57 protein-coding genes and 1 tRNA gene (2 of these 58 running past the window's edge) are annotated in these 55,255 nt (G+C 65.2%); 30 read left to right on the top strand and 28 right to left on the bottom strand.

The annotated features are described in order from the left end of the window. Nucleotides 1-263 carry the final stretch of a methyl-accepting chemotaxis protein gene (locus OWC48_RS20205; RefSeq protein WP_282521527.1) on the top strand. It extends 1,708 nt beyond the left edge of the window, so 263 of the gene's 1,971 nt are visible here — the last part of the coding sequence; its start codon lies beyond the left edge, outside the window; its stop codon occupies nt 261-263. A 284-nt stretch (nt 264-547) separates the two neighbouring features. Beyond that, nucleotides 548-2,236: a methyl-accepting chemotaxis protein gene (locus OWC48_RS20200; RefSeq protein WP_282521526.1), complete on the top strand. Its 1,689-nt coding sequence runs from the start codon at nt 548-550 to the stop codon at nt 2,234-2,236. A 3-nt stretch (nt 2,237-2,239) separates the two neighbouring features. On the opposite strand, the gene OWC48_RS20195 is transcribed toward OWC48_RS20200, so the two are convergent. From OWC48_RS20195 to OWC48_RS20170, 6 genes are all read right to left on the bottom strand, one after another. Continuing rightward, nucleotides 2,240-4,960 carry a DUF2339 domain-containing protein gene (locus OWC48_RS20195; protein ID WP_282521525.1) on the bottom strand — a complete coding sequence of 907 codons (2,721 nt, stop codon included), beginning with the start codon at nt 4,958-4,960 and terminating at the stop codon, nt 2,240-2,242. A 51-nt stretch (nt 4,961-5,011) separates the two neighbouring features. Then, a complete protein-coding gene (locus tag OWC48_RS20190; RefSeq protein WP_282521524.1) occupies nt 5,012-5,980 on the bottom strand; it encodes an NrtR DNA-binding winged helix domain-containing protein in 969 nt (322 codons plus the stop codon). Between the two features lie 19 nt (nt 5,981-5,999). Further along, complete coding sequence (locus OWC48_RS20185; RefSeq protein WP_282521523.1) at nt 6,000-6,506, bottom strand: tyrosine phosphatase family protein; 507 nt, start codon at nt 6,504-6,506, stop codon at nt 6,000-6,002. Between the two features lie 177 nt (nt 6,507-6,683). Beyond that, nucleotides 6,684-7,298, bottom strand: a complete 615-nt coding sequence (locus OWC48_RS20180; RefSeq protein WP_282521522.1) for an HD family hydrolase — start codon at nt 7,296-7,298, stop codon at nt 6,684-6,686. Continuing rightward, a complete protein-coding gene (locus OWC48_RS20175; RefSeq protein ID WP_282521521.1) occupies nt 7,295-7,921 on the bottom strand; it encodes a DNA-3-methyladenine glycosylase I in 627 nt (208 codons plus the stop codon). The genes OWC48_RS20180 and OWC48_RS20175 overlap by 4 nt, the downstream gene beginning before the upstream one ends. After that, a complete protein-coding gene (locus OWC48_RS20170; RefSeq protein ID WP_282521520.1) occupies nt 7,918-8,793 on the bottom strand; it encodes a folate-binding protein YgfZ in 876 nt (291 codons plus the stop codon). Before OWC48_RS20170 ends, OWC48_RS20175 begins: the two co-directional genes overlap by 4 nt. 101 nt (nt 8,794-8,894) lie before the next feature. Between OWC48_RS20170 and OWC48_RS20165 the strand changes: the two genes are divergently transcribed. From OWC48_RS20165 to OWC48_RS20145, 5 genes are all read left to right on the top strand, one after another. Then, on the top strand, nt 8,895-10,229 hold the full coding sequence (locus OWC48_RS20165) for a dihydroorotase (RefSeq protein ID WP_282521519.1): 1,335 nt from the start codon (nt 8,895-8,897) through the stop codon (nt 10,227-10,229). 168 nt (nt 10,230-10,397) lie between these two features. After that, nucleotides 10,398-11,267 (top strand): sulfurtransferase, encoded by an 870-nt coding sequence (locus OWC48_RS20160; RefSeq protein ID WP_282521518.1) that lies wholly within the window; start codon nt 10,398-10,400, stop codon nt 11,265-11,267. Nucleotides 11,268-11,533: 266 nt separating this feature from the next. Next, nucleotides 11,534-12,223 (top strand): RNA polymerase sigma factor, encoded by a 690-nt coding sequence (locus tag OWC48_RS20155; protein WP_282521517.1) that lies wholly within the window; start codon nt 11,534-11,536, stop codon nt 12,221-12,223. An 88-nt stretch (nt 12,224-12,311) separates the two neighbouring features. Beyond that, nucleotides 12,312-12,845 (top strand): DUF4142 domain-containing protein, encoded by a 534-nt coding sequence (locus OWC48_RS20150; protein ID WP_282521516.1) that lies wholly within the window; start codon nt 12,312-12,314, stop codon nt 12,843-12,845. A 10-nt stretch (nt 12,846-12,855) separates the two neighbouring features. Continuing rightward, on the top strand, nt 12,856-13,176 hold the full coding sequence (locus OWC48_RS20145; RefSeq protein WP_282521515.1) for a cupredoxin family copper-binding protein: 321 nt from the start codon (nt 12,856-12,858) through the stop codon (nt 13,174-13,176). 196 nt (nt 13,177-13,372) lie between these two features. On the opposite strand, the gene OWC48_RS20140 is transcribed toward OWC48_RS20145, so the two are convergent. From OWC48_RS20140 to OWC48_RS20125, 4 genes are all read right to left on the bottom strand, one after another. Next, nucleotides 13,373-13,639: a hypothetical protein gene (locus tag OWC48_RS20140; protein WP_282521514.1), complete on the bottom strand. Its 267-nt coding sequence runs from the start codon at nt 13,637-13,639 to the stop codon at nt 13,373-13,375. A 277-nt stretch (nt 13,640-13,916) separates the two neighbouring features. After that, nucleotides 13,917-14,294, bottom strand: a complete 378-nt coding sequence (locus OWC48_RS20135) for a TIGR02301 family protein (RefSeq protein ID WP_014497304.1) — start codon at nt 14,292-14,294, stop codon at nt 13,917-13,919. A 47-nt stretch (nt 14,295-14,341) separates the two neighbouring features. Beyond that, nucleotides 14,342-14,776, bottom strand: coding sequence for an NUDIX hydrolase (locus OWC48_RS20130; RefSeq protein ID WP_282521513.1), 435 nt, complete (start codon nt 14,774-14,776; stop codon nt 14,342-14,344). 30 nt (nt 14,777-14,806) lie between these two features. After that, the gene (locus OWC48_RS20125; RefSeq protein WP_282521512.1) at nt 14,807-15,307 is read right to left on the bottom strand and encodes a hypothetical protein; all 501 of its coding nucleotides are present in this window, start codon (nt 15,305-15,307) and stop codon (nt 14,807-14,809) included. Between the two features lie 63 nt (nt 15,308-15,370). Here OWC48_RS20125 and OWC48_RS20120 point away from each other — a divergent pair, with 63 nt between their 5' ends. Continuing rightward, nucleotides 15,371-16,135: an SOS response-associated peptidase gene (locus tag OWC48_RS20120; protein ID WP_282521511.1), complete on the top strand. Its 765-nt coding sequence runs from the start codon at nt 15,371-15,373 to the stop codon at nt 16,133-16,135. A gap of 127 nt (nt 16,136-16,262) precedes the next feature. On the opposite strand, the gene OWC48_RS20115 is transcribed toward OWC48_RS20120, so the two are convergent. From OWC48_RS20115 to OWC48_RS20090, 6 genes are all read right to left on the bottom strand, one after another. After that, nucleotides 16,263-17,456: a CoA transferase gene (locus OWC48_RS20115; RefSeq protein ID WP_282521510.1), complete on the bottom strand. Its 1,194-nt coding sequence runs from the start codon at nt 17,454-17,456 to the stop codon at nt 16,263-16,265. Between the two features lie 36 nt (nt 17,457-17,492). Then, nucleotides 17,493-18,422, bottom strand: coding sequence for a glycine/sarcosine/betaine reductase selenoprotein B family protein (locus OWC48_RS20110; RefSeq protein ID WP_282521509.1), 930 nt, complete (start codon nt 18,420-18,422; stop codon nt 17,493-17,495). Nucleotides 18,423-18,762: 340 nt separating this feature from the next. Beyond that, nucleotides 18,763-19,344, bottom strand: a complete 582-nt coding sequence (locus OWC48_RS20105; RefSeq protein WP_282521508.1) for an NUDIX domain-containing protein — start codon at nt 19,342-19,344, stop codon at nt 18,763-18,765. 20 nt (nt 19,345-19,364) lie between these two features. Further along, complete coding sequence (locus tag OWC48_RS20100; RefSeq protein WP_282521507.1) at nt 19,365-19,802, bottom strand: GNAT family acetyltransferase; 438 nt, start codon at nt 19,800-19,802, stop codon at nt 19,365-19,367. Further along, nucleotides 19,799-21,226: an FAD-binding oxidoreductase gene (locus OWC48_RS20095; protein WP_282521506.1), complete on the bottom strand. Its 1,428-nt coding sequence runs from the start codon at nt 21,224-21,226 to the stop codon at nt 19,799-19,801. The genes OWC48_RS20100 and OWC48_RS20095 overlap by 4 nt, the downstream gene beginning before the upstream one ends. A gap of 78 nt (nt 21,227-21,304) precedes the next feature. Further along, nucleotides 21,305-22,294 (bottom strand): L-threonylcarbamoyladenylate synthase, encoded by a 990-nt coding sequence (locus OWC48_RS20090; RefSeq protein WP_282521505.1) that lies wholly within the window; start codon nt 22,292-22,294, stop codon nt 21,305-21,307. A 68-nt stretch (nt 22,295-22,362) separates the two neighbouring features. Here OWC48_RS20090 and OWC48_RS20085 point away from each other — a divergent pair. Then, a tRNA-Pro gene (locus OWC48_RS20085) sits at nt 22,363-22,439 on the top strand. 185 nt (nt 22,440-22,624) lie between these two features. Here OWC48_RS20085 and OWC48_RS20080 read toward each other — a convergent pair. From OWC48_RS20080 to OWC48_RS20070, 3 genes are all read right to left on the bottom strand, one after another. After that, nucleotides 22,625-22,951: a hypothetical protein gene (locus tag OWC48_RS20080; protein WP_028154397.1), complete on the bottom strand. Its 327-nt coding sequence runs from the start codon at nt 22,949-22,951 to the stop codon at nt 22,625-22,627. A gap of 202 nt (nt 22,952-23,153) precedes the next feature. After that, on the bottom strand, nt 23,154-23,378 hold the full coding sequence (locus OWC48_RS20075) for a hypothetical protein (RefSeq protein ID WP_071916099.1): 225 nt from the start codon (nt 23,376-23,378) through the stop codon (nt 23,154-23,156). A gap of 211 nt (nt 23,379-23,589) precedes the next feature. After that, the gene (locus OWC48_RS20070; RefSeq protein WP_282521504.1) at nt 23,590-23,769 is read right to left on the bottom strand and encodes a hypothetical protein; all 180 of its coding nucleotides are present in this window, start codon (nt 23,767-23,769) and stop codon (nt 23,590-23,592) included. A 95-nt stretch (nt 23,770-23,864) separates the two neighbouring features. On the opposite strand from OWC48_RS20070, the gene OWC48_RS20065 reads away from it, so the two are divergent. From OWC48_RS20065 to OWC48_RS20040, 7 genes are all read left to right on the top strand, one after another. Then, complete coding sequence (locus tag OWC48_RS20065; protein ID WP_282521503.1) at nt 23,865-24,464, top strand: hypothetical protein; 600 nt, start codon at nt 23,865-23,867, stop codon at nt 24,462-24,464. A gap of 1,158 nt (nt 24,465-25,622) precedes the next feature. Continuing rightward, nucleotides 25,623-26,243, top strand: a complete 621-nt coding sequence (locus OWC48_RS20060; RefSeq protein ID WP_404979801.1) for a TetR/AcrR family transcriptional regulator — start codon at nt 25,623-25,625, stop codon at nt 26,241-26,243. A gap of 51 nt (nt 26,244-26,294) precedes the next feature. Continuing rightward, a complete protein-coding gene (locus tag OWC48_RS20055; protein WP_282521501.1) occupies nt 26,295-27,488 on the top strand; it encodes an MFS transporter in 1,194 nt (397 codons plus the stop codon). A 298-nt stretch (nt 27,489-27,786) separates the two neighbouring features. Next, nucleotides 27,787-28,260: a hypothetical protein gene (locus OWC48_RS47195; RefSeq protein WP_368860669.1), complete on the top strand. Its 474-nt coding sequence runs from the start codon at nt 27,787-27,789 to the stop codon at nt 28,258-28,260. Nucleotides 28,261-28,338: 78 nt separating this feature from the next. Next, nucleotides 28,339-29,286: a substrate-binding domain-containing protein gene (locus tag OWC48_RS47190; protein ID WP_368860668.1), complete on the top strand. Its 948-nt coding sequence runs from the start codon at nt 28,339-28,341 to the stop codon at nt 29,284-29,286. A gap of 220 nt (nt 29,287-29,506) precedes the next feature. Further along, on the top strand, nt 29,507-29,926 hold the full coding sequence (locus OWC48_RS20045) for a DUF4118 domain-containing protein (protein ID WP_071916093.1): 420 nt from the start codon (nt 29,507-29,509) through the stop codon (nt 29,924-29,926). A gap of 139 nt (nt 29,927-30,065) precedes the next feature. Continuing rightward, nucleotides 30,066-30,263 carry a hypothetical protein gene (locus OWC48_RS20040; protein ID WP_404979798.1) on the top strand — a complete coding sequence of 66 codons (198 nt, stop codon included), beginning with the start codon at nt 30,066-30,068 and terminating at the stop codon, nt 30,261-30,263. 109 nt (nt 30,264-30,372) lie between these two features. Here OWC48_RS20040 and OWC48_RS47185 read toward each other — a convergent pair whose 3' ends face one another. Next, complete coding sequence (locus tag OWC48_RS47185; RefSeq protein WP_368860667.1) at nt 30,373-32,268, bottom strand: TonB-dependent receptor; 1,896 nt, start codon at nt 32,266-32,268, stop codon at nt 30,373-30,375. 211 nt (nt 32,269-32,479) lie between these two features. Continuing rightward, nucleotides 32,480-33,457, bottom strand: coding sequence for a LysR family transcriptional regulator (locus OWC48_RS20025; RefSeq protein ID WP_282521498.1), 978 nt, complete (start codon nt 33,455-33,457; stop codon nt 32,480-32,482). Between the two features lie 119 nt (nt 33,458-33,576). On the opposite strand from OWC48_RS20025, the gene OWC48_RS20020 reads away from it, so the two are divergent. The 9 genes from OWC48_RS20020 to OWC48_RS19980 all read left to right on the top strand — a co-directional run bounded on the left by OWC48_RS20020 (nt 33,577) and on the right by OWC48_RS19980 (nt 42,924). After that, entirely contained in the window at nt 33,577-34,614 is a 1,038-nt protein-coding gene (locus OWC48_RS20020; protein ID WP_282521497.1) for a class 1 fructose-bisphosphatase, read from the top strand. 12 nt (nt 34,615-34,626) lie between these two features. Further along, nucleotides 34,627-35,502, top strand: coding sequence for a phosphoribulokinase (locus OWC48_RS20015; protein ID WP_282521496.1), 876 nt, complete (start codon nt 34,627-34,629; stop codon nt 35,500-35,502). A gap of 16 nt (nt 35,503-35,518) precedes the next feature. Further along, nucleotides 35,519-37,540: a transketolase gene (gene tkt / locus OWC48_RS20010; protein WP_282521495.1), complete on the top strand. Its 2,022-nt coding sequence runs from the start codon at nt 35,519-35,521 to the stop codon at nt 37,538-37,540. 14 nt (nt 37,541-37,554) lie between these two features. Next, on the top strand, nt 37,555-38,640 hold the full coding sequence (fba, locus tag OWC48_RS20005) for a class II fructose-bisphosphate aldolase (RefSeq protein ID WP_282521494.1): 1,086 nt from the start codon (nt 37,555-37,557) through the stop codon (nt 38,638-38,640). A gap of 31 nt (nt 38,641-38,671) precedes the next feature. Then, entirely contained in the window at nt 38,672-40,132 is a 1,461-nt protein-coding gene (locus tag OWC48_RS20000; protein WP_282521493.1) for a form I ribulose bisphosphate carboxylase large subunit, read from the top strand. An 11-nt stretch (nt 40,133-40,143) separates the two neighbouring features. Further along, on the top strand, nt 40,144-40,551 hold the full coding sequence (locus OWC48_RS19995) for a ribulose bisphosphate carboxylase small subunit (protein WP_282521492.1): 408 nt from the start codon (nt 40,144-40,146) through the stop codon (nt 40,549-40,551). Nucleotides 40,552-40,648: 97 nt separating this feature from the next. Beyond that, on the top strand, nt 40,649-41,584 hold the full coding sequence (cbbX, locus tag OWC48_RS19990) for a CbbX protein (protein ID WP_282521491.1): 936 nt from the start codon (nt 40,649-40,651) through the stop codon (nt 41,582-41,584). Continuing rightward, a complete protein-coding gene (rpe, locus tag OWC48_RS19985; RefSeq protein ID WP_282521490.1) occupies nt 41,581-42,318 on the top strand; it encodes a ribulose-phosphate 3-epimerase in 738 nt (245 codons plus the stop codon). Before cbbX ends, rpe begins: the two co-directional genes overlap by 4 nt. Nucleotides 42,319-42,711: 393 nt before the next feature. Further along, nucleotides 42,712-42,924, top strand: coding sequence for a hypothetical protein (locus OWC48_RS19980; protein ID WP_028148245.1), 213 nt, complete (start codon nt 42,712-42,714; stop codon nt 42,922-42,924). Nucleotides 42,925-42,955: 31 nt separating this feature from the next. On the opposite strand, the gene OWC48_RS19975 is transcribed toward OWC48_RS19980, so the two are convergent. Next, complete coding sequence (locus OWC48_RS19975) at nt 42,956-43,792, bottom strand: universal stress protein (RefSeq protein WP_282521489.1); 837 nt, start codon at nt 43,790-43,792, stop codon at nt 42,956-42,958. A 210-nt stretch (nt 43,793-44,002) separates the two neighbouring features. Between OWC48_RS19975 and OWC48_RS19970 the strand changes: the two genes are divergently transcribed. Next, on the top strand, nt 44,003-45,538 hold the full coding sequence (locus tag OWC48_RS19970) for a Do family serine endopeptidase (protein ID WP_282521488.1): 1,536 nt from the start codon (nt 44,003-44,005) through the stop codon (nt 45,536-45,538). A 271-nt stretch (nt 45,539-45,809) separates the two neighbouring features. Further along, on the top strand, nt 45,810-46,172 hold the full coding sequence (locus OWC48_RS19965) for a hypothetical protein (protein WP_028148242.1): 363 nt from the start codon (nt 45,810-45,812) through the stop codon (nt 46,170-46,172). A gap of 12 nt (nt 46,173-46,184) precedes the next feature. On the opposite strand, the gene OWC48_RS19960 is transcribed toward OWC48_RS19965, so the two are convergent. Together OWC48_RS19960 and OWC48_RS19955 are read right to left on the bottom strand one after the other, a co-directional pair. Then, nucleotides 46,185-46,496, bottom strand: a complete 312-nt coding sequence (locus OWC48_RS19960; protein ID WP_282521487.1) for a DUF6496 domain-containing protein — start codon at nt 46,494-46,496, stop codon at nt 46,185-46,187. Between the two features lie 68 nt (nt 46,497-46,564). Next, nucleotides 46,565-46,759: a DUF3072 domain-containing protein gene (locus OWC48_RS19955; protein ID WP_063984955.1), complete on the bottom strand. Its 195-nt coding sequence runs from the start codon at nt 46,757-46,759 to the stop codon at nt 46,565-46,567. Between the two features lie 115 nt (nt 46,760-46,874). Here OWC48_RS19955 and OWC48_RS19950 point away from each other — a divergent pair, with 115 nt between their 5' ends. Further along, a complete protein-coding gene (locus tag OWC48_RS19950) occupies nt 46,875-47,096 on the top strand; it encodes a hypothetical protein (RefSeq protein WP_282521587.1) in 222 nt (73 codons plus the stop codon). An 18-nt stretch (nt 47,097-47,114) separates the two neighbouring features. Beyond that, nucleotides 47,115-47,300: a hypothetical protein gene (locus tag OWC48_RS19945; protein WP_282521486.1), complete on the top strand. Its 186-nt coding sequence runs from the start codon at nt 47,115-47,117 to the stop codon at nt 47,298-47,300. A 98-nt stretch (nt 47,301-47,398) separates the two neighbouring features. Here the strand turns inward: OWC48_RS19945 and OWC48_RS19940 are convergent, their stop codons facing one another. Both OWC48_RS19940 and OWC48_RS19935 read right to left on the bottom strand, forming a co-directional pair. Further along, nucleotides 47,399-47,644: a hypothetical protein gene (locus OWC48_RS19940; protein ID WP_028148238.1), complete on the bottom strand. Its 246-nt coding sequence runs from the start codon at nt 47,642-47,644 to the stop codon at nt 47,399-47,401. A 96-nt stretch (nt 47,645-47,740) separates the two neighbouring features. After that, entirely contained in the window at nt 47,741-47,998 is a 258-nt protein-coding gene (locus tag OWC48_RS19935; protein ID WP_166350479.1) for a hypothetical protein, read from the bottom strand. A 140-nt stretch (nt 47,999-48,138) separates the two neighbouring features. Here OWC48_RS19935 and OWC48_RS19930 point away from each other — a divergent pair, with 140 nt between their 5' ends. Continuing rightward, on the top strand, nt 48,139-48,360 hold the full coding sequence (locus OWC48_RS19930) for a hypothetical protein (RefSeq protein WP_282521485.1): 222 nt from the start codon (nt 48,139-48,141) through the stop codon (nt 48,358-48,360). A gap of 90 nt (nt 48,361-48,450) precedes the next feature. Here OWC48_RS19930 and OWC48_RS19925 read toward each other — a convergent pair whose 3' ends face one another. Both OWC48_RS19925 and OWC48_RS19920 read right to left on the bottom strand, forming a co-directional pair. Further along, entirely contained in the window at nt 48,451-49,941 is a 1,491-nt protein-coding gene (locus OWC48_RS19925; RefSeq protein WP_282521484.1) for an HWE histidine kinase domain-containing protein, read from the bottom strand. Between the two features lie 14 nt (nt 49,942-49,955). Continuing rightward, on the bottom strand, nt 49,956-55,255 hold the 3' portion of the coding sequence (locus OWC48_RS19920; protein ID WP_282521483.1) for a HAMP domain-containing protein. The gene runs 994 nt beyond the window's last position; only the last 5,300 of its 6,294 coding nucleotides appear in the window; the start codon falls outside the window, past its right edge; its stop codon occupies nt 49,956-49,958.

The raw sequence follows: 55,255 nt of genomic DNA, 5'->3' as shown, positions 1-55,255 counted from the left end.
CGCGGATGTCGGAAATATCCTCGGCCATCGCCGCGGCGGTGGAGGAGCAGGGCGCCGCGACGCAGGAGATCTCCCGCAACATCCAGCATGCCGCGCACGGCACCTCGGAAGTCTCCGCCAATATCGGCAACGTCCAGCGCGGCGCAGGCGAGACCGGGGCTGCGTCGGCCCAGGTGCATTCAGCGGCGCAATCGCTCTCTCAGGAGAGCAACCGGCTGAAGAGCGAGGTCGCGCGCTTCCTGGAGTCGGTGCGGGCGGCGTGAGGTCGTCAGTTGCTCCGTTCGAGCCGCGCATCGCGGTGCGCCAGTGTGGCGTCGCGCGATGTCTGCTGCACTGCAACCAATAATTGCGGAACATATGACGGCGGCGACAGCGAATTCCGTAGTTCCACGTAGGTTCCTGTTAACGCCTGTTTGCAACTATGAGCGCAATCTTACGGGATAAAAATCAGCCAGCATTGTTGAACTGACTTCCGCCCTGTCGTCCGTCGTGACGATGGCGGCGCAGGTGATTTGCGCGTTGCTAGGTCTCATCGGGATTTGCTGTGATGTCGAAGTTGTCGATCGTGTTCAAGCTTCTGACCGTGTTGTCGGTCCTCGTGCTGTCGCTCGCCGGCGTCGGCGTGATGGCGATCGGCACCATGCAGAGTATCAATTCCCATACCGTCGAGATCGCGGAGAGCTGGCTGCCGAGCGTGCGTGCGCTCGGCTCGCTTCGCGCCGATATCAACGAGCTGCGCGTCGCGCTGCGCCTGCACCTGATGCAGGACACCGCCGAGGGCAAGGAAGCCGCCGAGAAGCGCCTCGCCTCGCTGCAGGCGCGCATCGACCAGACCCGCAAGGTCTACGAGCCGCTGATCACCTCGGCCGAGGAGCGTTCGCTCTATGAGCAGTGGAGCAAGGCGTGGGCCGAGTACCTGAACGGGGTGCAGGACGTTATGGCGCTGTCGCGCAAGGGCGTCGGTCGCTTCCCGACCGATGCCAACGAGCTGTTGCAGACCAAGGTCGCGAAGATGGCCCAGGCCGCCGACCCGCTGCTCCAGAAGGGCATCGAGATGAACAACCGGGGCGCCGAGCTGGAGACGAAGCAGGCGGCCGACAGCTACGCCACGATCTTCCGCGTGCTGGTCGGCATCATCGTGTTCTCGGTCGTGATCGCGATCGGTGCCGCCTATTATCTCGTGCGTGACGTTTCTCGCGGGATTGCCTCGATCATCCATCCGATGCAGTCGCTCGGCGAAGGCGACCTCTCCGCCGAGGTGCCACATCGCGGCGAGAAGACCGAGATCGGCTCGATGGCGGATGCGCTCCAGATCTTCAAGGAGGCGTTGATCGCCAAGAAGGCCGCCGACGAAGTCGCTGCGGCCGACGCCGAGACCAAGATCGAACGCGGCCGCCGCGTCGACGCCATCACCCGCAAGTTCGAGGCCATGATTGGCGAGGTCGTCGGCACCGTGTCGTCGGCCTCGACCGAGCTCGAGGCCTCCGCGACCACGCTGAGCAGCACCGCGCAGCGCGGGCAGGAACTCGCGACCGTGGTCGCCGCGGCGTCCGAGGAAGCCTCCACCAACGTCCAGGCGGTTGCGTCCGCATCGGAGGAGCTGTCGTCCTCCATCACCGAGATCAGCCGCCGCGTGCAGGATTCGGCGCGGATGGCCGCGGAGGCCGTCGAGCAGGCCACGCGGACCAACGACCGCGTCAACGCGCTGTCGCAGGCGGCATCCCGCATCGGCGACGTGGTCGAGCTGATCAACACCATCGCCGGTCAGACCAACCTGCTGGCGCTCAACGCCACCATCGAGGCGGCGCGTGCCGGTGAAGCCGGCCGCGGCTTCGCGGTCGTCGCCTCCGAGGTCAAGGCGCTGGCCGAGCAGACCGCGAGAGCGACCGGCGAGATCGGGGCGCAAGTCTCCGGGATCCAGGCCGCGACGCAGGAATCCGTCAGCGCCATCCAGGAAATCGGCGGCACCATCGAGCGGCTGTCCGAGGTGGCGGCGGCCATCGCAGCCGCCGTCGAGGAACAGGGCGCGGCCACGCAGGAGATCTCGCGCAACGTGCAGCAGGCTTCGGTCGGTACGCAGGAGGTCTCGATGAACATCACGGACGTGCAGCGTGGTGCGATCGAGACCGGCTCGGCGTCGACGGAGGTGCTGTCGGCGGCGAAATCGCTCGCGACCGACAGCACGCGGCTCAAAGTCGAGGTCGCGCAGTTCCTGGAGTCGGTCCGCGCGGCCTGATCCTCAAGTGCTCGCCTGCGGAGCCGGCGGCGGTGCGACCTGCCGCCGGAACAGGATGCGCTGGTAGAGCCAGCCGATCGCGACCAGCACGATGCCGAGGCACATGAACGACAGCGCGCGGTAGACGCCTGTCAGCGTCGACATGTCGATCACGAAGGCCTTCAGGATCGTCAGCGCGATCACCGCGGCCGACGCCAGCCGTGCCCGCTCGGAGTTGACGAGAATGCCGACGCCGAGCAGCACCACGCCGAAGGCGAGCCAGCCGATCGAATAGGTGTATTGCTCCGCGCCCGTGGTGGCGCCGTAGAGCAGGACCGGGCCGTGATAGAAGCGGCGGATCTCCAGCGTCACATAGGTCAGCGCGAACACCAGCGCACCGCCGGCAATCGTGTTCGCATAGGCGACTGGGCGATGTCCGGCCACAGCATAGGACAGCAGCAGCATCAGCACCGCCGGGAGAGCGTAGCCGAGCAGCAACAGGTTGAAGACGAGACCGCCGACATCGACGCTGGAGAGCAGCCACGGATTCTCCAGGATCAGCAGGCCGAAGACGCTGATGAGCCCGGCGATCGCGGTGAGCGCGATGGCGCCGACGTTGTGAACGATGCTGTGGCTCCTCAGCCGCAGCCGCTCCAGCCCGATCGCCATGGCGAGCGCGACGCAGACTTGCAGGGCAAATTCGAGCAGCGAGGGCGGCGACGTCATGCGCCCGCCGGTGGCAAGATGCCGGATCTCCATGAAGGCCAGCAGCGCGGTGAACAGGATCGCCGCGGTCTCCACGATGCGCAGCGGCGCATCGTCGCCGCGGCGGCGCAGGAAGATGCTCGCGCCCCAGAACGAGGCCGCCGGCAGGCCGTAGCCCCACAACAGCCAGTTGAAGATCGGCGTGGTGCCGACGGCATCGCCGACGATGCGCGGATCATAACCGATGCGCGCGGTAACGATCGCGGCAAAGATGGCGGCGAGCCGGCGCAGGACCGGGATCGGACGCTGCAGCGAGATCCAGGCCGTGCCGAGCGACATCAGCGCCAGCGCGATGGTGAGCCAGCCCTTTTCGAGGGCGAAGGTCAGCGCCAGCGCCAGCGCGCCGAGCGTGCCGGTCGCGAACAGCGCGACGGAGGTCGCAGCGCCCGGCCGATCTTCGCGGCGCGCCAGCGCTTCGGTCGCAGCGCCAAAGGCGGCGGCGAGCAGCACCGCGAGGATCGCAAACGGGATCGAGCGGTCGAGATGGGCAATGCGCGCGTAGAGCGCAACGAGGATCGCGATCGGCGTCGCAACGGCTGCCGCCGACCACACCACCGGAATGACCGCCGAGTTCGAGCGACCCTGCGCGAGAAAGCCTGCGATGCCGAAGCCGGCAGCGAAGATTGCGGCCATCACCAGATGCAGCGTCACCGAGCTGTCGGTGGCGACCGGTCCAACGCCGGGCATCGGGCCGCCCGGCAGCACCAGCATATCAGGATTGGCGCGCACCGCCCATTCGGCGAACACGATGAAGACGGTCGCTGCGGCCGCGCCCAGCGCGCCCGTTGCCGCCGGCGCGCGCCATGCGACGAATAGCGTCGCACCGACGAGAAGCGTGAAGGCGATCAGCGCAAGGTCCGCATGCGCGCTCGACAGCACGATCAGCATCGCGCCGAACAGATAGGCGCCAAGCGAGCTCGACGACACCGGCTCGATCTCACCATCCTCGAATGTCGGACCGAACATGAAGCCGCAGACGACGAGGAGGGCGGCGAGCACGAAGCCCGCGATGACATGGAAGGCGTGCGGCGCGACCTGCAGCTCGCTGGTGTCGAGCCCCGGGAAGATCCAGAGTACGGCGAAGGCGATGGTCGTGACCGCCAGCCAGCGCCACAGCCGGATGCGCGCGAGGCCGAAGCTCGCGGCGGTGACGATCGCAAGATAGATATAGAGCGCCCAATAATCCGGCTTGCCGCTGGAGACGAGGATCGGCGTCACGAACGCGCCGACCACGCCGAGGCCCGCGAGTGCGGGCCCATGCAACAGTGCCGCGGCGAGCGTGCCCATCGCAACGATGCCGAGCAGCACGAAAGCGGTGGCGGGCACGAGGAAGCCATAGAGCGCATAGGCTGCGTAGATGGTCGCGAACGCCACCGCCGTTCCGGCCGCGGTGAGGATCGCGGGGATGTTGGCGATCGGCAGCGCTGCGATGTTGGAGATGCTCTCCTTGCGCCGCGACCATTCGCCGGCGCCCAGCAGCGCGGTTGCGAACAGCCCGCCGAGGAACACGCGCACGCCGGGGCCGACGAGGCCCGCTTCGATCGAATAGCGCACCATGAAGAAGCCGCCGAGCGCGAGCGCAAGGCCGCCGATCCAGACCACCCAGCGCGTGCCAAGCCGCTCCTCGAAGCCAGGCTCTCTAATATCAGGTGCCGGCGCGGGCAGGGGCGGCGGCGTATCGGCCACGGTGTTCGCTGCGAGCGGCGGCGGTGAAGCTTCTTCGGTGACGAGCGGAGGCGGCGCTACCTCGGCTTCGGGCGCGAGCGGCGGCGGCTCGGCGGCCATCGTCGCGGGCGCTTCGGGCTGCACCTGCGCGGGCATCAGCGGCGGCGGCTGCACCTGCCGCTGCGCGTAAAACATCTCTTCGAGCGAGGCCAGCCGGCGGCGCAGCTCGGCCGCCTGGCTGGAGGCCTTGATCGCGATCAGGACAGCGATGATCGCAATGATCAGCGCAAAGACGTCAAACGGGCCGTCGAACATGAAGCCTCCAGGCAACCGGCGGGCAGGGGCCGGTCACGCAAATCCTAGGATCTAGCGCCGGGAGCGTACGCGCAAGCCCGGCGCGGGTCGTTCCTGGAGCACGTCGCGGCGGAAGCGGTAGAGCGCCGCCGGCCGTCCACCGGTCTGTGTCGACATCACCCCGGTCGGTTCGACCAGGGCTTCGGTTTCGACCAGGCGGCGGAAATTTTGCTTGTGCAGGTGCCGGCCGGAGATCGCCTCCACCGTGTACTGCAATTCAGTGAGTGTGAACTCGGCGGGCAAAAGTTCAAACACCACAGGACGATACTTCAGTTTTGCACGCAGCCGCGCGATCGCTGTCGCGAGAATCCGGCGGTGATCGAATCGCATGGAGGTGCCGAGCGCGGGAAGCTCCTTGCGCGCCAATGCCGCAGGACGGCCGTCGCGCCGCGCCTCCTCGATCAGCCCGGCCTCGTACAAGAGCTCGTAGCGGTCGAGCACGCGCTCCTCGTCCCAGGGCGCGCCGTCGAGACCGAAATAGAACCGCACGCGATCCCGGCGCGGCAGCGCGCGTGTGGTCTCCGGCGTCTCCTCCTCGGCCCATAGCGTCAGCGCCGGAATGATGTCACGAGCGATGATCGCGGGCGGCTCCTCGCGCCAGTCTTCCCAAGGGAGGAAGCGATACCACGGTTCGAAGCTCGCGCCGGTCGCTGCGAGCTCGCCGCCCACCGCGCGCGTCAGCGCGAGATAGCCGATCGACACCATATGCGCACCGGTGTCGCCGGCCTCCGCATGACGGCCGCGATCGCCGAAGGTGTAGAGCTGCTCGACATAGCCGAGCCGCAAGCCCGCCTGCGCCTCGACCCAGGCGCGCAGGCCGATCTCGAAGGTGCGATGGCTCAGCGCATCGAACGTCCCGAACGGCAGGCCGCCTAATCCGTCGCCGCCGCGTGCGGTGAGGATCAGCGGCTCATGGTCCTCGATCGCGACGATCGCCGCGGTCAGGCCGATCTCGATCGGCGTCAGCTGCGTGTCGCTCATGCGGCTGATGTCGCAGTTGTCATTCGAGCTCGATCACGAAGGGGCGGCCTTCGACCATCATGGCGCCCGGGCCCATCTCGTCGAGCGCGCGCAGCATGCGGCCGTTGCGCCCGAGCGCGCGATCGGCGAGGCCGACGATGCGGCGGTTCGGCGAGGCGATCGGGGAAGCCGCGCGAATCTTCCTGGCGATCTCGATCTCGTCGCGATCCGGATTGAGGGCGCAGACGGCCGCGAACGCGCTCGCAGTGGAGCGGCTAATGCCGGCATAGCAATGCACCACCAGCGGCGCGCTTCGGTCCCAGCCGCGCACGAAATTCAGCACCTGGTCGATGTGCGCCTCGGAAGGCGCGACAAACCCGTCCATCTCCTCGGTGATGTCGTCCATCGACACCTTGAGATGATTGGCCGGCAGCACCGACACCGGACGTGCCACCTGCTCGACATTGGCCATGACGGTCAGCACATGGCTGGCCCTGGTGAGGCGGACGGTTTCGGGAAGGGCGGCGAGGGAACAGACGTGGATCATGGCGGACCTTTTTGGCGGCAATTATAGCGAGCGCTCGTAGGGTGGGCAAAGGCGCATCGCGCCGTGCCCACCGTTTCGCACCGCGCACGTCTCGGCTAGTTTGGTGGGCACGCTTCCACCTTCGCTCTACGAGCTACGGCGGACAAGTCGCTTTGCCCACCCTACGAAGGGATGATGCTACGCGAACACCGCGTTGAACCGCTCCAGAAACTGCTTCTCGGCCCGCGCCGCGGTCCAGGGCGTGAGGTAGTCGCGGCGGACGCTGTCGGAGAGGCCGGGGTCCCTGCCGAACAGGCGCTTCGCCTCGGTTTCGCTGAAGCCGGCGAGCTCGGTTGCCTCCAGATATGCCGCACCGCGATCGGCGGCCTTGATGGCTTGCGTAATCTCCTCGGGCAGCGCCGGCGGCAGGCCGAAGCGGATGTGGATGGCACCGAGCAGGCGCTTCTCCACCGCCTTGTAGTGGCCGTCGAGCACGGCTTTGAAGGGTGAGATCATGTCGCCGATCACGTATTCCGGCGCATCGTGCAGCAGCGCGGCCAGCCGCATGCGCTCGTCGACGCGCGGCATCTCGTGCCGCATCACGGTCTCCACCAGAAGCGTGTGCTGCGCGACCGAGAAGATGTGCGCGCCGGTGGTCTGCCCGTTCCAGCGCGCCACGCGCGCCAGCCCATGGGCGATGTCGGCGATCTCGACATCGAGCGGAGAGGGATCGAGCAGATCGAGCCGCCGGCCCGACAGCATGCGCTGCCAGGCGCGGGATGCCACGTCGCGTGCCGTTTTCTTCGCGGTCATTTGGCCTTGAGGCGCGGCTTGCGCTGCGTCTTGCCGCAGCTCGCGTGACAATGGCAGTCGACGAGATGGTCGTTGACCATGCCGGTCGCCTCCATGAAGGCGTAGACGATGGTCGGGCCGACAAATTTGAAACCGCGCGAGGACAGTTCCTTGGAGATCTGCATCGACAGCGGCGTCGAGGCCGGCACGCTCGCGGTGGTCTTGAAATTGTTGACCTTGGGCTGTCCGCCCATGAAGTCCCACAACAGCTTCGAGAAGCCCGGGCCCTTCTCCATGATGTCAAGATACGATTTCGCACTCAGGATCGCGCCGTCGATCTTGGCGCGGTTGCGCACGATGCCGGCATCGTTCATCAGCGCGTGCACCTTCTTGTCGTTGTAGCGGGCAATCTTCTCCGGCTGAAAATCATCGAAGGCTTTGCGGAAATTGTCCCGCTTGCGCAGGATCGTGATCCAGGAAAGGCCGGCCTGGAAGCCATCGAGAATCAGCTTTTCATAGAGCGCACGGTCGTCATATTCCGGCACGCCCCATTCGGTGTCGTGATAGGCGACATAGAGCGGGTCTTCGCCGGGCCAGGGGCAGCGGGTCTTTCCGTCGGGATGCAGGCGGGGGGCTCGGCTCATGCGATGGGCTGCTTCAGGGGAATGCGGACGACGTCGGGTTCGGCGAGCCTCACGGCGAGGCCGCCGGCGGTGAGCCGCTGGCCGGCATCGAGCGCGTCCGCAACGCGGTCGATACGCACCAGCGCGATGCCTTTGCCTTGCGCGGACGAGCCCATCGTGCCGACCGGCTTGTCACCCGCCATAACACTGACGCCGGCCTCCGGCGAGAGGTCATCGAGCAGCACCTTGACGCTGCGGGTGCGCGCGGTGCCGCGATGCTGCATGCGCGAGACGACCTCCTGGCCGACATAGCAGCCCTTGTCGAAATCGACGCCGGCAAGGCGGTCCATGTTGGTCTCGTGCGGGAACGCATCGCTGTACATGAAATCGAGCCCGCCGCGCGGCACGCCGAGCGCGATGCGGTGCGCCTCATAGTCATCGGCGTCGACCAGCTCGGCGCCGATGAGATCGGACAGCTTCTGCTTGAGATCTTCGGGGATCAGGATGCGAGTGCCGAGCGCATCATTGCGCGGATCGGCGAAGGCAAGGTCCGGCTGCGCCGCAAGCTGGCCGTCCCAGGCCGCGAGCACACCGAGGTCAAGGTTTTCCACCGTGACCTTGGCGCGCAGCTTGTAGAATTTCAGCTTGGTGGCGAGGCCCTCGGCCAGCGCCTTCGGACAGTCGATCAGGAACCCGCCGCCATGGCCTGCCGGCACCTCGGTGATCAGGAAATCCACGATGATCTTGCCCTGCGGCGTCAGCAGCGCACCGAATCGCCCCAGGCCCGGCTTCAGCCTGTCGAGATCGGTCGTGATCAGGCCGTTGAGGAAGTTGCGCGCGTCCTCACCCGCGACCTTGACCACGCTCCGGTCGGGAAGAAACGCTGATTTCATGTGAAAATCTCTTGCGACATGTTGCTCCGGAACGTAAGCCCGCAAGGCATAAACGACAAGACCTCAAGCCCCGCGCTTGGGGATGAGAGAGGCCTTCAGCCATGACTCAGCGCTTCGATGTGATCCTCAAAGGCGGCACCGTCGTCAACCAGGACGGCGAGGGTGTTCGCGATATCGGCATCACCAACGGCCGCATCGCGGAGCTGGGCCCGCTGTCGCAGGCCTCCGCTGCTGAAATGATCGACTGCAAGGGCCTCCACATCCTGCCCGGCGTGATGGACACCCAGGTGCATTTCCGCGAGCCCGGGCTGGAGCAGAAGGAAGACCTCGAGACGGGGTCGCGCAGCGCTGTGATGGGCGGCGTCACCGCCGTGTTCGAGATGCCGAACACATCTCCATTGACCGTGACGGAGGCCACCTTCACCGACAAGGTGAAGCGTGCCCATCATCGCATGCATTGCGATTTCGCCTTCTTCATCGGCGGCACCCGCGAGAACGTGCAGGATCTGCCGGTGCTGGAGCGCGCGCCCGGCTGCGCGGGCGTCAAGGTGTTCATCGGCTCGTCGACCGGCGCGCTGCTGGTGGAGGACGACGAGAGCCTGCGCCGCATCTTCCAGGTGATCCGCCGCCGCGCCGCCTTCCACGCCGAAGACGAATACCGCCTCAACGATCGCAAGTCGCTGCGCATCGAGGGTGACCCGCGTTCGCATCCGGTCTGGCGCGACGAGACCGCCGCGCTGATGGCGACGCAGCGGCTGGTCAAGCTCGCGCACGAGACCGGCAAGCGCATCCACGTGCTGCACATCTCGACCAAGGAAGAGATCGAGTTCCTGCGCGACCACAAGGACGTCGCTTCCTGCGAGGCGACGCCGCATCATCTGACGCTGGTCGCGCCCGAATGCTACGAGCGGCTCGGCACCCTGGCGCAGATGAACCCGCCGGTGCGCGGGGCCGATCACCGCGCCGGCATCTGGCGTGGCATCGAGCAGGGCATCATCGACGTGCTCGGCTCCGACCATGCCCCGCATACGCTGGAAGAGAAGTCGAAGACCTATCCGGCATCGCCCTCCGGCATGACCGGCGTGCAAACGCTGGTGCCGCTCATGCTTGACCACGTCAATGCGGGCCGCTTGTCGCTGGCGCGCTTCGTCGATCTCACTAGCGCCGGCCCGGCGCGCCTCTACAACATGGCCTGCAAGGGCCGTATTGCCGCAGGCTACGACGCCGACTTCACGGTCGTCGACTTGAAGCGCAGCGAGACCATCACCAACAAATGGGTCGCGTCCAAAGCCGGCTGGACGCCCTATGATGGCGTCCGCGTCACCGGCTGGCCCGTCGGCACCTTCATCCGCGGCCGCCGCGTGATGTGGCAGGGCGAGATCGTGACGCCGTCGCAGGGCGAGCCGGTGCGGTTTCTGGAGACGCTGAAGCAGTAGAGGGCGCGGTCCCGCTTCTCGCTCCGCCGTCATGCCCCGCGGAGGCGGGGCATCCAGTACGCCGCGGCTTCTCGGTTCGATCACTGCCGCCTCCGGAATACTGGATTGCCCGCCTTCGCGGGCAATGACAGAGTGCCAGGAAGCGTAGGCTCAAATTGGGAGAGAGCAATGTCCCAGCCAACCGCCCTCATCACCACCACGCAGCTCGCCGCCATCCTCGGCAATCCCAACCTCCGCCTCTACGACTGCACGACCTACAACGAGCCGGTGCCGCCGGGCAGCGACGTGCCCTATCGCGCGGTGCCTGGCGACAAGACGTTCGCGGCCGGCCACATCCCCGGCGCGGATTTCCTCGACCTGCAAGGCGAGTTCTCCGACACCTCCGCGCAACAGCTCTTCATGATGGCTGGCGTGCCCCAGCTAGAGGCCGCATTCGGCCGCCACGGCGCTGACGCATCCAAGACCATCGTGCTCTACAGCATCGGCACGATGATGTGGTCGACACGGTTCTGGTGGATGCTGCGCTCGCTCGGCGTCGATGCGCAGGTCCTCGACGGCGGGTTTGACAAATGGAAGGACGAGGGGCGGCCGGTCGAGACGGGCGCGCCGAAGGGCTATCCCGCGACCACCTTCAAGGCCGCGCCGCGCGCGGGCTTCTTCGTCGACAAGACCACCGTGAAGGCGCGGATCGGCGATCCCGCGACCGTGATCGTCAACGCGCTCGGGCCGCAATTTCATCAAGGCCTCGAGCCGAGCCGCTACGGCCGGCCCGGCCGCGTGCCCGGCAGCGTCAACGTGCCCGCGGCAACGCTTGCCAATGCCGACAAGACGCTGACGAGTCTTGCCGATGCCGAAGCGAAATTCGCGGCCCAGGGCGTTACGCGCGACAAGAATGTGATCTGCTATTGCGGCGGCGGCATCTCGGCGACGATCGACCTCTTGATGCTGACGCAGCTCGGCTACGACAAGCTGACGCTCTACGACGCCTCGATGGGTGAATGGGCGAGGGATCCGGCGCTGCCGATCGAGACGGACTAGGAGGACTCGCTTACCCTCCCCTGGAGGGGGAGGGTCGATCGCGCGTAGCGCGAGCGGGGTGGGGTGACAGTCTCTCGCCGTTGGCGGTGCCCGTGTGGAGAGATCACCCCACCCCGCTTCGCATTGCGCGTTGCTCCATGCGAAGCGACCCACGAGCGAGCTACGCTCGTCTCGGACCCCTCCAGGGGAGGGTAAGAAAATTGGGAACCTTTTCGCCGCCCCCGCATCCAATGTCCGAGAGCAACGGAAACAAACAGGTGACCACCATGCAGCGGACCGCAGCCGGCCTGTCCGCCGGCGCCAGAGCATCGGAAGCCGAACTGGTCGACCGCGCTCGGGGCCGTGACGAGGCCGCGCTGCGCGAGATCATGCAGGCCAACAACCGCAGGCTCTACCGTCTTGCGCGCGGTATCCTGCGCAGCGACAGCGAAGCCGAGGACGTGGTGCAGGAAACCTATGTCCGGGCCTTTACCCATCTTGACGGCTTTCGCGGCGAGTCCGGGCTATCGACCTGGCTGTCGCGCATTGCCATCAACGAGGCGCTTGGCCGGGCGCGAAGTCGCAAGCCGCATGTCGAGCTCGGCGCGCTGCCGGAAGAGGCGCTCGACGCGCAGATCATAAAATTTCCCTTTTCTCCCCAAGGCGATCCGGAAAGGACCATGGCCCAACGTGAAATCCAGCGCGTCGTCGAACGCGCAATCGACGAACTGCCGGATGTGTTCCGCATGGTCTTCGTCGCGCGCGTCATGGAGGGGATGAACATCGAGGAGACCGCCGATCTGCTCGGCGTCAAGCCCGAGACCGTGAAGACGCGGCTGCACCGTGCGCGCACCATGCTGCGCGAGAACGTCGAGAAGGAGATCGGTCCGGTGGTGATGGATGCGTTCCCGTTCGCCGGGTGGCGCTGCGAGCGGCTGACCGTATCGGTGCTGAAGCGGCTCGGCAGCCGCGGTTGAAGTTTTTCGGGAACGTTTGCGCGAAAATCCCATCCAATGCCTGTGAAGCAACGCCGGCAAACCGTCCGGCAGCACAGGAGTTTCAAACATGTTCACCCGATGGAGCACGGCGATCGCCGCGGCAATTCTGTTGTCGAGCCCGGCGCTGCTGCAAGGCGCGAGCGCAGCCGACAAGCCCACCGATCCGCAGATCGCCCACATCGCCTACACCGCGGGCGTGATCGACATCAATGCGGCCAAGCAGGCGCAGAAAAAGGCCAAGAACAAGGACGTCAAGGCGTTTGCCGAGGACATGCTGCGCGACCACGAAGCGGTCAACAAGCAGGCGCTGGCGCTGGTCAAGAAGCTGAACGTTATGCCTGAAGACAACGATACCAGCAAGGCGCTGTCGAAGCAGGCGGGCGACAAGCTGGCGGAGCTCGACAAGCTGAGCGGCGCGGCCTTCGACAAGGCCTATGTCGCGAACGAGGTCGCCTACCACAAGGCGGTCAACGGCGCGCTGGAAACCCAGCTCATCCCGTCCGCCGGCAATGCCGAGCTCAAGAGCCTGTTGCAGACCGGCCTGAAGATTTTTCAGGGCCATCAGCAGCACGCCGAGCATGTCGCGGCCGAGCTGAAATAGGGGGTGTGGGATGAAGCCGGGACGCCTCGCTTCGATCGCGCTTGCGGTCGTCTTGCTGTCGATCGTCGTCCCGGCGCGCGCCGCGACCATTCAGATCACAATGGAAAATCTCGTGGTCTCGCCGGCCGAAACGTCCGCGAAGGTCGGTGACACCATCGAATGGATCAACAAGGACGTGTTCGCGCACACCGCCACGGCGAAGAGCGGCGATTTCGACGTGATGCTGCCACCGAAGAAGTCGGTGATGTCAGTTCTGAAGAAGGCGGGAACAGTCGATTATTACTGCCGCTATCATCCCAACATGAAAGCGACGCTCAAGGTCGAGCCGTGAACGAGGAGGGAGTGCATTCCCAATCGTGGCGGGAATATCTCCCGGTCATCGCGAGACTAATGCTTGTCCGGGGGAGGCGGCTTCCGTGCGATAAACGCGGCAGACTTCGCGAACCAGTTCGCCAAATCCCGTTCGCCAAGTCATTCATCCGTAGACTGGCCCCGCCCGTATGGCGGGGTCATTTTTCGCAAGAAGCTTACTGCCTTGCGAGAGTGACCGAGAATTCGCCGTTGCGGATGCGGCCCGGAAAGCCCTCGACGAATTTCGCCACCGCATCCTCGCCGTAGGTGCCGACGAGTTCGGCGAATGCCGCAAACAGGCTGGCCTGCGCCAGGCAGTCGCCGTCGACGCCATCATGGCGCGCTTCGGCCCAGGCCTCGTTGAGATAGCTCAGCGCGGCCTGTTTCTGCTCGTGATCGGGCAGCGGCGCGCGTGCGGGGGCGTAGGACACTGGATGGCTCATGAAACTCGATCAGGGCTGGGGCGCGATCCACGGCGATGCGCTGTGCGAAAGGTGTAGCACGCGTATTAACGCCCGCTAGGCCACATCTTTAGGAACGGTTAACGGCTGTGAACAAAGTCGATGACAGGGTTCCGGATGCGCGTTCGAAGGTTCGACCCTCATGGTGAGGAGGCGCGTTAGCGCCGTCTCGAACCATAGAGGCCGTGCTGCGGCAGCGGGGCCTTGCATCCTTCGAGACGCGCGCGAAGAGCGCGCTCCTCAGGATGAGGAGATGCGCTCAGTTCGCGTAACGCGCCGTGAGATCGCGCGAGATCTTCGAGCCTTCCTCGATATAGCGCCGGATCGCCACCGTCGCGGCCGGCGTGCAGCTCCGGTAGGTCTGCTGGAAGCCGTTATAGCCGCGGTTGAAGCCGGCGATCATGCGGGTGCGGCGCTCGCCCGAGGGGGTTTCGGCATCGATCAGCGCCTGCATCTCGTTGCGCCATTTGTTGCCCTCGTTGGACCCGCAGATGCCGCGCAGGTAATGCAGGCCACCCAAAATCTCCGCCAGCCGCTGCAAATCGGCGTCAAACGGCGCCGCCACGTCCTGGGCCCTCGTGGGCACGGAGGCGCAGGCGAGAATCAGGGCAAAAATGGCCAGAAATCGCGTGGACATCGGCGGGGTGTATGCCCCCTCGGGGCGGCTGACGCAAGACGGGGCGGTCAGGGCCCGATCAGCCGGGCGGCCGACTGGATGACCTCCTCCAGCCCCCCGGTCAGCTTGAGGTCGCCGAGGCTCGCCAGGGCGTCGGGGGCGATCCAGCGGTAATCGTCGAGCTCGTCGTTGAGAGCCGGCTCCTTGGCCACCCAGCGGGCGGCAAAGGACATGATCAGGTAATGGCCGGCGCCGGCTGCGGCCGGCAACACTTCGCGCCAGCCGGCGAGGCCAATGATCTCGATGGCGAGCCCGGTCTCCTCGTCGACCTCGCGCGCCAGCGCCTGGTGCAGCGATTCGCCGAACTCGACCCGGCCGCCCGGCAGCGAATAGAACCCCTTGGCGGGCGAGCGGGCGCGGCGGGTCAGAAGCACCTTGCTGTCGCGGAAGATGGCGGCGCTGACTGCGATCTGGGGGTGGGTGGGCTGGATGACCGCAGACATATCTTCAACAACCCTTCAACAACCCTTGGCTCAATTCGCCATGATGGTGTCGACGTCGGCTTCCGCGCCGCCATTGATGATGCCGCCGCAGGCCGCGATCAGCGGCTTGACCCAGAGCGTGGCCTGCTCGGCGAGGCGGACGCGGGTCGTGTCCTTCTCGACCTCGCGCATGGCCGAGCCGACCGCTGTCAGGATCGAGGTCATGGTATCAGTGATGTGGTCGAACTGGGCGCGCACGTTCGGATCGGCCTTCTCATAGGCTTCGATGGCCAGATCCCGTGCCTTGAAATTCGACGCGGTGAAATGTTCGGCATAGGACAGCGGCGACCAGGTCAAAAAATCTTCGGCGCATTCCGGCATGTCCGGGACCATTTCCAGGAGCATCACGGCTTCATTGAAATGGTTGAGATAGTCGGTGGCAAGCCCGGTTCGCGGGTTGATATTGGCCACGCGCAGCCGCTCGGCCCAGGCGGCGGCCTCGGGTCCCGTATGTACATGTGTCCGCGCGGGTTTGGAGGCCGTTGAGCTCATCTGCCGCAGTGTTAACGTTCGGGGTTAAAAGGACCTGAACGGACCCTATATAGGCACCCAAGGATGTGTGGACGCTTCGTCATAACTTCGGCCCCCGCGGCTTTACGGCAACTGTTCGGCTACATCGAGCAGCCGAATTTCCCGCCACGGTACAACGTCGCGCCGACACAACCGATTCCGGTCGTGCTGCTCGAGAACGGCGCGCGCCATTTCCGCTTGATGCGCTGGGGATTGTTGCCCAGTTGGGTCAAGGATCCCAAGGGATTTACGCTCCTGATCAACGCGCGCTCCGAGACGGTGTTGGAAAAGCCCGCCTTCAAGAACGCGATTCGGAGGCGCCGCGGCCTGATCCCGGCCGACGGCTATTATGAATGGAAGGCAGAGGGCGGCCGCAAGCAGCCCTTCTTCATCCACCGCGCCGATGGCCAGCCGCTCGGCTTTGCTGCGGTATTCGAGACCTGGGTCGGGCCGAATGGTGAGGAGCTCGACACCGTCGCGATCGTCACGGCGGCGGCGGGCGAGGATCTCGCCGCCCTGCATGACCGCGTGCCCGTCACCATCAGCCCGCGCGATTTCGAGCGCTGGCTCGACAGTCGCGGCGACGATGTCGACGCCGTGTTGCCGCTGATGTCCGCCCCGCGCATCGGCGAATTCGCCTGGCACCCGGTCTCCACCCGCGTCAACCGCGTCGCCAATGACGACGACCAGCTCGTGTTGCCGATCAGCGTGGAGGAGATGGAGGCCGAGGCAGAGGCTGCGAAGCCGAAGAAGGCGGCCCGGAAAGTTGCCGCTAGCTCGTCAGATGACGGGCAGGGGTCGTTGTTCTAGCCGCGGTGCCGTAGGGTGAGCAAAGGCGCAAAGCGCCGTGCCCACCTTCTCTCCGGTTACGCGATAAGCAATGGTGGGCACGCTTCGCTTTGCCCACCCTACGACAGCGGAGTTTGTAGCACCGCTCTCACACGATCTCTTTTGCCCTGAGCGCCGCGATCTCCGCTGCATCAAATCCCAGCTCACCCAGCACCGCATCCGTATCCGCACCCAATTCCGGCGCCATCCGGTCCAGCCGGCCGCCGCCATGGGCGAGCTTGAAGCCGCTGCCGGCAAAGCGCAGGCGGCCGTAGGGCGTATCCAGCTCCTGGATTGCGCCGCGGGCCTGGATTTGCGGATGATCGATGACCTCCTCGACCTTCCAGATGCTGGCGCAGGGCGCGCCGGCATCTTCCAGGATTGTCTCCCACTCGCGCGCAGGCCTCGCCGCCAGAGCCTCCTCGATGATGGCGCGCAATGCGCCCTCGTTCTCGTTGCGCGCGAACCAGTCGGCGAAGCGCGGGTCCGACAGCGAGTCCTCGCGGCCGAGCGCGGACATCAGCGCGCGATACTGCTTCTCGTTGTTGACGGCGAGCAGGATGTGGCCGTCGCCGCATCTGAACAGATTCGCCGTGGTCCTGCGGCTGACGGCCTGGTTGCCCGAAAGTGTCTGGCGATGGCCGGCGACCGACCAGTCCGCGATCTGTCCCGAGAGAAACGCCATCGTCGCCTCCAGCATCGAGACATCAATGAGCTGTCCCTTGCCGGTGCGGTCGCGCTGATACAGCGCGCTCGACACGCCGAATGCGGCCGTGGCGCCCGAAAGCACGTCGCACACCGCAAAGCCCGCGCGCGTCGGCCCCGTCTCGGGATGCCCCGTGATCGCCATGATGCCCGACAGCGCCTGCATCTTGCCGTCATAGCCGGGCCGCAGGCGGTCCGGGCCGGTCTGGCCGAAGCCGGACACGGCGCAATAGATCAGCTTTGGATTGATCGCGGAGAGCGCCTCATAGCCGATCCCGAGCTTGTCCATCACGCCCGGGCGAAAGTTCTCCATGACGACGTCGACTTGCGCCACGAGCTTCTTCACGATCGCGATGGCGTCGGGCTTTTGCAAATCGAGCGTCAGGCTGCGCTTGTTGCCGTTGATGGCCTGGAACGCCGGCGCGATCCCGCGCTCGGCCCATTCGCGGCTGAGCGGCGTGCGGCGCATGTCCTCGCCCTCGCGCCGCTCGACCTTGATCACGTCGGCCCCCAGCAGCGCAAGCTGGTAGCTCGCATAGGGGCCGGCCAGCACTTGCGTGAAGTCGAGAATCTTCACACCCTCGAACGGTCGCGTCACGTCGCTCTCCCCATTGTTTGTTGTTGTCGGAGGACGTCAGGCGGCGCGGTTGCCGCGCGCGATCTCCTTCTGCTTGTCGAATTCGGCGCGGCGGCGCGCCAGTTCCTCCGGCGAAAGCTGTGCGACGTTGTTGTAGTCGAGCTTCCAGGAGGCGTCCTCGCTCCAGCGCAGCGGCGACTGCATCGTGGTCTGCGGACCGCTCGCGCTTTCCAGCAGTTTCAGCGCCAGCCCGAGCGTTTGCGCCTGCGAGGCGACGTCATGCGGTCTGCCGGCGGAATTGCCGAGCGGGAAGTCCGAGAACAGGAAGCGCGGCACCGCGGCATGCTCGATGATGTCCTTGGCACAGCCCATCACCACGGTCGGAATGCCGTTGGCTTCGAGATGCCGCGCCACCAGCGCGGTGGTCTGGTGGCAGACCGGGCAGTTCGGCACCAGCACGGCGACATCGACCTTGTCGGCGAGGCAGCGCGCCAGGATTTCCGGCGCGTCGGTGTCGAGCGTGACGCGATGGCTCCGGTTGGTTGGCGCGCCGAAGAAACGCTGGCTCACCTCGCCGATGCGGCCTGCGGCAGATGCCTTCAAAAGCTGCGGCAGCGGAAACCAGGTGCCGTTGTCGGTCGCCGTGGTGTGCTTGCGGTCGTAGCCGATGTGCGAGATGCGCAGGTCGTGCTGCTTCGAGGTGTCGCCGTCATAGACCTGGTAGAATTTGGCCCCGCCATTATACGCCGCGCCCGGCCCCTGGTCGCCCTTGGTGGGATCGTAAGGCGCAGCCGTGGTGATGACCGTCACGCGCGATTGCGACAGCGGTTTCTTCAGCGGCTGGAACGGCGCCTCGGTGTAATGTGCCCAGCGATACGGCGTGGTGTAGCCGATCGCGGTGTAATATTCGCGCGTGCGCTGCATATAGGGGACGGGAGAGTCGTAGTCGGGCGCAAAGCCGAATTCGTCGTCGCGCGGAGCGGACATGGGGCGCGTCTCCTGGTTCTTGGTTGGGACCAGACTAGAGATAGTTTTGGGGTTGCTCAACGGGGAGAGCGGCCGCGCAGGACAGAATTGCAGGCTTGAGAGAGCCGCTTGCGCCGTCTTACCCTCTCCCCTTGTGGGAGAGGGTGGCTCGCCGCGCAAGCGGCGAGACGGGTGAGGGGTATGTTTCCGCGAGTCCAACTCTCCCAGGAGTTCGCGGAGAGATACCCCTCATCCGGCGCCATAGCCGAAGCTTTGCTTCGGCGTTCTTAAGAACGGCGGCCGTAGGCCGCCTATGCCACCTTCTCCCACAAGGGGAGAAGGGAAGAGGGCAGCTTACGCGTCACCTGAAAATATGCAGCGCCGCGTATTGCAGCAGCATGATCGCCTTGGCGTCGATGATGCGTCCGTCCGCGATCATCGCCAAGGCCTCGTCGATGCCGAGCTCCAGCACCTCGATGTCTTCGCCTTCGTGCTCGAGGCCGCCGCCGTCGCTGACCCGCATCTCCGGCTCGTATTCGGCGACGAAGAAATGCAGCTTCTCGGTGATGGCGCCGGGGCTCATGAAGGCCTCGAACACCTTGTGGACGTGGTGCAGGCGATAGCCGGTCTCTTCCTCGGCCTCGGCGCGGATGCGCACCTCGGGGGAGGCGTCGTCGAGTACGCCGGCGGCGGCTTCGATCAGGAGATCGTCGTAGCCGCGGATAAAGGCCGGCAGGCGGAACTGGCGTACCAGGATCACCGTACGCCGCGCGCGGTTGTACGGCAGCACGGCGGCGGCGTTGTCCCGCTCATAGGTTTCCCGGTGCTGCGTCTGCCACTCGCCATTGGCGCGCTGGTACTCGAACGTCGTGGTCTTCAGCGTGGTCCAGCCGTCCGAGAGCACGCGGACGTCCTTGATGCGGACGCGGTCGGAAATGGTCATGATTTTCTTCCAGCTGGGATCTACGTGGAGGCGCGGCCGTCGAGCCACTTCTGGAACATCACCGAGGTCGATTCCTCGAAACCCAGCGACTGGTAGAACGCATTGGCTTGCGCGTTCTCGCGCCGGACCAGGAGCTGCAGCTTCAAAATGCCGGCCTGCCGCAGCCAGTCCTCGACCGCGGCCATGATGACGCGGCCATAGCCGCGTTTGCGCCCATCGGGATCGACCGCGACGTAATAGACCCAGCCGCGATGGCCGTCATGGCCGACCATGGCGGTGGCGACGATCGCGCCGCCATCGCGGCCGATCAGCACGGTGGAATTGTCGCGCCGACGCGCCAGCGCGATGTCGGCATGCGGGTCGTTCCAGGGCCGCGTCAGGCCGCAGCGCTGCCACAGCGCGACGACGGGCTCGACATCAGTGTCGGTGATCGCATCGATCGTAAGGGAGACGCTCACAGCACCTTCCCCGGATTCATGATGCCCTGCGGATCCAGCATCGCCTTGATCGCGCGCATCAGCTCGATCGCGGTCCTGTCCTTCACCTCGGGCAGTTCGTCGCGCTTGAGCACGCCGATGCCGTGCTCGGCCGAGATCGAGCCGCCCATGCGCAGCACGATCTCGAACACGACCGCGTTCATCTCGTGCCAGCGCGCCAGGTAATCCGCGGTGTTGGCGCCGATCGGCTCGCTGACATTGTAATGCAGATTGCCGTCGCCGAGATGGCCGAACGGCACCGGCCGCGCGCCGGGGATCAGTTTCACGACGGCGGCATTGGCTTCGTCGATGAAGGCGGGCACGGCGGCGACCGGCACAGAAATGTCATGCTTGATCGAGCCGCCCTCCGGCTTCTGCGCCGACGACATCTCCTCGCGCAGCTTCCAGAAGCCGTTGCGCTGGGTGAGGTTGGCCGCGATCACGGCGTCGTCGACGATCTCGTCCTCCATGGCGCGGGTCAGGATCGTCTCCAGCGACGTGCGGGCGTCGTCGCCGGGGGAGGACAATTCCATCAGCACGTACCAGGGATGTTTTGCTTCGAGCGGATCGCGCACGTCGATGCCGTGGCGGACCGAGAAGTCGACCGCCATCTCCGACAGCAGCTCGAAGCTCGTCAGCGCGTTCGCGGCTTCGCCCTGCGCGATCGTCAGCAGCTTCAGCGCCGCCGCCGGCGATTTCAGCCCGACGAAGGCGGTCTCGACCGCCCGCGGCTTCGGAAACAGCTTGAGCGTGGCCGCGGTGATGATGCCGAGCGTGCCTTCCGCGCCGATGAAGAGGTTGTGCAGATTGTAGCCGGTGTTGTCCTTCTTCAGCTTCGACAACACGTTGAGCACGCGACCGTCGGCCAGCACCACCTCGAGCCCCAGCGCCATCTCGCGCGCGACGCCATAGGCGAGCGCGGCGGTGCCGCCGGCATTGGTCGAAAGATTGCCGCCGATGGTGCAGCTTCCTTCCGCGCCGAGCGAAAGCGGAAACAGCCGGTCCACGTCGGCTGCCTTCTGCTGCGCGACCTGGAGCACGACGCCGGCCTCGCAGGTCATGGTGTTGGAGGCGGTGTCGACTTCGCGGATCTTGTCGAGCCGGCGCAGCGACACCACCACTTCGCCGTTGTGGGGCGTCTGGCCGCCGACGAGCCCGGTGTTGCCGCCCTGTGGCACCAGCGCGATTCTGTGCGCGGAGGCGAGCTTGCAGATGTCAGAGACTTCCGCCGTCGAGCCCGGGCGCAGCACCAGCGGCGAGCGGCCGTGAAACAGGTTGCGCTCCTCGGTGACGTAAGCCTCGATGTCGGCCGCGTCGGTGATGGCTTGGCGGTCGCCGACGATCTTGCGGAATTGTTCGATCAGCTCGGGCGCAAGCGGCGGGGTGGCAGATTTATTGACGTTCATGCTCTTGTCTCTTCTTCGCTCTTATCTCTTGCGCATGATCTTATCGGAAAACCGCTGCACACTTTTCCGGACCATGCGCTATCGCGCGACCGCGGCCCGGCGCAGCCGGTCGTTGATGGCCTCGCCAAGTCCTTCTTCCGGCACCGCCATCACCGCGATCGCTCGCGGGCTCTTCGCATCGAGGGCGCGAAGATAGCCGAACAGATTGGTGGCGGCTTCATCGAGATCAGCCGCGGGCGACAAATTCATGACAGCGGCGGCGGCCTCCAGGCCCGGCAGGCGATCGGGGCCGAACGCCAGCAGCGCTTCGCCCGCGGCCACATCGCGCGCATTGAGCCGCACACTGGCGCGCGGCGCGTAATGCGAGGCCAGCATGCCCGGCGCCAGCGGCTGGCTGTCGTCGCTCTCGGCCTCCACGGGCGGCCGCGCCAAGGCTGCGCCGAGTTCGGCCTCGATCCGCTCGCGGGACAGCCCGCCGGGGCGCAGCAGCATCGGGGCATCGAAGCAGCCGACGATGGTCGATTCGACGCCGACCGTAACAGGCCCGCCGTCCACGATCAGGTCGATCCGCCCGGCAAGGTCGCTTTCGACATGGGCCGCAAGCGTCGGCGAGACATGGCCGGAGATGTTGGCGGACGGCGCCACCACGGCCCCGCCGAAGGCGCGCAGGATCGCCTCCGCCACCGGATGGGCGGGAATGCGGATCGCGACCGTGTCGAGCCCGGCGGTGGCCAACTCAGCCACCGGACAGTTGTCCGTCTTCGGCACCACCAGCGTCAGGGGGCCCGGCCAGAACGCTTCCGCAAGCCTCAACGCACGCGCGTCGAACCGTCCGATCCGGCGCGCGGCTGAGAGGTCGGCGACATGGGCGATCAGCGGATTGAAGGCCGGCCGCCCCTTGGCGCTGTAGATATGGGCGACCGCGGTGGCATTGGCGGCGTCCGCGCCGAGCCCGTAGACCGTCTCGGTCGGGAACGCGACCAGGCCGCCGGCGGCCAAAACCCGGGCGGCAGCTTCCGCGCCGGCCTGGCCGGCCGGTAAAATCAGCGTTTCAAGACCCGTTTTCACAGGGACAAAATTCCTCATGCCGGCCGCTTGCGGTGCGTCAAACCCGACGCTATAAGCCGCCTTCTTGTCGGAGTGTGGCTCAGCCCGGTAGAGCACTGCGTTCGGGACGCAGGGGTCGCAGGTTCGAATCCTGCCACTCCGACCATTCTTCCAAAAGTCGACGTTTTCCAGAGGCTTGGCGGACCGGCCGCCAGAGCCTCGGGAGCGCCTTTTTGCAACGATTTTCGGGGCGGGTCCACGGCCGATTTGGCTGGGCAGGGGCATCTGCCGCGGCGGCATGGCTCTACATTCGCCGGCCGATGGTCCGATGCTGGACAGTAGGTCAGTAGACTACCGCCGCGCCACCAGCACGCCCACCAGGAACGCCACCATCAGTGCCGGCAGTGGCGCCTCGCGCACCATGCCGCGAACGATGTCCGGCCAGTGCTGGTCCGGGACGAGGCTCGGAGACCTGACTTCAGCCATCGGTGTCATGCCCCAGTCCGAGGCGAGTTCGGCGATCTCGCTCGAAGCCAAACGCACGCCGTCGCGGACGCGGAAGATGGCGGCGTCGGATCGCTCGCGCGGTGCGAGCGCCATCAGTGTAGCGACGGCGGTGCGCAACGTCATCTCGCCAAAACCCTGCAGCCTCACCGACTCCTCGGGATCGGACGTCATGCGAAATCCCTCACAGCGCGAAATGGTGCGCGATGGTGAATGCCGCCGTCGCGCACAGGACCAGCGTGGACACCGCGCCGGCCACCCCGCGCGCGAGATGGGCTCGCGTCAGGTGCCTGGTCATGATTTTGCTCCATGCTCTGCATGGCAATGGCGGCGAGGAAGGTTGGTTCCCCGCGCGTCGCTCGAATCGCCCGACGCTCTACTTCCGCAAGAGCTCGCTCAAGGCCGCCGTCGCCTCGGCGCAGCGGATGTCGTCGATCTCGCGTGACAGGCTCAGCGCGCTGGATCTCAGTTCTTCGAGCCTCCAGCTCGCCGGATGCTGGCTTTCGAGCTGACCGAGACGCTTGTTGAGGTCGTCCAGTCTCGATTGGAGCTGCCCGATGCTGGCGGCCCCATTCACTTTCCAAACGCGCTGTGCACGCATCGTAGTTCCCCTGCTAGTCTCACGGCGTTGTGAGCGGGGTTCGTGGCTGGAATGGGAGTTTCTTTTGTCCGGCTTCAGACGGTGGGGAACCGTTGCAAAAGGGCAACGCGGGTTCCAGCGTTTTGGCCGGCGCGGACAGGGCTATCGCCCATCGCCCGCGCCCTTCTGTAGATGCCGTCGCGTTGCCTGGTCGGGCCCGGCACGATCCGCGTCAGGCGGCGCTCGGCCACCCGGTTGATCGCTTCTCGATGCGGCTTTCCAGGATTGCGATGCTCACCTGGATATTGTCGCGCCGGGCTCTCAGGTTCTGCGCGAGCATCGGGTAGGCGAGGTTGTTTGGATCGGAGATTCCGGCCCTGCGCTCTTCCTCCTGAATGTCGGCGTCGAGCATTTGCGTGCGCCAACGCAGATCGGAGATCAGGACGTGGAGCTGTGTCGGGATGGTCGCTTCGAAACGGGACGTCGATTGCATAGGATCGCCTCACTATGAAACAGACCCACTGCGGGTCTGAGGGATTGGCGGACGAGCAGCAAGGAGAGTGCCAGCGCGCCGGGTTCTTGCCCGGCGAGGTTGCTCGATGCCTCAGCGGAACGATTGCCATTCTTTCCCGTTGCCGCAGAGACCTCGGCATCGAGGGGATCGGGGAATTCATGCCGCTCATCCGCTACTTCGTCTTCATCGGCGGCGCTCTGCTCGCCCTTCTACTTCTCGTAGATCGATACATGGCCGCTCCCGTGAGCGCCGCCGCTCCGGCAGAGCCGAACCGGTCGATTGCTCGCATTCATTCGGCGCAAACCTGGCCCGAGAAGATCGTGTTCGATACCAGCGTGCGGCAAATTCCGCTGACCAGGGATGTGGCGGTTACGCCGGCCCCTGCACCTGCCGTCCCCGCGGCAGTGGTCGAGCAGAAGAACCCGCGCCAGGCTCTTGCGATGGTGACGCAGCCTGTCGCGGCACCGAAGCAGGCGGCGCCGGCCATTCCGACCAAGCGCGTCGCGGAGCGGCACCGTCGACGCCAGCCATCACGCGTGGCTGCGCGCGATCAGACGATGTTCTTCAACGAGCCGGTTTCGGCAGCTTGGTAAGTCGCGTTCGGGTGCGGCCGAAGGGGTGGCACTCTTCCCTCCGTCATTCCGGGGCAATGCGCAGCACAGCTCGCCGCTTCGCCGCGCTCCGGAATGACGGTGGCGTGCCCGGGTGTTTCGCCTTGCTGTCAACCTGCTTGCGTAAAAATATTCCGCTTTACCGAAATTCGGGAATGACGTATGTGTCGCCCATCCCGGCTCACCAAGAGGGGCGATCTTGTGTCGTCACGTTTCGCGAGCCGGGCTTGCGGTGGACGCGGCAGCGTCGGGCGCGAGAGGTGTTGGGCAGGGCGGATTGCTCTCCGTGAGCCCTAAGGCCTCGTGCCGGATGAGCGGCGCTGTCAGGTTCGTCTCGTCTGCAAGTTTCCGGCTCCGTCGACAGGGCTGGAAAAACTGCGGCGAAATGGCGGGCCGTGGGTACGGCAAAACCGTGTGGTCCTGGCCGTCGTCGCTACGGTCAAATGCTTTGCGGATGCGGCAGTCGCGTCAACCGGCGCGCTGCTGGTGACTTTCGCAGGCGTGAGGGAGGCCATAGGGAATTCGGCTCCCGGGAGAGCACGGCATAAGCCGTCCAACCATCGCGCAGGGAAGGCCGAGTGATTGGCACCACCTGTATGCTGCTGCGCGGTTTCCTTGCGCTACCTTTCGCGCAGCGGACCGCGGGTGCGAGGTCAGCACCCGGCCTTCCCTGCGCCCTCTTGGCTTCGAGGGTGGAACGTCAAAGCAAAGCTCGGGCGAAATGCGCCGCGAGAAGGTGATGGTGCGTCTGCAGCACTCGCTGTCATCGCCCGGCTTGACCGGGCGATCCAGCATTCCAGAGACGGCTGTGATTGAGCCGAGAGGCCGCGGCGTACTGGATTCCCCGCTCTCGCGGGGAATGACAGTGGCACTTGGAAGACGACGCCGATGCCTCACACTCCGTCATTGCGAGCGCAGCGAAGCAATCCAGAGTCTTTCCGCAGTGACGGTCTGGATTGCTTCGCTGCGCTCGCAATGACGATGGGGAGATAGTGGTGCGCCGATTTCGCCCTCGTGCCCCAGTGCGCTGCAGAGCCGCGACGAGAGCTGGACGTTGCGCGATACATCCCTCATCCCGCCCGTCCCCCATTCACAACCACGTGGCTTGATTTGGGAACAATCATTCCCTATTATCCCGCAATGCAAAAAGTCGCGCGCCGTCCCCAGCCTGCCGCCCGTCCACCCGGCCGTCCCCGGGAATTCGACATGGACACCGCGCTCGACCGCGCCGTACGCGTATTTTGCGAGCGCGGCTATCATGCCACCTCGATCGGCGACCTGACCGCCGCGATGCGGCTTGCCACCGGCAGCGTCTACAAGGCGTTTCGCGACAAGCAGGCCGTGTTCCTGGCCGCGTTCGAGCGCTATGCCGCGGTGCGCCGGGAGCAGACCCGCAGCGCGGCCGCGCGCGGCACCAACGGTCGCGAGCGACTGCGCCATGTGTTGCTGTCCTATGTTGAGCACTCCCAGGGGATCGAGGGCCGTCGCGGCTGCATCGTGGTCGGCGGCGCGGTCGAGCTTGCCGCGCTCGATCCGGACGTCCGCGCCCGCGTCAACGCCCAGCTCGAGACCAACGAGACCTTCATCGCCGGCCTCATTCGCGAGGGCCAGGCCGATGGTTCGATTCCCGCCCATGTTGCGACCGACGACACCTCGCGGCTGATGATCTGCATCACGCAGGGAATGCGTGTCGTCGGCAAGGCGCGCCTGCCGCTCGACGGCGAGCGCTTGGTCGGCGTCGCGATGAAGCTGCTCGCCTGAATTTGTGTCATATTAGGGAATGATCATTCCCGATATCTGGAGTCTGTTGGAATGACGATGAATGCCACGATCGAGACCTCGCCCGGGCCGGATGCGGTGTCGCCGCGACTGACCTTCGTGCTTGCCGCGGCCTGTGGCATGGTCGCCGCCAACATCTACTACGCCCAGCCGCTGATCGCCCCGATCAGCGCCGCGCTCGGCCTCTCGCATGCGGCGGCCGGACTGATCGTCACCATGACGCAGATCGGCTACGGCGTGGGGCTTCTCTTCATCGTGCCGCTCGGCGACCTCGTCGAGAACCGCGCGCTGATCTGCTCCGTCATCACGCTCGGCGCGGCTTCGCTGCTGGCCGCCGCGTTCGCCACCCACGCGCTGCCGTTCCTGATCGCCGCGCTGTTCATCGGCCTCGGCTCGGTCGCCGTGCAGATCATCATTCCCTACGCGGCGCACCTTGCGCCGGAAGCCATTCGCGGCCGCGTCGTCGGCAACGTCTCGACCGGATTGATGCTCGGCATCATGCTGGCGCGACCGGTGTCGAGCTTCGTCACGGCAGCGCTGTCATGGCACGCGGTGTTCTTCATCTCCGCCGCGCTGATGATCGTGCTCGCGGCGGTGCTGTGGACGACGCTGCCGAAGCGCAAGCCGGTCGCGCGCATGCATTACGGCACGCTGCTGCTGTCGATGCCGCATCTGGCCCGGACCACGCCGCTGCTCCGGCGCCGCGCGCTCTATCAGGCGAGCCTGTTCGGCGCTTTCACCCTGTTCTGGACGGTGGCGCCACTCCAACTCGCCAGCGAATTCGGCTTCTCCCAGCGCGGCATCGCGCTGTTCGCGCTCGCCGGTGTCGCCGGCGTGTTCGCTGCGCCAATCGCGGGACGGCTCGCCGACCGCGGCCATAGCCGCATCGCAACGCTGGTCGCCATGCTGCTCGCGGCCGCCGGCTTCCTGGTGACCTATATCGGTGCGGCCGGCTCGATGCTCAATCTCGCCTGCCTGGTCGTGGCCGCGATCGCCATCGATATCGGTGTCCAGGGTAACGTCGTGCTCGGCTTCCGCGCCATTTTCTTGCTCGGGCATGAGCACCGCAGCCGTCTCAACGGCCTCTATATGGCGACGTTCTTCGCCGCCGGCGCTGCCGGCTCTGCGGTCGGCGCCTGGGCCTTCGCGCAAGGCGGCTGGACGCTGGCGTCGGCCATTGGCCTTGCTCTGCCCGTCGCGGGCTTGCTCTATGCGGCGACAGAGTAACCACTGTGATCGGATCGCGCGCTGTTCCGAGCGGGGCTCTCTATGGTGAAAGAGAGCGAAGATGCGACGTGACAGCTCGACGACAGGTCCGCTGCGGCAGAGTGGCGCGGTATTCCCATCGTTCGGAAAACACGCGTCAATTGCGGCGCGAACGCAGGCTCACAACTTAGTTATGGTATGTTTTATGATATAGTATCATGTCCTTCACGCAGCATCCTTAGGTTGTTGTCGGCGCCCGAATGGCGCGTTCGTCCTGCGGCGGTGCCGGAGGCGAAATTAACGACAACGGAGAACAGGGATGAGGAAATCGATCTTGTGCGCCTCTGCTGCATTGATCTGCACGGGCCTCACTACGAACGCCGCGCAGGCGCAATCCTACGCATTCGGCGCCGGCGCGTCGCTCTCTCAGCTTTTGTATCGTCACCTGATGGACTGCAAGTACAATCAGGCGCAAGGCAGCCTGGGGACGCCTCCCAAAACACCAAAAGCGCCGCATTGTCCCGCATTCAACAGCAGTGGTTACGGCGGTCTGGTACTCTACGCTCCGACGTCGACGGGCAACGGCAAGCTGGTTCTGCGCACCAATCGTGTTGCCGATATCGGCGTGCCGGCGTCGGGCGCGGTCACTTATGCCGATTCAACCATTGCTGTGAACAAGATCTCCGATTACGACGGCGTCCAGTTCGCCTTCAGCGACGACGTGCTCACGCCCGCCGACATCGCGGCGTGGAATGCGGCTGGCAATCCTGCACGCTTCGGCAACGTCATCTAGATTCCGACGCTGGTTCGCGCCGTCGGGATCGGGTTCAACGGCAAGGATGGCACGGGCGCTGTTCTGAATATCCTCCCCGTGGCGCCGTTGGAGGGAACCAGTGGCCTCAATCTCTCGCGCAAGGCGTTGTGCGGCATCGTGTCCGGACATGTCACCAAGTGGAATAATCCGCTGCTGACTGTGAACAATAATGGCGTCGTTCTCGGCACCGGCCAGATCACCTTCGTCCATCGCTCGGACAGCTCTCAGGCCTCCTTCCTGCTCTCCAACGCGATGACGGAGCAGTGCCGCTACGAATTCGGCCCCGCGAGCGAGGCCGACCCGACGCTCGTGTCCTACGCTTATCCGTGGACCGATCATTCGACTGCTTGCACGGCTCTACCCTTGCCGACCGGTGCCAGCCTGTCGAACTGGCCGGATCAATTTCCTGCCGATCAGTGCGGCAGGGCCATTGTGGGTCCGGTTGGCAGCAGCTTCGCCAGCGCCAGCGGCAACAGCGGAGTCGTCGCGCTGGTGAACTCGACCAATGGTGCGATCGGTTATGCCAATCTGGAGTTCCTGGCGCCGATCGACCTGACCGGACCCAGAACGGCGAACCTGCAGTCGCAATGGGACCTCACCGCGGCCACGGGGGCATTCCAGCCTCCGACCATACAGGGCGGTTACGTCACGATGGCCACGGCGATCCCGCACTTCAGCGCGGCGGAGCGCGGCAATCCCCTGCAGTGGAGCATCGAGGGTCTCGTTCCGAATCCGATCACGCAGGGTGCTTATCCGATCGCCGGATTTAGCTGGGTCGAGATGTATCAGTGCTACCAGACCCACGCGAACGGAAATAACGCCTTTCTCTGGTTCAAGATGTGGCTGGACTACCTCTACGGCACGGATGCCGTGCCGATCATGCGTCTCGACGACAAAGTAGCCGAAGTGCCGCCCGTCTGGCGGAACGAGATCGACATGCTGCTGAACGACCCCGTCTATGGTCCGAATGGGTCTGCCTGCGCCGGGAAGGTTGGTGCGTACTAGGCCGCGCACGGGCTTCGGCTCGACGAAGCGGCCACGACCGCATGCATCCGGCTTCGGCCGGGTGCAGGCGACGGCCGGAGATGGGCGGTGGTGCGCTGCGGCCGTTTACCAGCCTCGAATACGGAGCCCTGGACGGTGCAATTTCCGCCTCGCGGTTTCCGCACCGCTGTAGTACTTTGGTCGCAAGCGAGCCCGGTTAACGGGCGGCAGGGGGAGGCTGATGAGGCGTGCGGGACTGGTTGGCGTACCGCGAGTACGGCCATGGTCGTGGCAGGCGTTTCTGCTCGGATTTGTCGTCGTCGCCATGTCGGCCGCGCTTCAAGGCGTCTGCGTCGCGCTCGGCGCAAAGCTCTATTTCGCGGCGTTCCTGCCCAGCCTGTTCGTGCTCGGAATCGTCGCGGGCGCGCCGGCGGCGGCGTTCGCCGCGCTGCTCACCGTTCCGCTGGTGTGGTGGGCGTTCATCCCGCCGTTCTTCCAGTTCATGCCGCTCTCCAGCGCGGGCGCGGATTCCATCAACCTGTTCTGCCTGCTCGCGGTGCTCTTGATCGGCCTTGCCGATCTCTGCCGCGAGACGATGGCAATGATCAGCCGCGGTGGACTCAAGCCTTCGGGCGAGAGCACGGCAACGAATTCGCAATAAATCCGCTTCGCGCGGAAGCGGCGCGTTGCACCGGCGCAACAGTCCGGCAACCATCCGCGAGCTTGGTGCGCGCCGCTAACTTTTCGAAAAAGATTTGGCCGCAATTTCTCCCCCGGGAATGACGAGGGAGTTTTTGAACATGAACGGTCACGCTATCTTTGAGAACGTGCGCCGCTATCGCGGCATCGCATCGCTCTATCGCCAGACCGCTGCATTCCGCCCGGGCCAGAGCTGGTCGCTGCTGGAGCAGGCGAGCGAGTGGGAAGCGCGGGCGCTGTCGGAGCTGGAAGCCTATTTTGCCGCACGCGCGGATTACGCCGCCCCGCTCGCTGCCTGATCGTTAACCATCGCAGGCATTCGTATCGATGACGAATAGCGCGAATGACACGCGATGGGACGCAGACGTTCGCGCCCTAGCCGTCAGAACCGGTAGCTCGCCTGGACCCTCACTGTGCGGCCCTGGCCGGGCGAGATGTTGTTGTTGCCGTCGGCGGACGCCCAATAGCCGCGGTTGAAGATGTTCTCGACCGTGAGCTGCGCGCGCCAGTTGGCGTCGATCGTCGCGTAGACGCCGGCATCGAAGCGCACGAGCTCGGCAGTCTCACCGTGTCATCCGACGATGCAAAGGAATCGCCGAAATAGATGATGCCGAGCGCGGCCGCCCACATCGGATTGATGTTCCACTTCATGCCGACCTCGGTATTCTCGAACTTCTGCGGCTGAAGGATCAGCGTGCCGTCGTTGAGCGAGGAGAACTGGTCGCCGGAGGCGGGCAGGTACGAGATGCTGTAGGCGGTGTAGACCGACATGCTCTGCATCGGCTTGAGGATCACGGCCGCCTGCGGCGACACCAGATTGTCGGTGCGATTGCGGTTGAGGTTGGTGTTCATGTCCAGCGCCGACATCTCGAAGCGGTCGAACCGCGTGCCCACGATGAGCTGGAGCGCGCGCGAGAACTCGATGGTGTCGCGCAGGTAGCCGGACTCGACGTTCAGCGCATATTTACTGTTCGAATCCGGTGTCGTGACGCCATCGGTGTTGGTGCCGGTGAAGTGGTGGACGAAGTTGACCGGCCCGAAATAGGTCGGCGCGAACGGGTTCTGCACGATGGTGTTGGTGCCGTTCGGGAAGACGCCGGTGTTGCGGATATCGACGCCGGTCTGGCGGCCGAACTCGGTGCCGAAGCCCACAGTGTGCGCGATCGGCCCGGTCCAGCCCTTGTAGGTGAAGTCGGTCTGGCTGAAGACGTTGTCGCGGTTGGTCGTGTGCTGATAGGCGCCGAGATTGACTGCGGTGTCGGCCGGATTGACGGCACCGGCGAGCGGCCCGCCCGTGGGATAGACGTTCTGGTAGAACTTCTGGTAGTCGGCCGCGATCGTGCCGTTGCGCACCGAGAGTCCGTTCTGGAAATCGTGCTCGATGATCGCCATGCCGGTCTGCACCGTCGCTTGCGCGGTATTGAGGCTGGGGCTGCCGAAGAACGTCTGAAGGTTTCCGTTCGGCGCAACCGGCGTCGTTGGATTGAAGCGCGTGACGCCACCGGGAAGGCTCTGCGAGGGATTGCCGCGATCTGCGGTGCGGCCGTCGAGGTAATATTCGTAAGACAGCTTGATCTTGGTGAAATCGTCCGGCTTCAGGGTGACGGTCGGGTTGATGCCGTAGCGCTCGAGATGATTGAAGTCGCGGAACGCATCGCTGCCCTCGTAGAACACGTTCAGCCGCGCCGCGACGTTCTCGTTGATCGCTTGTCCCGCGTCGAGCGTGACGCGGCGGTCGCCCCACGATCCCGTCTGCGCGGTGGCTTCATAGATGCGGGTGCCGTCGGCCTCCCTGAGGGTGCGGTTGAGCACGCCGCCGCCGGCGCCGCGGCCGAAGGTCAGCGCGCTCGGGCCCTTCAGCACCTCGATGCTCTGCGCGTTGTACAAGTCGCGGAAGTACTGCACGTCATCGCGAAAACCGTTGACGAAGAAGTTCGCGCTGGAATCGACGCCGCGGATGACGAGTTCGTCGCGATTGCCCTCGCCCTGGTGGACGGCGACGCTCGGGACGTAGCGCGTGACATCGGTCAAGCCCTGGTAATTCTGGTCGCGGATCTGCTGCTGGGTGATGACGGAAAGCGATTGCGGGATGTTGACGATGGGCGTGTTCGACTTGGTGGCGACGGAGGTGCTGTTGGCGAAATAGCCGACCGTCCCGGTGCGCGCGTCCTGCGATGGCGCGAAGGGCTGTGGCGCGGCGGTCGTCCCCGGCCGCCGTGCCGTTTGATGAACACAGCGACCGTGCTGCCATTCCGCGCAGGATGATTTGAATCGTTCGAAACTTGTCGGGTTCCAAGCGATCACATGTTTCGGCGCGCCGGCAGGATCCGTGGCGACTACGGAGTTATCTCGGCGCCCGCGTGTGCTAGCAATCGACCGATCGAGATCTCCTACGTCGGCCGGGACCAGCGATGACCACCTTCAACCGCATCTTCACGACGGAGCGTCTGCTCCAGATCATCGTCATTCTGGCGGCAACAGTTGCCATGAAGCTGATGGGCTGAATATCGGTGGGCTATTGCCCGCCGAACTCGGGCACGTCGGGCAAATAGTTCGAGCCCTCGGAGCCCAGGAAATCGAACATCGCCTGCGCCGGTGGCAGCAGCACCTTGTCGCTGCGGCGGATCACGTACCATTGCCGGACGATCGGCAAACCGGCGACATCGAGCACGATGAGGCGGCCTTCGGCGAGCTCATGCGCCACCGTGTGGGCCGAGATGAAGGCGATGCCGAGCCCGGCGATGACGGCCTGCTTGATGGTCTCGTTGCTGCTCATCTCCATGCCGATGATCGGCTCGAGATCGGATCTCTGGAACATGCCTTCCATCAGCGTGCGCGTGCCTGACCCCGGCTCGCGGGTGAGGAAGGTCTCGTGCACGAGGTCGGTCAGGTTGAGGCCGGAATCCTTCCCCAGCCAGTGTCCCTTGCGCGCGACGATGATGTGCGGATTGCGCCCGAGCTGACGCACGTCGACGCTGACGTCGGCCGGTGGCCGACCCATCACGGCGAAATCGAGATCGTAGCCGTGCATGGCCTCGCGGATCTCCTCGCGATTGCCGATCGTGAGCTTGATCTCGATCTTGGGATAGCGCTTCGAGAACGCCGCGATCGCATGCGGCACGAAATACTTTGCGGTCGAGACCGCGCCGAGATGCACCGTGCCGCCGGTCCGTCCAGCGAGCAGATCGAGCGCGCCCTGGCAATCCATGATCGCGGCCTCGACGCGCTCGGCGAGCGCCAGCACCTCCTTGCCAGCCTCCGTCAGCAGCATGCCGTCACCGGTCCGCTGCACCAGCGGCAGGCCGGCGAGGTCCTGAAGCTGCCGGAGCTGCTGGGTGACGGCTGGCTGGGTCAGGCCGAGCTGGCTCGAGGCCGCGGTGACGCTGCCCTTCGCCGAGAGCGCCGCAAGCGAGCGGAGCTGCCGGATCGTCAGATGCCGGAGCTGGGCCGCCGCGTGGCCTGGGCCATTATAAGAAAATTCTTTGGCACTCATTATGAATAGAAATTTTCCTTATTAAGCCACCCCTGTCAATCTCCTCGTGTTGGGACCGACCGCACCGACCTCCAGCGGGGAGGGAACTGGATGCGGCGCCCGCAAGGGGATGGACGCAGATGACCGGGCAACTCAGGTTGGACGACCACCTTCAACGGTATTCCGAGACGGCGCCGCATGCGCTGGCCGTGGCAGCCGCAGTCGACGCCATCGCGGCGGCGGCGATCGAGATCGCCGACCTCGTCGCCACCGGCGATTTCGCGGACGCATCGGGACTGACCACCGGCCGCAACAGCGACGGCGATCTCCAGCGCGACCTCGACCTCCAGGCGGATGCGATCCTGCGCCGCTGTCTCAGCAGATTGCCGATCGCAGCGCTCGCGTCGGAGGAGATGCGCGAGCCGCAAATCGGCGACCGCGAGGCAAAAATCTGCGTCGCGATTGATCCGCTCGACGGCTCCTCCAACATCGACATCAACATGACCGTCGGCACGATCTTCTCGATCCTGCCCGCCCCGGATGATCTCACTCTCGCCTTCCATCAGCGCGGCTCGGCGCAGCTTGCTGCGGGGTTCGTCACCTACGGGCCGCAGACCTCATTGGTGCTGACGCTCGGCGACGGCGTCGACATCTTCACGCTCGATCGCAGGGCGGGCTGCTTTCGCCTCGCGCGCAGCGCCGTGCAGATCTCCGAGACGTGCGAAGAATTCGCAATCAATGCGTCGAACCGCCGCCACTGGGATTCGCCGGTCCGCGCCTTCGTCGACGAATGTCTTGCCGGCGTCGAAGGGCCCGCCAACCACGATTTCAACATGCGGTGGATCGGCTCGCTGGTCGCTGAGGCCTACCGAATCCTCACCCGCGGGGGGGTGTTCCTCTATCCCTCAGACGCGCGCCCCGGCTATGGCGACGGTCGCCTGCGCCTCACCTACGAGGCGCACCCGATGGCCATGATCGTCGAACAGGCTGGCGGCTCCGCCACGACCGGGCGCGAGCGCATCCTCGAGCTATCGGCGCAGAGCCTGCACCAGCGCGTGCCGCTGATCATGGGCTCGAGCAACGAGGTGCGGCGCGTCGAGGAATTGCATTGCGATCCGCTGCTGGTCGCCAGCATCTCCGCACCGCTGTTCGCGCGGCGCGGCTTCTTCCGGCTGTGAGCGAGGCGACCCATGTCCAGGAAGCATCCGATCATCTCCATCACCGGCTCCTCCGGCGCCGGTACCACCTCGGTCAAGAAGACGTTCGAGCAGATCTTCTTCCGCGAGAAGGTCAACGCCGTCTACATCGAAGGCGACGCCTTCCATCGCTATGATCGTGCCGAGATGCGCACGCAGATGGCGAAGGAAGCCGAACGCGGCAACAAGCATTTCAGCCATTTCAGCCCCGAGACCAACCTGTTCGAGGAGCTGGAGCGTGCCTTCCGCGACTATGGCGAGACCGGCACCGCGACGACGCGGCACTATGTCCACGATGCCGAGGAGTCTGCACTGCACGGTGCGGCGCCCGGGACCTTCACCGAATGGGAGCGGCTGCCGGAAACCTCGGACCTGTTGTTCTACGAGGGTCTGCACGGCGCCGTCGTCACCGACAAGGTCAATGTCGCGCGCTACGCCGATCTCAAGATCGGCGTCGTGCCGGTCATCAATCTCGAATGGATCCAGAAGCTGCACCGCGACCGCAGCGCCCGCGGCTATTCGACCGAGGCCGTCACCGACACCATTCTGCGGCGGATGCCCGACTACATCCACTACATCTGCCCGCAATTCACCGAGACCGACATCAATTTCCAGCGCGTGCCGACGGTGGACACCTCCAATCCGTTCATCGCGCGCTGGATCCCGACGCCGGACGAATCGATGGTCGTGATCCGCTTCAAGAATCCGCGCGGCATCGACTTCCCCTATCTGCTGTCGATGCTTCCCCACAGCTGGATGTCCCGCGCGAACTCCATCGTGTGTCCCGGGGCGAAGCTCGATCTGGCGATGCAGCTGATCCTGACGCCGCTGATCATGCAGCTGATCGAGCGCAAGCGAAATCTGAAGTGAACAAGGAGAGAATCCGATGAACATCTCCGTCCACGCTGAAGCCGACATCACGCCAGTCACACACAGCGATCTCGCCAACGCCGTCCGCTTCCTCGCGGTCGACGCGATCGAGACCTCGCAGTCCGGCCATCCCGGCCTGCCCATGGGCATGGCCGATGTCGCAACCGTGCTGTTCTCGCGGTTCCTCAAGTTCGACTCCGCGCACTCCAACTGGCCGGACCGCGATCGCTTCGTGCTGTCGGCGGGCCACGGTTCGATGCTGCTCTACGCGCTGCTGCATCTCACCGGCGGCGACGTCAGCCTCGATGACATCAAGGCATTCCGGCAGTGGGGCTCGAAGACGCCGGGACATCCGGAATACGGCCACACGCCTGGCGTCGAGACCACGACGGGACCGTTGGGGCAGGGGATTGCGACGGCAGTCGGCATGGCGCTCGCCGAGCGCATGGCCAATGCGCGGCATGGCGACGGCCTGGTCGATCACTTCACCTATGTGATCGCGGGCGACGGCTGCCTGATGGAAGGCATCAGCCAGGAGGCGATCTCGCTCGCCGGTCATCTCCAGCTCGGCCGGCTGATCGTGCTGTTCGACGACAACGGTATCTCCATCGACGGGCCGACGTCGCTGGCCACTTCCGATGATCAGCTCGCGCGCTTTGCGGCGTCCGGCTGGTCGGTCCGCAGTGTCGACGGCCACGACCCCGAAGCGGTTGCGCAGGCGATTGCCGAAGAGCGTGAGAGCACAAGACCGTCGCTGATCGCCTGCCGCACCATCATCGGCTATGGCGCGCCGGACCGTCAGGGCACCGAAAAGGCGCATGGTGCGCCGCTCGGCACCGAGCAAACGGCGGCGGCGCGGCGGGCGCTCGGCTGGGACTATCAGCCTTTCGTGGTGCCGATCCCGATCCTCAAGGCATGGCGGATGATCGGACAGCGCGGGCAGGTCGAGCGTCTTGCCTGGCTCGACCGCTACGAATGCGCGACGGCCGCGCAGCGCGAACTGTTCATCGAGGGCAAGGCCGTTGCCCTGCCGGAGGCCTATGCCCAGGCCTCGGCGAAATTGCGCGAGCGCTTTGCCAGCGAGCGTCCGAAGCTGGCGACGCGGCAAGCCTCGCAACAGGTGCTCGACGGCATCGCCGGGACAATTCCCGGACTGGTCGGCGGCTCGGCGGACCTGACGCATTCGAACCTCACGCATGCCAAAGCGCAGACTGCGGTGGCGCGTGGAGCGTTCGCCGGCGGCTACATCCACTACGGAATTCGCGAGCACGGCATGGCCGCCGCGATGAATGGCCTCGCGTTGCATGGCGGGTTCATCCCCTATGGCGGTACCTTTCTCGCCTTCTCCGACTACAGCCGACCGGCGATCCGTCTTGCTGCGCTGATGAGGCTGCGCGTCATCCATGTGATGACCCACGACTCCATCGGTCTTGGCGAGGACGGTCCTACGCATCAGCCCGTCGAGCATCTCGCGGCGCTGCGCGTCATCCCGAATCTTCTGGTGTTCCGCCCCGCCGACGCGGTCGAGACGCTGGAAGCCTGGGACTGCGCGCTCGAGGCGGAAGATCGCCCCTCCGTGCTGTGCCTGTCGCGTCAGGCGCTGCCGACATTCCGCAGCGACGTGCGCGGCAGGAACCGTGTCGCGCGCGGCGCCTACCTCATCGTCTCGCCGGACGGCGGTCGCGACGTCACGTTGATGGCGACCGGCTCCGAAGTCTCGATCGCGCTGGAAGCCGCTCGCCTGCTCGCGACGGAACACATCCGCGCCGCGGTGGTCTCCGCGCCATGCTTCGCACTGTTCGAGGAGCAGCCGGAGGACTACCGCGCCTGCGTGCTCGGCACCGCCCCGCGCGTCGGCATCGAGGCCGCAGTCGCCGGCGATTGGCATCGCTGGATCGGCGCTGACGGCGAGTTCGTCGGCATGCGCGGCTTCGGCGCCTCGGCGCCGGCATCGGTGCTTTACCGCGAATTCGGCATCACGCCGCAAAGCGTTGCCGAAGCCGCCCGGCGGGCGATCACCCGCGCCGGCAAGCCATAACAGGAGGAACTTTCGTGGCCCGTATCACCCTTCGTCAGCTGCTCGATCACGCCGCCAGCCACGGCTATGCGGTGCCGGCGTTCAACATCAACAACATGGAGCAGGGTATTGCGATCATGCAGGCCGCGGCCGAGGTCGATGCGCCCGTGATCATCCAGGCCTCGCGCGGCGCACGCAGCTATGCCGGCGATCTCATGCTCTCGCACATGATCGACGCGCTGGAGCGGACCTATCCGGACATTCCGCTCTGCATGCACCAGGACCACGGCAATGACGAGGCGACCTGCGCCAGCGCCATCGCCCATGGCTTCACCTCGGTGATGATGGACGGCTCGCTCAAGGCCGACGCCAAGACCGCCGCCGATTACGACTACAATGTCGCGATCACCCGCCGCGTCGTCGATCTCGCGCATTGGGTGGGCGCCTCGGTCGAAGGCGAGCTCGGCGTGCTCGGCTCGCTCGAGCATGGCGGCGGCGAGCAGGAGGACGGCCACGGCGTCGAGGGCAAGGTCAGTTACGACCAGCTCCTCACCGATCCCGACCAGGCCGTCGACTTCGTCCGCGCCACCAAGGTCGATGCGCTCGCGATCGCGATGGGCACCTCGCATGGCGCCTACAAGTTCAGCCGCAAGCCTGATGGCGACATCCTGGCGATGCGGGTGGTCGAGGAGATTCACCGCCGCCTGCCGAACACGCATCTCGTGATGCACGGCTCCTCTTCGGTGCCGCAGCCACTCCAGGACATGTTCAATCAGTTCGGCGGTGAGATGCCGCAGACCTGGGGCGTGCCGGTGGAGGAGATCGTCCGTGGCATCAAGAGCGGTGTGCGAAAGGTCAACATCGACACCGACTGTCGCCTGGCGATGACCGCGGTGTTCCGCAAGGTCGCCGCGCAAACGCGCTCCGAGTTCGATCCGCGCAAATTCCTCAAGCCTGCGATGGATGCGATGCGCGAGCTCTGCCGCGATCGCTTCGAGCAGTTCGGCACCGCGGGCCACGCCGGCAAGATCAAGGTCATTCCCTTGAGCGAGATGGCGCGGCGTTATCGCGCCGGCGAGCTCGACCCGCGCATCGGCACCCGTGAGCCGGTCGCCGCCTAATCATTCAGAGAGAGAAGAGCAGGAGAGAGCCATGAATGCACACGCAGGAACTGTCCGCGGCAAAGAGCGCTATCGATCTGGCACGATGGAATACGCGCGCATGGGCTATTGGGAGCCCGACTACACGCCGAAGGACACCGATGTCATCGCGCTGTTCCGCGTGACGCCGCAGGAGGGCGTGGACCCCATCGAGGCGTCAGCGGCGGTTGCCGGCGAATCCTCGACCGCGACCTGGACGGTGGTGTGGACCGATCGCCTGACCGCTGCGGAGAAGTATCGCGCAAAGTGCTACCGCGTCGATCCGGTGCCCGGCACGCCGGGCTCGTACTTCGCCTACATCGCCTACGACCTCGACCTGTTCGAGCCGGGTTCGATCGCCAACCTCTCGGCCTCGATCATCGGCAACGTGTTCGGCTTCAAGCCGCTGAAGGCGCTGCGTCTGGAGGACATGCGCTTCCCGGTCGCCTATGTGAAGACGTTCCAGGGCCCGGCGACCGGCATCGTGGTCGAGCGTGAGCGGCTCGACAAGTTCGGCCGGCCGCTGCTGGGCGCGACGGTGAAGCCGAAGCTCGGCTTGTCCGGGCGCAACTATGGTCGCGTGGTCTACGAGGCGCTCAAGGGCGGGCTCGACTTCACCAAGGACGACGAGAACATCAACTCGCAGCCCTTCATGCATTGGCGTGACCGCTTCCTCTATTGCATGGAGGCCGTGAACCGCGCGCAGGCGGCGTCCGGCGAGGTGAAGGGCACCTACCTGAACATCACCGCGGGGACGATGGAGGACATGTACGAGCGCGCGGAGTTCGCGAAAGAGCTCGGGTCGTGCATCGTCATGATCGATCTCGTGATTGGCTACACCGCGATCCAGTCCATGGCGAAATGGGCACGACGCAACGACATGATCCTGCATCTGCATCGCGCCGGTCACTCGACCTATACCCGGCAGAAGAGCCACGGCGTGTCGTTCCGCGTCATCGCGAAGTGGATGCGGCTCGCCGGCGTCGACCACATCCATGCCGGCACGGTGGTCGGCAAGCTCGAAGGCGATCCCAACACCACGCGCGGCTATTACGACGTCTGCCGCGAAGACTTCAATCCGACCAAGCTCGAGCACGGGCTGTTCTTCGACCAGTCCTGGGCCAGCCTGAACAAGATGATGCCGGTCGCCTCCGGCGGCATCCATGCCGGCCAGATGCACCAGCTGCTCGATCTCCTTGGCGAGGACGTCGTGCTGCAATTCGGCGGCGGCACCATCGGCCATCCCATGGGCATTACGGCTGGCGCGATTGCCAACCGCGTGGCGCTCGAGGCGATGATCCTCGCCCGCAACGAGGGGCGCGACTACGTCCATGAAGGTCCGGAGATCCTGGCCAGGGCAGCCGAGACCTGCACGCCGCTGAAGGCTGCGCTCGAGGTCTGGAAGGACGTCACCTTCAACTATCAATCGACCGACACGCCGGACTTCGTACCGACCGCGCTGGAAACCGTTTGAGGAGTTTTGACATGAAACTGACCCAGGGCTGCTTCTCGTTCCTGCCTGATCTGACCGACGACCAGATCACCAAGCAGGTGCAGTATTGCCTGACCAATGGCTGGGCGGTGAATATCGAGTTCACCGACGATCCGCATCCCCGCAACACCTATTGGGAGATGTGGGGCCTGCCGATGTTCGACCTCCAGGACGCCGCCGGCGTGATGATGGAGCTTGCCGAATGCCGCAGGGTTTACGGCGACCGCTACATCCGCATCAGTGGATTCGACTCCAGCCATGGCTGGGAATCGGTGCGGATCTCGTTCCTCGTCAACCGCCCGCCGCAGGAAGCCGAGTTCGAGCTGGTGCGGCAGGAGGTGGGCGGACGCGTGATCCGCTACACCACCGTGCGCCGGCCGGCCGCGCACGCGTCGACCTAGTCACTCCTCTCCGCGCGGAGCACTCCCTGCTCCGTTTCCTTGGCGGACCACTGCTTCGCCGCTGCCCCGCGGCGAAGCTCTTTTCTTCGAGGTGCCGATGCTTGATGTCCCTCATGCGACGACCGCTGAAACGAGCGAGACCAGTTTCGATCTCCGCAAGGAGGCCGAGGCGGCCGGAATCACAGACACACTGCAACAGCTCGAGCAGGAGCTGATCGGCCTCCGGCCGGTCAAGAACCGCGTGCGCGAGATCGCGTCACTGCTGCTGATCGAGCGCATCCGCCAGCGTGCGGGGCTGGCATCGTCGCCACCGACGCTGCACATGTCGTTCACCGGTAATCCCGGCACGGGCAAGACCACGGTTGCGCTGCGCATGGCGAAGATCCTGCACGGCCTCGGTTTCGTGCGGCGCGGGCAGGTGATCTCGGTGACGCGCGACGATCTCGTCGGCCAGTATATCGGCCATACCGCGCCGAAGACGAAGGAGATATTGAAGAAGGCGATGGGCGGCGTGTTGTTCATCGACGAGGCCTACTATCTGCACCGGCCCGACAACGAGCGCGATTACGGCCAGGAGGCGATCGAGATCCTGCTCCAGGTGATGGAGAACCAGCGTGAGGACCTCGTCGTGATCCTCGCCGGCTATGGCGAGCGGATGACGAGCTTCTTTGCCTCCAACCCGGGCTTCCGTTCGCGCATCGCCCATCACATCGACTTCCCGGACTATGCCGAAGCCGAGCTGCTGGTGATCGCCGAGCTGATGCTGAAGGAGCGCGGCTATCGCTTCTCGGCCGCCGCGCGCGAGGCGTTCGAGACATACATCGCGCTACGCCGGACCCAGCCGTTCTTCTCCAATGCGCGCTCGATCCGCAATGCGGTCGATCGTATCCGCCTCCGGCAGGCCGATCGCCTGGTGTCCGATCTCAACCGGATGCTCGATGTCGTCGATCTCGAGACGATCGATCCGACGGATGTCCTTGCGAGTCGCGTTTTCAGCGGTGGTGCGGACGCGCAGAGGAGTGCGACGCCATGACGGGAGAAATCCTCATTGCGCCTTCGATCCTGGCCGCAGATTTCGCGCGCCTCGGTGAGGAGATCAGGGCTATTGATGCTGCCGGTGCCGACTGGATCCACTGCGACGTCATGGACGGACACTTCGTGCCGAACATCAGCTATGGCGCCGACGTCATCAAGGCGATCCGGCCGGCGACGGCGAAGATCTTTGACGTGCATCTGATGATCGCGCCTGTTGATCCCTATCTGGAGGCGTTCGCAAAGGCAGGCGCCGACGTCATCACGGTCCATGCCGAAGCCGGCCCGCATCTGGACCGCTCGCTCCAGGCCATCCGCGCGCTCGGCAAGAAGGCTGGTGTCAGCCTGTGTCCGGCTACACCGGAAGCCGCGATCGAATACGTGCTTGATCGTCTCGACCTCGTGCTGGTGATGACGGTCAATCCCGGTTTCGGCGGCCAGTCTTTCCTCGACTCCCAGATCGAGAAAATCAGGCGCATTCGAAGCATGATCGGCGGCCGGCCGATCCGGCTCGAGGTCGATGGCGGCATTACGCGCGACAATGCCGCCGCCGTGGCTGCCGCGGGCGCCGACACCCTCGTGGCTGGATCGGCCGTGTTCCGCGGCAAGAGCAGCGCGGATTATGCGGTCAACATCGCCGCCATCCGCGCTGCTGCGGAAGCCGGCAGGGTTCCGAAGCTGCAACATGGTTCGGCACAGACGATCCGGGCCGGCGAGACCGCGCTCACCCGGTAGAATACGGCATACAGGCGTGGCAGAGCCGGCGTCGCACTGGTCGTGCCTTGGCGTGCCACTTCTGTCCGGGGTTCTACAGGGCATGCGGCACAGCGCGGCGGGCCTTCCTCGCGCGAGAGTTCTGCGCAGAAATGCAGGGCAATTTCATCGGGTGGCCGGAATCGATCGAACGGTATCTTGATCTGATCTGCATCTCCGTCGCGCGCCGGCGCTACGTCCAGCCAATGAGTTCCACGTGGAGTCGTCCGAGAGGAACCAACGGGGGCCTGCGCGTTTTCCAGACGTTAACCCAGGTTGCGCGGGGCGCTTCGCATGCAGTAAATGTTTTGCATATCCGCCATCGGCCTGACGTAAATCAGGGCAATAGGCTCAGTGAATGCGAGGGAGGGTCTCATGGAGAACGTACGTCGCTACCGGGCGCTGGCGTCTCTCTGTCGTCAGCAGGCGGCCTATCGGCCGCTTCAGAACTGGCAACTCCTTGGCCAAGCCGAACATTTCGAATATCTCGCCGAGATTGCGCTGAAGGCGCATTTCGACGCGTGCAATGCGCAACCCGAGGACGACGCCATCGCCACTGCGCCATTTGAGACTCCCGCTGCGGCGTGAGGGCGTCGGTCCGTTGCGGATCATCTCTCGATCAATGCGACATCAGCGTCGGGACCGTCATGGCTTCCAGCATGGCGCGGGTGACGCCGCCGAGGAAGCGTTCCTGCAACCGCGAGTGGCCGTAGCCGCCCATGACCAGGAGGTCGAGGCTCTCGTCGGCGGCCAGCGACAGGATGGTCGGCTGGATGTCGGCGCGTGCCGCCGACAGGCTGACCGTGCGGGTCGACAATCCGCGCCGTCCGAGGTGTCTTGCCAGATGGCTTGCCGAGACCTCGTCGGGAACGGCGTCGGCTTCGTTGATCGTGATGATCACGATCTCCTCGGCGCGGGCCAGCAAGGGAGCGGCGTCGCGCATCGCGCGGGCGGCGAGGCGGCTGCCATCCCAGCAGATGCCGATCCGGTTCGCCTTGACTGGCCCACGAAAGGTGTAGGGCAGGAACAGCACTGGTCCGCCCGCCTGGAACAGGATCTCGCCGGGCATATCATTGTCGAATGAGCCTTGCGCCGGATCGGGCTGCAGCACGATGCTGAGATCGTGGAGCCGCGCCATCTCGCCGAGCGAGCCGGCTGCATCCGCCGGGATTGCGCCGAGCGGGTGGCAGGTGCAGGAGATGCCGGCGCTCCTGGCTTCGCTCTGAAATATCGCCAATGCGGCCTCGGCCCGCTCCAGCGCGCGCTCGCGCTCCATCTCGAATACGGCCGCTACGGCGGCACCGCCATCCATGACGTAGGCAGTGCTGCTCGCAACGTACCCGACGGCGACCGCGTCGATGTGCGCGTTGAGTCTCGCCGCGAGCGAGATCGAGCCGTCGATCACCGCGTGCATCGGGCGCTCGGTCGGGATGTGGACGAGAATGTCTTTGTACATGGCGTGCCTCCGATGGACATCATCCAGTGGCCGCAGTCTATCACTGCGCACGTGGCCTGTGTTGAGCCGCATCAAATATGCAGCCCTGATTTTCGGCCGGGCCGCTGGCCGCGGCACCTTTGCCAAGATTTAATCGGACGGACGGGACGCCGTAAGGTGACGATGTCCATGTTGGGTGCAAGGCGACTTACCCAACATGGACATTTCGACATGAACGATCGCGTCAATTCCGACACCACCACGACCCGCAAGATCTTGAAGCCGCGCCGGCTTGCGCTGCTGGGCACCGTGGCCGCGCTTGGCGTGGCCGTGCTGGCTGCCTCTCCCGCTTCGTCGCAGTTCGGTCTGAACTCCTTCGTCGCGCCGGCCCAGGCCGCGGAAGCCGCCGCGACCCCGCCGGGCTTCGGCGATCTCGTCAGCAAGGTCAAACCCGCCGTCATCTCGGTGCGGGTCAGGATCGACCAGGACAATGACAAGAGCGCGATGCTGCAACAGAACCGGATGGATTCGGACGAAGATTCGCCGTTCGACCAGTTTTCGCGGCAGTTCGGCTTCCGCGGCCCGGGTGGCATGAACGGCATGCCGCGCCAGCGCCACCAGATGATCACGGGCGAGGGTTCCGGCTTCTTCATCTCCGCCGACGGCTATGCCGTGACCAACAACCACGTCGTCGATCACGCCGAGTCGGTACAGGTGACCATGGATGACGGCACGAGCTACACCGCGAAGGTGGTCGGCACCGATCCGAAGACCGATCTCGCTCTGATCAAGGTCGAGGGCAAGAAGGACTTCCCGTTCGTCAAATTCTCCGACCAGAAGCCGCGGATCGGCGACTGGGTCGTCGCGGTCGGCAATCCCTTCGGCCTCGGCGGCACCGTGACCGCCGGCATCGTCTCGGCCAACGGTCGCGACATCGGCAACGGTCCCTATGACGACTTCATCCAGATCGACGCGCCGATCAACAAGGGCAATTCCGGCGGTCCGGCCTTCGACATGAACGGCAATGTGATCGGCGTGAACACCGCGATCTTCTCACCCTCCGGCGGTTCGGTCGGTATCGGCTTCGACATTCCGGCTTCCACCGCGAAGCTCGTCGTCGCGCAGCTGAAGGACAAGGGCTCGGTCACCCGCGGCTGGCTCGGCGTCCAGGTGCAGCCGGTGAGCGCCGAGATCGCCGACAGTCTCGGCCTCAAGGAGGCGCGGGGCGCGATCGTGGACAATCCGCAGGACGGCAGCCCCGCGGCGAAGGCCGGCATCGAGGCGGGCGACGTCATCACCGCCGTCAACGGTACCGCGATCAAGGACTCCCGCGATCTCGCCCGCACCATTGCCACCCTGGCGCCGGGCACCTCCGTGAAGCTCGACGTCTTCCACAATGGCGCGAGCAAGACGGTGACGCTCGCCCTCGGCGAGTTGCCGAACGAGCGGCAGGCCAAGGCCGGCGAGGGCAAGGCGCAGCCGAACACCGGCACGCCGCGCCTCGGTCTCAGCCTGGCGCCGGCCGGCGACGTCCAGGGCGCGGGCCAGAAGGGCGTCGTCGTCACCGAGGTCGATCCGCAGGGACCCGCCGCGCAGCGCGGCATCCAGACCGGCGACGTCATTCTCAATGTCGGCGGCAAGGCCGTCGCCAATGTCGGCGACGTCCGCTCCGAGCTGGCGCAGGCCAAGTCATCCGGCAAGAACAGCGTGCTGTTGCAGGTGAAGAGCCAGGAAGCGACGCGGTTCGTCGCGGTGCCGCTAGCGTAAGCCTCGCGCTTCCTGCGGCAAACTCAAAAGGCGGCCTGCGGGCCGCCTTTTTCGTGCACGTCTGGAAGATTCCCACAGACGCCGATAACATTCTCGTTAACGGCAGTCTTGATGACGGGTTCGTCCGAAAAAGCCGCGTTCGCTCGTCACAGTTCGGAATCGCGTGTTGGGCTTTGGCGTCAATGAAGACGCCCAGGCGAATTGCAGGAGTGGAACCTCGAACGCCCGGCCCTCTTGTGGAACCGGTGGTTCGCATTTGATCGGTGCCGACATGGATCGATTGAAGCTCTCGCTGAGGTGTGCGCTGCTCGTGGCGCCGCTTGTTCTGACGACCGGAAGCGCCTTGGGGCGCGACGATGGCCGTTACGCCAACTCGCCCCTGAAACCCTGGTTCGACAGCTTGCGCAGCCATCTCGGGCCCTGCTGCTCGGATGCAGATGGCTTTGCTGTTTCCGATCCCGATTGGGAATCGCACGATGGGCACTATCGCGTGCGGCTCGACGGGCAGTGGGTGGACGTGCCTGATGAGGCCGTCATCACGGAGCCAAACCGGGCTGGCCACACCATGGTGTGGCCGGTGAAGACTGCGTTCGGGATTTCGATCCGCTGCTTCATGCCGGGCAGCATGATCTGACTCGGGTCGGCGCTACCGCTTGCTGGATTTGCGCTTCGAGGTCTTCTTCGTTTTCTTGGTCGTCTTCTTGGTCGTCTTCCTGGTCGTCTTCTTGGCCGTCTTCTTTTTGGAGGTCTTTCGCTTCGACGCTTTCTTCGGGATCTTCTTGCCCTTCGCGCGCGCTTCCGACAGACCGATTGCGATCGCCTGCTTGCGACTCTTCACGCGTCCGCCACGACCGCCGGGGCCGCTTTTCGCGGTGCCCTTCTTGTAACGACGCATCTCGCGCTCGACATCGCTGCCGGAGCTGCGTGAGTAGCGGCGCTTCTTTGCCTTGCGTGCCATCAACTCTCTCCCTTGGCCCGGGGAAAGAACCGCATCACTGACCCAACGTTCCAAGCGCGGCGCTCTCCTCAGAAGGAGTTCGCCAACTCGATCTCGTCTTCCAGCGCTCGAATGCGGCGCGCAGCCTCAGTGGAGGACAGAGCCCGATCGTATTGAGTGGGCTGATAGGCCTCCTCGCTCAGACGCTTCAGCCTCAGCCCCTGTGCGCGCGTCATCTGCTCCGCGAGGAAAACCCTGGCGTCGTATTTACCCTGAACCTGCATCTGACCTCTCCGTTCTCAAATCGTGACTTGACTATATGTTCTTATTTTGTTCTAACAAGCCATGGACAACAGAATTAATGAAATTCGACGCAAAATCAGCGCCTTGAGGCTCGAAATGGCCGGCATCGAGGTGTCTGTACGCGACCTCGTCAATCGCGACCGCGACTGCACAGAAAAGGCCCTGGCGCAGATGGATATGCGCCGGAAAATCAACCTGCTGATCGGCGAATGGAAGGCGGCCGGTGGCGGCGATGTCTTGCCTGACGTCCGCGAGCGGGTACGCCTTCGTCCTGCAACGACATCCGGCAGTCCGCTGCGCGTGATCGCGCGCCGCTGAGAATTTTGGGAGCGTGCGGTGGAGGAAGACCCGGACACGTACCGGATTCTAAAACTGCGCGCCGAAATTCTCGAACTCGGCTCCGCTATCCGGCAATTGCAGCGCGAGGGTCTCGACGATGCCGCAGCGCAGCTCCTGATCGCACGCAAACGTGCACAGCTCGAGCATCTCGTGAAGGCGAATGCTGCGGGACGGCCGCCTTAGCGATGTGACGCTGGAAGGATTCCCAATCCAGCTCCAAACTCCAGCTCCAAAGCGAAAGGCCCCGCGTCGCCGCGAGGCCTTTGATTGTCGGCCGGAGATCACTTGGTGTTGCTCATCCCGCCCTTGTTGTTCGTCATGGTGCCCCCTTGGTCTGAGCCGGGGCCAGAACCACCTTGACCGGAGGGATCAGCGCCCTTGGAGGACTTGGTGTTGGCGCCTGTGGTCTGCGACGAGGACATCGAGGATCCCTGCTTGGCCTTGTGCGACTTGGCCTGCGCGGCGAACGGAGCGGCGGCGAGGCCGGTTGCCAACATCACGGTGAGAGCGAGCTTGGTGGTTTTCATGCGTGGGAACTCCCTGGGTTGAATTGACGCAGGCAGCCAACCGCCATTTGCCGCAGGAGTTCCGAATGAAAGCGCTCGGCGCGCGTCACGCGCGCTTCAAAATTCCTTGTCCTCGGCGAGGATGAACACCAGGCCCGTGAGCGTCGCGCCGATCGCGAACGTCGTCACCAGTGTGATGATGAAGACCATGGCGGCCGAATGCCCGCCGTGGTTCAGCAAATTCGCGACCGCCGGATTGAACAGGACGACGGCGAGACCGAAGACAAGGCCGAGGGCTGCGCCCATCATCGCATGCGTCATCAGCTTGATGACGCCGGTCGGAGAGATGAGGCTCGGCGACTTTTTCCCGCGCATGGAACCGCCTCGCGGTGTGGCATAAAACGCGCACGACGATTGCGGGTTCCATTCTCATGACGATTTTGTCATTCCCCGCTTCATCCGACGTTCATGGCGGTCTTGCGAGGATGAATGCCATCAACACGGGAACATTCGATATGGGTAAGGTCGTCTTTCTCTATCGCTCGCTGGCCTATCGCAACGCCGCTGCGGACATGCTGCGCAAGGCGCGCAGGCTGCCGCGCGGCGCCGAGCGGAGCGCAGCCCGCCGTTACGCGCGGGCGCTGCGCGAGCTTTCGCAAACGGAAGCCTGGCTGGAAGGACGTGTCGCTGACGAACCGCAGGCGATGCAGCCGATGAGGGTCGCTGCGGCGCGCTAGAGCATTATCGTTTCTGAGGGAATCAGAACCGAGGCTCCGGATTCTCGCTTTCACGCGCTTTCCTCGGAGCCCACTTCGCTCGCAAACGCTCTAGCCTGAGGCCCGCTGAAGGGGTTCGGACGGAGCCGCGTCGAACTTGCTCGCGGCCGCCGGCGCTACGGTCTTCCGCGTCAGAGGCACCTCGAGCCGGCACAACAGGCCTTCGGCACGCCAGTCGAACTCCGCCTGTCCGCCGAGTTGCGATTCCACACTGGCAAGCAGGCTCCGCGTGCCGAAGCCACGGGATTTCGGCGTCCTCACCAGCGGACCGCCGGTTTCGTCCCAGGTCAGTGTGAGGTGGTCGTCCTCGACCTGCCAGCCGATCGCAAGCCGCCCCGACCGCGTCGAGAGCGCGCCATATTTCGCCGAGTTGGTGAAGAGCTCATGCAGCGCCAGCGCCAGCGTCTGCGCTGTCGCCGGCACCAGCTGAACTTTCGGACCGGCCAGCTTGATCTGGCCGCCGAGCGAGTAGGGCGCGAGCTCCTCGTCGATCAGCCTCGAGAGTTCGGCGCCCTGCCAGCTCGACAGCGACAGGATCGTGTGCACGCGCGCCAGCGCGTTGATGCGCCCCTCGACGGCGTTGACGTAAGCCTTGACCTCGTCGGCGCGGGTGAGGCGCACGATCGATTGCGCCAGCGCCAGCGCATTCTTGGCGCGATGATCCACCTCGCGCGCAAGCAGGTTTTGTCTCTCTTCCGCGCGTTTGCGTTCGGTGATGTCCACGGTGACGCCGCTCACGCGTACCACGCGGCCGCCCTGGTCCACTGTCGCGGCTGCCGTGCCGACGCACCAGCGCACCTCGCCATCGGGCCGGCTGACGCGAAACTCGCCTTCATAGGCGTGCGCGCCGGTATTGAACGCGGCAATCGCCTGGCCGAACTGGTCGACGTCATCAGGGTGCAGCAGCGCCTGGATGTTGGCTGAGGTGACATTGAAGGTCTCCGGCGTCACGCCGAAGATGCGGTACTGGCCTTCGTCCCACATCCAGTCGCCGTTGACCCAGTCCCAATCCCAGGATCCCATCTTGCCGGCGGCGATCGCCATGCTGCGCCGCTCCTCGCTCTCGCGCAGCTTCGCGGTGGAATTCTCCAGTTCGGCCGTGCGTGCGCGAACGCGGTCCTCGAGCTCCTGGTTAAGCCGTTCGAGCTCGCGGGTCTTGCGGTAGAGTTCGGCAAACACCTTGATCTTGGCGCGCAGCACCTCCGGCACGACCGGCACCGGCACGTAATCGACCGCGCCCATCTCGTAGCCGCGCAGGCGGTCGATGTCGCTGACCTGAATGGCCGAGATGAAGATCATCGCGGTCTTCTGGAAGCGAGGGTGCTCGCGGATCATCGCGGCGAGCTCAAAGCCGTCGAGCTCGGGCATGCAGACGTCGACCAGGATCACCGCGATCTCGGTCTTGAGCAGCACCTCCAGCGCCTCGCGGCCCGATGATGCGATCACGAGGTTCTCGCCGAGTTCCTTCAGGATCACCTCGTAGGCGAGCAGCTTGGCCGGCTGGTCGTCGACGAGGAGGATGTTGACCTTTTCGTGGTCCATTCGCGGATCCAAACTCACCGGTGCAGCCACATGCGGATCGCAAGCAGCAATTGATCGGTGTTGACGGGTTTGGCGAGGTAGTCGGACGCACCGGCTTCCAGGCATTTCTCACGGTCGCCCTTCATCGCCTTGGCGGTCAGCGCGATGATCGGAAGGCGGGCGAAGGCCGGATTTTCGCGAATGACGCCGATGGTCTGATAGCCATCCATCTGCGGCATCATGATGTCCATCAGCACAATGGCGATCTCCGGATTGGATTCGACCAGCGTCACCGCCTCGCGGCCGGTCGTGGCCGTCAGCACCTTCATGCCCCGCCGTTCCAGAACGCTCGACAGCGCGAAGATGTTGCGGGCGTCGTCGTCGACGAGCAGGGCGGTCTTGCCGATCAGGTCTTCGTCGGAACTGTTCAGCTTCTCCAGCATGCGCTGCTTCTCGACCGGCAGTTCCGTGATCACGCGATGCAGGAACAAGGCGGTCTCGTCGAGCAGGCGCTCCGGCGATTCCACGCCCTTGACCACGATGCTGCGCGCCATGGTGTGGAGTTCCGCATCCTCCTCCGCCGAGAGCTCGCGGCCGGTGAAGACCACCACCGGAACGTTCGACAGGCTCTCGTCGTTGCGGATCTGGTCCAGCACCTCGAAGCCGCTCATGTCGGGCAGCCGCAGGTCGAGCACCACGCAATCGCAGGGTGCCTCGCGCAGCGTCGAGAGCGCGCCGGCGCCGGTGTCCGTCGTCACGATCTCGATGTCGTCGTGATGCAGCAGCTCGCGGATCGAGAGCTGCTCGGCCTCGTTGTCCTCGACGATCAGGAGCCGCTTGCGCCGCGGCCGCGCATATTCCTTGATCTGCGTCAGCGCGGCTGAGACGCCCTCGGTCGTGGTCGGCTTGTTGACGAAGGAGAAGGCGCCGCGGGCCAGCGCATGCTGCCGGTCCTCGTCGAGCGTGATGATCTGCACGGGGATGTGGCGTGTCAGCGGATTGTGCTTGAGCTGGCTCAGCACCGTCCATCCCAGCATGTCAGGCAGGAACACGTCGAGCGAAACGGCCCGCGGCTGATACTGCTTGGCAAGCTCCAGCGCCTCCGCACCGCGCGCGGCGACCAGAACCTTGAAGCCTTTGTCGCGAGCGAGATCGACCAGCACGCGGGCATAATGCGGATCGTCCTCGACGATAAGCAGGATGGTGTCGCCGGGTTCGAGATTGAGCCTGTCGTCGGCAATCTGCTCGATGACGCGCTGCTGTTCGGGCGCGGCCGCTTGCAACGCCGGTGGCTGACTGTACTGCTGCGGCGCGGGCGCACGCGGCGCGAGCGTCGGGCCGGAATATTTCAGCGGCAGATAGAGCGTGAAGGACGAGCCCTTGCCGGGCGCGCTGCGCAGATGGATCTCGCCGCCGAGCAGGCTTGCGAGCTCGCGGCTGATCGCAAGTCCGAGACCGGTGCCGCCATATTTGCGGCTGGTGCCGGCGTCGGCCTGCTGGAACGCCTCGAAGATCAGCTTCTGCTTCTCCAGGGGAATGCCGATGCCGGTGTCCGTCACTTCGAACGCGATCACCGCCGGCGCGGAGTTCAGCACCGGATGATCCGTGCCCCAGCCGCCAACCGCGGCGACGACCTTCAGGCGCACCTCGCCTTCGGCGGTGAATTTGAAGGCGTTGGAAAGCAGGTTCTTGAGGACCTGCTGCAGGCGCTTGGAGTCGGTGACGATGCTGCGCGCAAGGTTCGGGTCGACGTCGATCTTGAACGACAGGTTGCGGTTTTCCGCCTCGTGCCGGAACGGCCGCCCGACGGTCTCGAGCAGGTTCGCAGTCAAAATCTCCTCGGCGTCGACCGTCACCGTGCCGGATTCGATCTTGGAGAGATCCAGGATGTCGCTGATGAGGTTGAGCAGGTCGGTTCCGGCGCCATGGATGGTGCGGGCGAACTCGACCTGCTTGGCCGAGAGGTTGCCATCCGGATTGTCTGTGAGCTGCTGTCCCAGGATCAGGATCGAGTTCAGCGGCGTGCGCAGCTCGTGGCTCATATTGGCGAGGAATTCGGACTTGTACTTCGAGGTCAGTGCGAGCTCGGTCGCCTTTTCCTCCAGCGCGCGGCGGGCCTGCTCGATTTCCTGGTTCTTGCGCTCGACCTCGACGTTGCGCTCGGCGAGCTGCTGCGCCTTCTGCTCGAGCTGGTCGTTGGTCTGCTGCAATTCGCGCTGCTGGGTCTGGAGCTCGCCGGCGAGCTGCTGCGACTGCTTGAGCAGGCCTTCGGTCTGCATCGTCGCCTCGATCGAGTTGAGCACGATGCCGATGGAGTCGGTAAGCTGCTCGAGGAACGTCATCTGCGAGGTCGTGAACGAGGTCAGCGAGGCGAGCTCGATCACCGCCTTGACCTGGCCTTCGAACAGCACCGGCAGCACGACGAGGTTCTTTGGCGCGACGCGGAACAGCGCCGAGTTGATCGGCACCACGTCGGGTGGAATGTCGGCGATGACGCGCGGCCGTCTGTCGAGGGCGCATTGGCCGATCAGGCCGTCGCCGAGCGGGAGCACGCGCTGATAGGGATAGACGCCGTCGCCGGCATAGGAGGCGAGCAGCAGGAGCCGCGGACTATCCTCGTTCTCGACCTGGTAGATCACGCCGGTATGGGCGTTCACCAGGGGGGACAATTCGGTCAGCAGCAGCCGGCCGACGGTGGTGAGATCGCGCTGGCCCTGGAGCATGTTGGTGAATTTCGCGAGGTTGGTCTTCAGCCAGTCCTGCTCGGTGTTCACGTCCGTCGTGAGACGGAGGTTCGTGATCATCGTGTTGATGTTGTCTTTCAGCTCGGCGAGCTCGCCGCGGGCATCGACTTGGATCGACGGGGTGAGGTCGCCCTTGGTCACGGCGGTCGCGACTTCCGCGATCGCGCGCACCTGCGAGGTGAGGTTGGCCGCGAGCAGGTTGACGTTGCCGGTGAGGTCCTTCCAGGTGCCGGCCGCGCCGGGCACGTCGGCCTGACCGCCCAGCCGTCCTTCGACGCCGACCTCGCGCGCCACCGACGACACCTGATCGGCGAAGGTCGCGAGCGTCTCGGTCATGTTGTTGATGGTGTCGGCGAGCGCCGCCACTTCGCCCTTCGATTTCACGGTGAGATTTTGTTTCAAATCACCGTTCGCAACCGCGGTCACCACCTTGACGATGCCGCGGACCTGCTCGGTCAGGTTCGCCGCCATGAAGTTGACGGTGTCGGTGAGGTCCTTCCAGGTGCCGGCCACACCGGGCACCTGGGCCTGGCCGCCGAGCTCGCCTTCGGTACCGACTTCGCGCGCGACGCGGGTGACTTCGCCGGCAAACGCGTTGAGCTGGTCCACCATGGTGTTGATGGTGTTCTTCAGCTCGAGGATTTCGCCCTTCACGTCCACGGTGATCTTGCGGGACAAGTCGCCGCGCGCGACGGCGGTGGTGACCTCGGCGATGTTGCGGACCTGCGTCGTGAGGTTCGCGGCCAGCAGGTTGACGTTGTCGGTGAGATCCTTCCAGGTGCCGCCGACGCCGGGCACGACGGCCTGACCGCCGAGCCGGCCTTCGGTGCCGACTTCGCGCGCCACGCGCGTCACTTCGGCCGCGAACGAGCGGAGCTGCTCCACCATCGTGTTCAGGGTGTCCTTGAGCAGCAGGATCTCGCCGCGCACGTCCACCGTGATCTTCTTCGACAGGTCGCCGCCGGCGATCGCGGTCGCGACCTCGGCGATGTTGCGGACCTGGGCCGTCAGGTTCGAGGCCATGAAGTTGACGTTGTCGGTGAGGTCCTTCCAGGTGCCGGCAACGCCGGGCACTTCGGCCTGGCCGCCGAGCTTGCCCTCGGTGCCGACCTCGCGCGCCACGCGCGTCACTTCGCCGGCAAAGCCGTTGAGCTGGTCCACCATGGTGTTGATGGTGTTCTTCAGCTCGAGAATTTCGCCCTTCACGTCCACGGTGATCTTGCGGGACAAGTCGCCACGCGCCACGGCGGTGGTCACTTCGGCGATGTTGCGGACCTGTGCGGTGAGGTTGCCCGCCATCGAGTTCACGCTGTCGGTGAGATCCTTCCAGGTGCCGGCGACGCCGGGCACGTTGGCCTGACCGCCGAGGCGGCCTTCGGTGCCGACCTCGCGCGCGACGCGCGTCACCTCGCCCGCGAAGCGGTTGAGCTGGTCGACCATCGTGTTGAGCGTGTCTTTCAGCTGAAGGATCTCGCCGCGCACGTCCACCGTGATCTTGCGCGAGAGGTCGCCGCCAGCGATGGCGGTTGCGACCTCGGCGATGTTTCGGACCTGTGCGGTGAGGTTGCCCGCCATCGAGTTGACGTTGTCGGTGAGATCTTTCCAGGTGCCGGCGACACCCGTCACCTGCGCCTGACCACCGAGCTTGCCTTCGGTGCCGACCTCGCGGGCGACGCGCGTGACTTCGCCGGCGAAGGCGTTGAGCTGGTCGACCATGGTGTTGAGCGTTTCCTTCAGCTGAAGGATTTCGCCCGACACGTTCACCGTGATCTTCTTCGACAAGTCGCCCTTCGCAACGGCGGTGGCGACCTCGGCGATGTTACGGACCTGGCCGGTCAGGTTCGAGGCCATCGAGTTGACCGAGTCCGTCAAGTCCTTCCAGGTACCGGCGACGCCGCGCACTTGGGCCTGCCCGCCGAGCTTGCCTTCGGTGCCGACCTCGCGCGCGACGCGGGTGACTTCGCCGGCGAAGGCGTTGAGCTGGTCCACCATCGTGTTGATAGTGTCTTTCAGCTCCAGGATTTCGCCGCGCACGTCCACGGTGATCTTCTTCGACAGATCGCCGCCCGCGACCGCCGTCGTCACCTCGGCGATGTTGCGGACCTGTGCGGTCAGGTTCGACGCCATCGAGTTGACGCTCTCGGTGAGGTCCTTCCAGGTGCCGGCGACGCCGAGCACGTTGGCCTGACCGCCGAGCCGCCCCTCGGTGCCGACCTCGCGCGCGACGCGCGTGACTTCGCCGGCAAACGCATTGAGCTGGTCCACCATGGTGTTGAGCGTTTCCTTCAGCTGAAGGATCTCGCCCGAGACGGTCACCGTGATCTTCTTCGACAAGTCGCCGCCGGCGATGGCGGTCGCGACGTCGGCGATGTTGCGGACCTGCGCGGTCAGGTTCGACGCCATGAAGTTGACGTTGTCGGTGAGGTCCTTCCAGGTGCCGGCCACACCTGGCACCTGGGCCTGGCCGCCGAGCTTGCCCTCGGTGCCGACCTCGCGCGCCACGCGGGTCACTTCGGAGGCGAAGGCGTTGAGCTGGTCCACCATCGTGTTGATGGTGTCCTTCAATTCCAGAATTTCGCCGCGCACGTCCA

Source organism: Bradyrhizobium sp. Arg816, assembly GCF_029989365.1.
Taxonomy (GTDB): Bacteria; Pseudomonadota; Alphaproteobacteria; order Rhizobiales; family Xanthobacteraceae; genus Bradyrhizobium.
The sequence above is the reverse complement of the archived record's forward strand: the minus strand, read 5'-3'. Positions and strand labels throughout refer to the sequence as shown.

Bases quoted from the DNA above. Each gene is read 5' to 3' on its own strand.
- OWC48_RS20200 (WP_282521526.1), top strand. From the start codon at position 548: ATGTCGAAGTTGTCGATCGTGTTCAAGCTTCTGACCGTGTTGTCGGTC.
- OWC48_RS20195 (WP_282521525.1), bottom strand. From the start codon at position 4,960: ATGTTCGACGGCCCGTTTGACGTCTTTGCGCTGATCATTGCGATCATC.
- OWC48_RS20190 (WP_282521524.1), bottom strand. From the start codon at position 5,980: ATGAGCGACACGCAGCTGACGCCGATCGAGATCGGCCTGACCGCGGCG.
- OWC48_RS20185 (WP_282521523.1), bottom strand. From the start codon at position 6,506: ATGATCCACGTCTGTTCCCTCGCCGCCCTTCCCGAAACCGTCCGCCTC.
- OWC48_RS20180 (WP_282521522.1), bottom strand. From the start codon at position 7,298: ATGACCGCGAAGAAAACGGCACGCGACGTGGCATCCCGCGCCTGGCAG.
- OWC48_RS20175 (WP_282521521.1), bottom strand. From the start codon at position 7,921: ATGAGCCGAGCCCCCCGCCTGCATCCCGACGGAAAGACCCGCTGCCCC.
- OWC48_RS20170 (WP_282521520.1), bottom strand. From the start codon at position 8,793: ATGAAATCAGCGTTTCTTCCCGACCGGAGCGTGGTCAAGGTCGCGGGT.
- OWC48_RS20165 (WP_282521519.1), top strand. From the start codon at position 8,895: ATGACTCAGCGCTTCGATGTGATCCTCAAAGGCGGCACCGTCGTCAAC.
- OWC48_RS20160 (WP_282521518.1), top strand. From the start codon at position 10,398: ATGTCCCAGCCAACCGCCCTCATCACCACCACGCAGCTCGCCGCCATC.
- OWC48_RS20155 (WP_282521517.1), top strand. From the start codon at position 11,534: ATGCAGCGGACCGCAGCCGGCCTGTCCGCCGGCGCCAGAGCATCGGAA.
- OWC48_RS20150 (WP_282521516.1), top strand. From the start codon at position 12,312: ATGTTCACCCGATGGAGCACGGCGATCGCCGCGGCAATTCTGTTGTCG.
- OWC48_RS20145 (WP_282521515.1), top strand. From the start codon at position 12,856: ATGAAGCCGGGACGCCTCGCTTCGATCGCGCTTGCGGTCGTCTTGCTG.
- OWC48_RS20140 (WP_282521514.1), bottom strand. From the start codon at position 13,639: ATGAGCCATCCAGTGTCCTACGCCCCCGCACGCGCGCCGCTGCCCGAT.
- OWC48_RS20135 (WP_014497304.1), bottom strand. From the start codon at position 14,294: ATGTCCACGCGATTTCTGGCCATTTTTGCCCTGATTCTCGCCTGCGCC.
- OWC48_RS20130 (WP_282521513.1), bottom strand. From the start codon at position 14,776: ATGTCTGCGGTCATCCAGCCCACCCACCCCCAGATCGCAGTCAGCGCC.
- OWC48_RS20125 (WP_282521512.1), bottom strand. From the start codon at position 15,307: ATGAGCTCAACGGCCTCCAAACCCGCGCGGACACATGTACATACGGGA.
- OWC48_RS20120 (WP_282521511.1), top strand. From the start codon at position 15,371: ATGTGTGGACGCTTCGTCATAACTTCGGCCCCCGCGGCTTTACGGCAA.
- OWC48_RS20110 (WP_282521509.1), bottom strand. From the start codon at position 18,422: ATGTCCGCTCCGCGCGACGACGAATTCGGCTTTGCGCCCGACTACGAC.
- OWC48_RS20105 (WP_282521508.1), bottom strand. From the start codon at position 19,344: ATGACCATTTCCGACCGCGTCCGCATCAAGGACGTCCGCGTGCTCTCG.
- OWC48_RS20095 (WP_282521506.1), bottom strand. From the start codon at position 21,226: ATGAACGTCAATAAATCTGCCACCCCGCCGCTTGCGCCCGAGCTGATC.
- OWC48_RS20080 (WP_028154397.1), bottom strand. From the start codon at position 22,951: ATGACGTCCGATCCCGAGGAGTCGGTGAGGCTGCAGGGTTTTGGCGAG.
- OWC48_RS20075 (WP_071916099.1), bottom strand. From the start codon at position 23,378: ATGCGTGCACAGCGCGTTTGGAAAGTGAATGGGGCCGCCAGCATCGGG.
- OWC48_RS20070 (WP_282521504.1), bottom strand. From the start codon at position 23,769: ATGCTCGACGCCGACATTCAGGAGGAAGAGCGCAGGGCCGGAATCTCC.
- OWC48_RS20065 (WP_282521503.1), top strand. From the start codon at position 23,865: ATGAAACAGACCCACTGCGGGTCTGAGGGATTGGCGGACGAGCAGCAA.
- OWC48_RS20060 (WP_404979801.1), top strand. From the start codon at position 25,623: ATGCAAAAAGTCGCGCGCCGTCCCCAGCCTGCCGCCCGTCCACCCGGC.
- OWC48_RS20055 (WP_282521501.1), top strand. From the start codon at position 26,295: ATGACGATGAATGCCACGATCGAGACCTCGCCCGGGCCGGATGCGGTG.
- OWC48_RS47195 (WP_368860669.1), top strand. From the start codon at position 27,787: ATGAGGAAATCGATCTTGTGCGCCTCTGCTGCATTGATCTGCACGGGC.
- OWC48_RS20045 (WP_071916093.1), top strand. From the start codon at position 29,507: ATGAGGCGTGCGGGACTGGTTGGCGTACCGCGAGTACGGCCATGGTCG.
- OWC48_RS20040 (WP_404979798.1), top strand. From the start codon at position 30,066: ATGAACGGTCACGCTATCTTTGAGAACGTGCGCCGCTATCGCGGCATC.
- OWC48_RS20025 (WP_282521498.1), bottom strand. From the start codon at position 33,457: ATGAGTGCCAAAGAATTTTCTTATAATGGCCCAGGCCACGCGGCGGCC.
- OWC48_RS20020 (WP_282521497.1), top strand. From the start codon at position 33,577: ATGACCGGGCAACTCAGGTTGGACGACCACCTTCAACGGTATTCCGAG.
- OWC48_RS20015 (WP_282521496.1), top strand. From the start codon at position 34,627: ATGTCCAGGAAGCATCCGATCATCTCCATCACCGGCTCCTCCGGCGCC.
- tkt (WP_282521495.1), top strand. From the start codon at position 35,519: ATGAACATCTCCGTCCACGCTGAAGCCGACATCACGCCAGTCACACAC.
- OWC48_RS20000 (WP_282521493.1), top strand. From the start codon at position 38,672: ATGAATGCACACGCAGGAACTGTCCGCGGCAAAGAGCGCTATCGATCT.
- OWC48_RS19995 (WP_282521492.1), top strand. From the start codon at position 40,144: ATGAAACTGACCCAGGGCTGCTTCTCGTTCCTGCCTGATCTGACCGAC.
- cbbX (WP_282521491.1), top strand. From the start codon at position 40,649: ATGCTTGATGTCCCTCATGCGACGACCGCTGAAACGAGCGAGACCAGT.
- rpe (WP_282521490.1), top strand. From the start codon at position 41,581: ATGACGGGAGAAATCCTCATTGCGCCTTCGATCCTGGCCGCAGATTTC.
- OWC48_RS19980 (WP_028148245.1), top strand. From the start codon at position 42,712: ATGGAGAACGTACGTCGCTACCGGGCGCTGGCGTCTCTCTGTCGTCAG.
- OWC48_RS19975 (WP_282521489.1), bottom strand. From the start codon at position 43,792: ATGTACAAAGACATTCTCGTCCACATCCCGACCGAGCGCCCGATGCAC.
- OWC48_RS19970 (WP_282521488.1), top strand. From the start codon at position 44,003: ATGAACGATCGCGTCAATTCCGACACCACCACGACCCGCAAGATCTTG.
- OWC48_RS19965 (WP_028148242.1), top strand. From the start codon at position 45,810: ATGGATCGATTGAAGCTCTCGCTGAGGTGTGCGCTGCTCGTGGCGCCG.
- OWC48_RS19960 (WP_282521487.1), bottom strand. From the start codon at position 46,496: ATGGCACGCAAGGCAAAGAAGCGCCGCTACTCACGCAGCTCCGGCAGC.
- OWC48_RS19955 (WP_063984955.1), bottom strand. From the start codon at position 46,759: ATGCAGGTTCAGGGTAAATACGACGCCAGGGTTTTCCTCGCGGAGCAG.
- OWC48_RS19950 (WP_282521587.1), top strand. From the start codon at position 46,875: ATGGCCGGCATCGAGGTGTCTGTACGCGACCTCGTCAATCGCGACCGC.
- OWC48_RS19940 (WP_028148238.1), bottom strand. From the start codon at position 47,644: ATGAAAACCACCAAGCTCGCTCTCACCGTGATGTTGGCAACCGGCCTC.
- OWC48_RS19935 (WP_166350479.1), bottom strand. From the start codon at position 47,998: ATGCGCGGGAAAAAGTCGCCGAGCCTCATCTCTCCGACCGGCGTCATC.
- OWC48_RS19930 (WP_282521485.1), top strand. From the start codon at position 48,139: ATGGGTAAGGTCGTCTTTCTCTATCGCTCGCTGGCCTATCGCAACGCC.
- OWC48_RS19925 (WP_282521484.1), bottom strand. From the start codon at position 49,941: ATGGACCACGAAAAGGTCAACATCCTCCTCGTCGACGACCAGCCGGCC.